This window comes from Thermodesulfobacteriota bacterium (assembly GCA_040753795.1).
Lineage (GTDB): Bacteria > Desulfobacterota > Desulfobacteria > Desulfobacterales > Desulfosudaceae > JBFMDX01.
This window is the reverse complement of the sequence record JBFMDX010000017.1, coordinates 1-57,671: the sequence shown is the minus strand read 5'-3', so window position 1 is coordinate 57,671 and position 57,671 is coordinate 1. Positions and strand designations below refer to the sequence as shown.

The window sequence follows — 57,671 nt, the reverse complement described above, 5'->3', positions numbered from 1 at the left end:
ATGAATCATGGGGCGGGGCGGATTCCTGTGGACAAGACCTTGGTCCTTATACCATATTCCCGGTACGGCGCTGAAATCCTTGCCTCTGTAATAGGCCTCGACGTACTCTTTGAAGGTGATTTCCCCCTCGCCCAGACAGACGGCGTCGATGTTTTCCTCCCGGATGATGTTGGCGGCCGCCATGGTGGCGTGGGGGCCGCCGGCAATCACCATGGATCCGTGACGTTTGGCAAGACCGGCCGCCTTCAGCGCGTTGGGCGCCAGCAGCACATCCATGTAAATGCCGGTAATATCCGGTTTGAACCGGGCCAGTCGCGTGTCGATATATTGAAATGTTGGGGAAAAACTGGTGTCGATCAGGTCGATTTCAATATCCCTGATCTGTTCCCGGACATAAGCGGCAATGGTGGCCAGGCCGGTGGGCAATTCTCCGGACGGATAACGGAACCGGGGGAAGACAAGGGCGATTTTTTTCATTTAACCCGCTCGAATATTTTCGGAAAGCCTGACCCTGTCAACAAGCTTTTCCGTTATATCTTATGTGAAGAGGAAATACGATGGTTTTCCATAACAAAAGGCAGGACCGGTATCCCGGGCCTGCCTTTTGTTATGTTATATCAGCGTTATTGTGTTTACTGGACCTCAATCTTTCTCGGTTTGGCCGTTTCCGTTTTCGGTACGGTGACCGTGAGTACGCCATCGGCATAGGTCGCGTCCACTTTTTCAGCGGAGGCGTCTTCCGGCAGCTTCAGGCTTCTGGTAAACGTTCCGTACCGGGTTTCCATATAATGATAGTTTTCCTTTTCCTCTTTTTTCTCCAGTTTCTTTTCCCCCTTTACGGTCAGTACGCCGTCGGTCAGGGAAATGTCGATATCCTTTTTGTTGATTCCGGGAAGCTCCGCCTTGACGATGTATTCATTTTCGGTTTCAGACACATCAATGGCGGGGGCCCACTCTTTTTCCCAGTCGGAAACAACCGGCCGACCGAAATCTTTGAAAAAACTGTCGACCAAAGAGGCGCCGGTCGGTTCCCGATGCCATAACCAGTTATCGCTGAATATAGGTAGCAATGCGTTCATAGGTGTCCTCCATATATTTAACCAATCGTTTTTATAGTCACTTACCATCTACCGTTGACTGTAAAGTAAGCATTTCGATTCGGCCGTCAAGAGGGGTGATTCTTTTTTTTGTATGAAAACCGGGGCAAAGATTTGTCGGACCATATCCGCCATTGCGTAGAGCGGAGGATGAATGATATTTATAAAAATGACGGGTTAACCAAAGCCGTGATTGACGAGGAGACCACATGAAGACAGCTCTCACCATCGCCGGATCCGACTCCTCCGGCGGCGCCGGCATCCAGGCGGACTTGAAGACGTTCCAGGCGCACGGGGTGTTCGGTATGAGCGCCGTCACCGCCGTGACCGTGCAGAATACGCAGAAGGTGTATGACGTTCAGGAGGTGGCGCCGGGCATTGTGTACGAGCAGATCGTCCGGGTGTTTGAAGACATCCCCGTTGACGCCGTAAAGATCGGGATGGTTTCCGGGGTGGCGCTGATCGAGGCCATTGCCCGGGCCCTGGAAACGGTGAAGCGGCCGCCGTTGGTGCTGGACCCGGTCATGATTTCCAAGAGCGGTTACTCGCTGCTCAAAGACGAGGCCAGGGAGACGCTGGTCCGGAAGCTCTTTCCCCTGGCGGATGTCATCACCCCCAATGTTTACGAGGCGGAACTGCTGACCGGCGGCCGGATCGAAAACCTGGAAGACATGAAACGGGCCGCTGTGCATCTGGCCGATATGGGAGGCGGCCGGGTGGTGGTAAAAGGCGGGCACCTGCCGGGTGAGGCGGCGACGGATATTATTTTTGACGGCCGGCGGTCCCAGGATTTGACGGCCCCCCGGATCGCGTCCCGCAACACCCACGGCACCGGCTGCACGTTCTCGTCGGCCCTGGCGGCCAATCTGGCCCTGGGACGGGACTTTTTCGCGGCCGCGGCCGCGGCCAAGGAATACATCACCCGGGCCATCCAACAGGCCCCGGACATCGGCCACGGGCCCGGCCCGCTGAACCACATGGTCGCCCCCGGAGGGCAGTAAAACCATCAGGAGTGGCTGGCGCTCTCCAGCATCTCTTTGGCATGCGCCAGGGTCTTGTCGGTGATCTTTTCCCCGCCGGTCATGCGGGCGATTTCCTGAATGCGTTCCTTTTTCGATAAGGCGCGGATGCGGGTGGTGGTGCGTCCCTGGCTGACTTCTTTTTCGATTTTGTAATGATGGTGGCCGAATTTGGCGATCTGGGGAAGATGGGTGATGCACAGCACCTGATGATAGGCGGACAGACCCAGCAGTTTCCGGCCGACCACCTCGGCGGTTTCACCCCCGATACCGGCGTCCACTTCGTCAAACACGATGGTGCCCACGGATTCCCTGCCCGCCAGGATGGCTTTCAGCGCCAGTACCACCCGGGACAGTTCGCCGCCGGAGGCGATTTCCGCCAGGGGCTTTAAGGGCTCGCCCACATTGGGGGCGATCAGGAAAGCGGCCCTGTCCAGCCCGGTCTCATCAACCCCGGCGCCGTCCACGGTCAGGAGCGGTTCGGTAGCGTTCCCGGCCGGCAGGGCGGAGAATTCCACATCAAAGCGGGTTTTGTCCATTTTCAGCCCGGCCAGTTCCTGTTCCATCCGGGCCGAAAAATCGCGGGCCGCCTTTTTTCTGCCTTCGGACAAACGCCGGGCGAATGAAGCCAGTTTCTCATGACCGGTTTCGATCCGCCGGTCAAGCTCGGCAATGGTGCCGGAAAGATTCTCCAGGCCGGTCAGCTCCCGGTCAATTTCTTCCAGCCGGCTTAAAATGTCTGTCAGGGTCCGGCCGTGCTTCTTCTTCAGCCGTGTCAGCAGATCAAGACGCTCCTCAACCTCTTCCAGCCGGCGCTCGTCGGTCTGCACGCCGTCCAGATATCCTCTCAACAGGCCGGCCGTTTCTTCCACCCGGGCCGTGATGTCGGTCATCGCCTCCAGCCGCGGCGCCAGGTCGGGATCGATCTGACCGGCCTCCGCCAGGTTCTTCCGGATCAGGGCCAGTTGTTCGATGACCGAGCCCTGGCTGTCATACAGTCCTTCCAACGCGCCGAAAGCCAGGGCGTAGAGCCGTTCGGCGTGTTTGAGCCGGGTCTTTTCCTTTTCCAGTTCCTCGTCTTCACCTGACGCTATCCGGGCCTTGCGGATCTCATCCCGCTGGAAGGCCAGCAGTTCCGCCTGTTGCGTCTGATGCTGGCTCAGGCGAATCAGCTTTTCCCGTTCCCGCAGCAGCGGAACCAGTTCCTGGTATGCCTGCCTGACGTTTTCCCGCAGCGGCAGCAGTCCGGCGAACTGGTCCAGGATGAACAGATGGGCCTCTTCTTTCAGCAGGTGCTGGTGGGCGTGCTGTCCTGAGATGCCGGCCAGGCCGGCGGTAATGGCGGTCAGCACCGGCATGGAGGCCAGGCTGCCGTTGATGTAAATGCGGTGACGGTTGTCACCGGCGACTTTTCGCCTGATCAGCAGCTCGCCGCCGGTTTCATAGCCGTGCTGCTTGAGTAATTCGGCCGCCGGCCCTTTCCGGGCAATGTCGAAAATGGCCTCGATCTCGGCGGATGCGGCGCCGGCCCGGATCAGCCGGGCGTTGGCGCGGCCGCCCAGCAGCAGATTGAAGGCGTTGATGATGATGGATTTGCCGGCTCCGGTTTCGCCGCTCAAGATGGTCAGCCCGCCGTCAAAACGGACACGCAGGTCGTCAATGATGGCGAAGTCTTTTATGGCAAGTTCCCGCAGCATGGCATCCCTCGCTTGAAATTTTTCCTGTTATACCTCATTTACGTCAGAAGGGATACCCCAGGCAGTCGATGATCAGCGTTTTTAATTTTTGCCGCAGCACGGAATAGGAATAATAACGCAGGGCGGTTTCATAATTATGGTCGACCATTTTTCTCCGGAAGTCCGCGTCGTCCAGTACCCGCCGGGCCTGCTCCACGGTTTTCCCGGTCACGAATCCGTTGATCTCGATAACGGAAAAGCCTTTGGGCCGGATGTCCGTGGCGTAAATGGAATAGTTGTTAATGGCGATGGGCCGTCTGAAATAGACCGCTTCCAGAAAGGCGTTGCCGAACCCCTCATAGTTGGAGGGATAAGTCACCAGGTCGGCACACGGATAGATGTCGTTGAGGGTATATATTTTCCGTCCGTCAGACGTCAGCCCTCTTTTTTCATTGATGACTTCAGACACAAAGACCGTCCGGACGCCCAGCAGGTCTGAAAACTCTTTGACCCGCTGGTAGTAATCCAGACCCTCATCACCGGCGGCGTGGGAGATGACCAGCCTGGCTTTGCGCCCCAGGCGGTTGACCAGTTCGATGGCATGTTCGATCCCCTTGCGTTGAACCACCCGGGTCGGCTGCAGAATAAACAGCTCGTCGGTTTCGATGCCCAGGTCGTGGCGGACGGTTTTTGTGTAATCGTCGGATGGCGGCGGCGGGCTTTCAAAATTCATGACATTGGGAATGATGGTCGGCGAAATGCCGGTCCGCAGGCTCAACTGGTTGCCGGCCGCGGAGTTGATGACCACGCTTTTGATGGGGGCGAGATTGGGTGGAAAGGCCATGTTCAGGTATTCGGCCACGGAATTGGTCAAAAACCGCTCCCGTTCCCAGTAAAAATCATGATGATGGGCGATGGCGGGAATGCCGATTTCGGATATGATTTCAGTGATGGCGATGCCCAGGGGCAGGTTCAGCGGGATGGACAGGGCGTTTTCCACGACAATGATGTCGATTTGGAATTTTTCGATAAAGCGGTAAAGGTGGTCTTTGAGTTCCCGCTTGACGTTCTGGATGCGTTGGGTGATGTACCGGCCGCGGACCCGGACACCGAAACAGTTTTCGTGGATGTCGACGATGGCAGGATGAGTGAAGTGAGCTTTCTCAAAAAGGTAGGAGCATTCCGGCGGCGTGTCCAGTTCGCCGGCAAAATAATAGCAGGTCAAGCCCTCTCCGGTAAAGATGTCAGCCCATTTGCGGGTTTCCAGGGAAACGCCGTCGGTTCCCGCCAGCCGGGTCGATATAAAGCCGATGTTATGGCCTTTCCAGGCAGTTTCATCCATGGTCGCCATCCTTTCATGTTCCGGATAATTGCGTCCCATCATTTACGGCGGGTTACCGATTAAACTTCACGGTGCCGGAAACAGTCGACAACATGGTCGTTGACCATGCCCACCGCCTGCATGAACGAATAACAGATTATCGGTCCGACAAAGCGAAAACCTCTCTTCTTCAGATCCCGGCTCAATATCCCGGCGGTGTCGGTCTGGACTGGCAGGTCCGTTTCTTTTTTCCAGGCATTAATAACGGGCCGTCCGTCAACGAAACGCCACAGGTAATGGTCGAAGGACCCGAACTGCTCGGCCACGCCCAGAAAGGCCCTGGCGTTGGTGACGGCGGCATTGATTTTCAGCCGGTTCCGGATGATGCCGGGGTCGGCCAGCAGTAGCGCAATCCGTTTTTCATCATACCGGGCGACTTTTTCCGGGATGAAGTTATCAAACGCCTTCCGGTAGTTGTCTCTTTTTTTCAGGATGGTCAGCCAACTCAACCCCGCCTGGGCGCCTTCTAAAACCAGGAACTCAAATAGCGTCCGGTCGTCATGAACGGGAACCCCCCATTCCCGGTCATGATAGGCGATATAATCAGGGTCCGTCCCCGCCCATCGGCACCTTTTTTCCATGTAATAGCCCTTGTTATCACCGGGTGTGTCTGGAAGTATCGACCCCGGCTCGAGAACAGTTAACGGTTTTATGTAAGCGACAGATATTAAATTCTGGCATAAAAAACATCCAAAGGCAAGGTTCCCCGCTTCGGCATAAGGGACGTGGATGAAACATTAGCTGGTGTTGTGTTGGCGGGGGGGCAGTAATCTCAAGCCGGCCGGCCAACAGGATAAAGTCAACTGCATTGGCTCGTTTGCGCTATTGCCCAACCGCTGGCCACAAAAATATTGATACGCAAACATGGCTCTGATATATGTGAATAAGGGGGGGAGCTTATCGTTATTTTAAATGATGAGGTAAAGTATGGATGATCAGATCATAACATTTATTGATGGTCTTAAATTCAACAAACAAATCGATTCACTGGATGATGCTTCTATAAAACAGACAATTGTGATGCGTCTGCTGTTTTTGCTCGGATGGGATATTTTCAATGTCGATGAAGTGAATTCGAATTACAAGGCAAAGAACCAGCCGATCGACTACTCCTTAAGAGACAAGAATAGCAATAAGATTTTTATTAACGTAAAAAAAATGGGCAGAGAATTAGACAAAAGCCAGCAGCTTTTGCTTGAGTACGCTTCAAAAGAAGGTGTCGAGTTTACTGTTTTTACTAACGGTTTGTTGTGGTGGTTTTATTTAACGCTCGACAAAAAGAATTTGGAGCAAAAGAATTTCTGTTCGCTGGATTTCCTGCACCAGAAAGCCGATGATATCGCTGACCAATTGACGAAGTTCCTGGCCAAAACCCCTGTTTCCAATGGTGAGGCTTTAGGGCTAGCTGAAAATATTCTGAAAACACGGCATCAAAAACTTATTGAAGAAACCATACCAGCGGCATGGACAAAAATGCTTTCGGAACCACCGGACGTATTAGTGGATTTGCTGATTGAAACGACCGAAAAAATCTGCGGTTACGCTGCTGAAAGGGATGCGGTAGTTAAATTTCTATCCGAAGGATTAAACCGGTTGCAGTATTTAAACAGCCATGCGACTCAACCACCATTATCGCCGGAGCCTGCAAAAGAGGCGGAGCCCGAAAAACCGGCAAAGCCGTCGAAAGCGCCGGAGCCTGCAAAAGAGCCGGAGCCCGAAAAACTGGCAAAGCCGTCGAAAGCGCCGGAGCCTGCAAAAGAGCCGGAGCCCGAGAAAGCGTCAAAGCCCGAAAAAGCCCCGGAGTACACTCATGCCGAACAATCCCTATCCTCTTTTACGTTTAAAAATAAGGTGTACCATGTCAACTCATGGAACGATATGATCGCGAAGCTCTGTAAGGTTTTACAAACCGAATATAAAAAAGATATTAAAAGTCTCTTATGGCATTCAATCGGAGATAAATATTATTTCAGCAAAGACGTCAATGAATTGCGTTTTCCGGAAGAAATCGGGAGCACAGGAATTTTTTTCCAGTCCAATATGGCACCCAATCAGGCCGTTAAGGTGGCTTATTCAATTGTATCGTTTTTCGGATATTCAGAAGACGATTTTTCGGTGTCTTCGAAAAATAAATAGAAAACGGGTGTTGCGCTGGGCATGACATGAGACCGCAAACACAGGCCGGTGCGGTTTTGACCTGCCGGAAAGACCGCGGGCAGGAGGACTGGCGCGGCATTTTGAAAGGCGGCTTCGCCTGCGCCGGCGACCTTCCGCCCGAACTGGCGACAGCCGGCAAGGCCGTGGAGGCCGTGCGGTCCGTCTATCCCATGTCCGTCAACGCCTATTACGCCGGTCTGATCAGTAGACCGGACGATGCCATTGCCCGGCAGGTCATCCCGGACAGCCGCGAACTTGAGGACACGGGCCTGGATGACGACCCCCTGGCCGAGAACCAACAGAGCCCGGCTCCCGGCATTATCCACCGCTACCCGGACCGGGTTATTTTCCTGGTTTCCGGTCGCTGTCCTGTACTGTGCCGGTTCTGTATGCGCAAACGGATGGCGGGCCGGTCGGCCGGACCGACTCCGGCCGGGATGAAGACGGCCCTGGCGTATATCCAGGGCAACACTGCCATCCGGGAGGTCATCCTCTCCGGAGGCGATCCGTTTATGTTGGAAGACCGGGCCCTGGACCGGGTTCTGCAAAGCATCCGCGATTTTTCTCACGTGCGAACCATCCGCATCCATTCCCGGGTGCCCTGCGCCCTGCCGCAGCGGGTCACCGATGAACTGGCGGCGATGCTGAAGAAATATCACCCCCTGTATGTCAATATCCATTTTAACCATCCCGATGAGGTCACGGAAACGGCGGCCCGAGCCTGCGCCCGGCTGGCGGACGCGGGGATTCCGCTTGGCAGCCAGACCGTGCTGTTAAGAGGGATTAACGATTCTCCCGAGGTCATGGCACGCCTGATGCGGGCGCTGCTGGCCATCCGGGTCAGACCTTATTACCTGCACCATCCTGATCTGGTCAAAGGCACGGCCCATTTCCGGGTTTCGATCAGAGAGGGGTTAACCATCATGGAAGCGCTGCAGGGGCGCCTGCCCGGAACGGCCATCCCGCGCTACATGATCGATCTGCCGGGCGGCGGCGGCAAGGTGCCCCTGCAGCCGGAATATGTCCGGGAAGCGGCCGGCGGCGTGCTGACCGTCAGAAATTTCAAGGGCGACCTGTTTGAATACCCGCTGGACGCCTGAATCGGGAAGGCTATTTTGTAGAGGCAATTTTTAAGATGGCCTCAAGAGGAATCCGGTGGCTGATACGATAAAAATATATGGTGAGCGGAACACCGGTACGAATTACCTGGGCCGGCTCATCGATCTCAACCTGAATGCCCGTCAGCTTCCGGGGGTGGTGCCGCCTTTCATATCCAAACTGCAGAAGATCCTTCCAGGTAACGAGATCATCCGGGACCTGTACTTTTCTCTTTCATTCAGCAGCAATCTGGGCTGGAAACACACCCGCGTGTCACCTGCGGCGCTGAAAACAAGTCCTCTGGTGAACAGCAACCTGGTCATCCTGACCGTCACCCGAAATCCTTATGCCTGGCTGCTGTCCCTTTATCGCCGGCCCTACCATCAGCGGTACGCCGATAATCCTTCCTTTGAAACTTTTCTGCAACGGCCCTGGAAAACGACCCGCCGGGACAACACCGGCCGGATCCTGAAAAATCCCGTTGAGCTCTGGAACATCAAGAACAATGCCTATCTCGGGCTCCAGGGGCTGGCGGCCCTGAACCTGACGGCGGAGGGCATCCTGGCGGACCCGGCGGGGGTGATGAAACAGATCAGCGGCCGGTTTTCCATCCCCCGGCGCACGGACCGGTTTGTCGATCATGAACGATCCACCAAGGACCGGGGAAAAGACGTCCATTACTACCGTGACTACTATTTGAACGAAAAGTGGAAGAGCGATCTCTCCGCTGGCGCTTTAGCGATCATCAATGAATTTGTGGACAGGCGGCTGATGGACTATTTCGGTTATCAGATCCTGGCTTCGTAACCGTTTATGCCGGCGGCAGCGGTTTGAAGACGCGGATGATTTTCGGCTTGTAAGCGTCTTTTTTCCCCAGGCGGTTACCGAGGACGACCACCAGAATGATCGCCAGAACAAAGGCGCCCAGGCCGGAAAGGGCGGAAAGGGCGGATTCATCCCAGCCGAGAAGTGGCGAGAGGCGGACGCCGAGGCCGGCGCCCGCCAGCAGGCAGAGGATGGGAAAGAGGTAGATCAGGAAGGTGCCTTTCATCAGGGAGGCGGTGCTGAACTCGATCACCACCCGGTCTCCTTCCCTGGCGCCGACCGGATTGACGGCCGCCACGGTCAGGTCTTTTTCACCGCCTCCCAGGCTGTGACAGGCGTTCCTGGACTGGCAGCTTTCGCAGGCGGCGGAACGGGAAACCCGGATCCAGGCGATGCCCTTATCCGTTTTTATGACATGTCCTTCTTCGGTAGCCATCTTGTCCCCTTATTTGTGTTCGTAACAGATGACGCCGCATTGCAGGCAACGGGCCGCTTCATCGCGGGCGGTTTGCTCGGAGAAGCCGATTTCCGGTTCCTGCCCGTCGGCCATTTCTCCGACGCCATGCACCGGCATGATGTTTCGTGGGCGGGGACTGACATGATCCAGTGATGTTACGCTCTGGATGACGGAGTGCCGGGTAATGACGTTCTCCGGCAGGGACAGGGGATTGCCGTACATGAGCATGTGCATGGAGGCCGCCCCTCTCCGGCCGGCGTCAATGGCCTTTATGGCCGCGTCCATGTCGGAAACGGGATCATTCGTTGACAACAGTCCGGTTTCGTCGGCGAAGAGCGGTTTTTTATATGTCGGCATGGCGACCCAGGGAATCGGTTCCGTGACCGGGGCCTCCGGATCGCGAATCGTTTTTTCCGGGGTTTCATTTTCGGCGCGCTGCCTGACGAAGACCAGCTCCGGAAATCTTCCGGCCGCGAAAAAGACGGTGTCGGCAGAAATCATGCGGGCGGTGCGGTCAGGAGCAACCGTGTATTCCACCTGACTGATTTTGCGGCCCAGGCCGAAAACGCGGTCCAGGGACGCGCCAAAAATAATTTGAACATCCCGGGCTTCCAGCTTTGTCGTCTCCAGGTCGATTTCTTCGGCGTTGTTCTCCCTCAGCATCAGAATAACATGTCCGGCGCCGGCTTTGCGGCAGAGCGCCACGGCGGCTTCCGCCAGTTTAGCTCCGCCGACGATAATGACCTGTTGGCCGCAGGGGATCTTTTCTCCTTTTAAAAGATCGATCAGCAGGTGCAAACCATTGACCGGCCGGTGAGCGGACGCCGGGTTGTCCGCCGCCAGCCGGCTGTCCCATCCGCCGGTGGCCAGAAACACGGATTCATAGTAATCGGCCAGGAGAGAATCGATGGTGAAATCTCTGCCGGCAATCTGGCCGGTCTTCAACTTTATGCCCATGTCCCGCAGCCCGGCGATGTCGTAATCAAGGATTTCCAGGGGCAGGCGCTGGCGGGCAATGGCCTTTCTCAACAGGCCGCCGAGTGCGGCCGACGCTTCCAGTACCAGCGGAGAATGCCCCAGCCGGGCCATGAAGAAAGCGGTCGACAGTCCTTCGATGCCGCCGCCGATGATCGCGACGCTGCGGTTGGTAGCCGGGGCCATGAAGGGAAGGACTCTTCCGTTGGCCTTTTCGTAATCAGCCACAAAGCGTTTCAACCCGTTGATGGCCACGGGTTCGTCGATCAGGTGACGCCGGCATTCGGTTTCGCAGAAACGGGGGCAGATCCTGCCGATGACCGTGGGAAAGGGGTTCCTTTCCTTGATGACGGCCACCGCCCGATTGTAATCGCCGAGGGTAATCCGCCGGATATATTCACGGATATCGATACCTGCGGGGCAGGCCCGCTGACAGGGGGTGGTACAGTCGTCAACCGTGTATTCCCGGAGGATACGGCGGGTAACCGAAGAGAGTTTGATGATATGCTTGGGGCAGACCCGTTCGCAGGTGCCGCATCCCGTACACTTTTGACGGTCGACTTCGGGCAGCCCCCGGTCATTCATTCTCATGGCGTTAAAGGGACAGGCCCTGACGCAGGTTCCCAGGCCGAGGCAGCCGATGTCGCAGACTTTCATCCCGCCCGACAGGAAAGCGGCCGCCCGGCAGTCCGGAATCCCCTGATAGACATATTTCAGATCCGCTTCGGCAACACTGTATGCGCATCCGGGTTCGGCGATATCCGGCTCCCTGGCCTCAACCGTCTGCCCCAGAAGTCCGGCGATAATTGCCGCGACGTCCGGCCCTCCGGCCACGCATGAACCGGGGGAGGCTTTGCCGGCAACGATGGCTTCGGCATTGGCCCCGCATCCGGGCAATCCGCAGCCGCCGCAATTGGCTCCGGGAAGGGCATTGGCTACGGCTTCGATTTTAGGGTCAACATAGACATAAAAAACTCTGGAGGCAATGGCCAGGCAGATACCGATGATCAGTCCGAGGCCTCCCATTATAAGAAGCGCATTTGTCATGGGGTGACTTGTTTATCCGATTCGATTGATAATCATTTCGGCCACCGGACCGATTTCCGGTATGGCCGTTTGCAGGGGCTTGCCTTCCAGGCTGCTTGCAAAAAGCGTGTCGATGTTTGGGATGGCGGCTATCGTTTTATTCTGATTGATGTGCGCTTCCATAACAGGCCGGCTGCGGTTATCCGTTTTATTTAATATGAAAAATATGTCCGTATTCGAGGCGGCGGCCATCTGTTCGATTTTCCCGGCCAGCAGGAAGGATTCGTAGGCCGGGTCCACCACGGCGAGAATCATATCGCAGGCGGCGTCCACATCCCGGCCGAAATGTTCCACCCCGGCCTCGGTATCTATCAGGACGATGTCCTTCTCATCCAGGTCCAGCTTCGACAATACCATTTTTGACAGCAGTCCGATGGGGCAGGCGCATCCTTCCCCGGCCACGTGGATTTTTCCCACTGCGATCAGGCGAATATTGTCCGCGGTCGCCACGCATTCGGCGGGCAGGGAGTCGACGGATATTTTATCGCCGAACAACCGGCCTTCCGGAGGCGGAAATTTCTGGTTGATTTTCTGCTTGAAAGCCTTTTTCCCGCCCAGGTGATCCAGCAGGATGACCGGAGAGGCAACACCCAGAAGACGATGCAATCCCATGTTGGACTCATCGGCGTCCACCACCAGGACGTTATAACCCCGGTTGGCCAGGTACCGGGCCAGCAGCGCGGTAATGGAACTTTTACCGCTGCCCCCTTTTCCACAGATAGCTACTTTCATTGTCCGTCCGCTCCAACGACTGACAATCTCGTAAAGTCGTTTGGTTCGTTCACCGATTATTCTGGACTTTGAAACCTTTATCCCCAAAATGATCGGAAGCCGTTCACAAAAGATTTTATGAGATCATTATTAATAAGGCATTACGATCGTCAATTAAACCAGGGCGGTAATCATTGTCAAGGGGATTTGCCCGGATGTTTATCCTTGGTATCTTACCACTGACTATGGTATTCTGAAGTTATTTTTAAGATGGTTTTAAGGCAAAATAAATAAATAATCCGAATGGTTGATGAGAAATCTCCCACCGTGATATTGCTTGCATTTCAACTCCCGCGGTTGCGACTGACGAAGGCCGTGGTGATAGCGATTGCCTGCTGGTGCGTCGCCCTGACCGTCCAGGCGGAAAACGGGGCTGGTCCGGCCCGGGATGATGCCTCCGCCCAGATTCAGGAGGCTGACCGGTATTTTGAAAAAATCCACGAGGATATGTCCGGACTGGACAAGGCGGCCCGGCTTTATGAACAGGTTCTTGAAAGGGAGCCGGGCCACCGGGAAGCCCGCTGGAAGCTGGCGGAAGTGCTGTTCATCTCCACCATGGAGGCGAAAGACACGAGTGCCCTGAAAAAGCTGTACGAGCAGAGCCTGGACCATGCCGGCCAGGCTCTGGCCTCGGATCCGTCGTGTGTTCCGGCCCTTTTCTATTGTGGATGCGCCCGGGTCCGCCTGGCCGAAATGGCCGGCAACATCAGCGCTATATCCTTATTGAACAGAGGGGAAAAGGAACTGGCTGCGGCCATGGAAAAGGCCCCGGCGGATCGTTTCGGTATCCTGGCCGCGGTGGTGCTTTCCCAGGTCAAGACCGATGCCCCCTGGCCCATGAGGGACTTGAATAAGGCGGAGCGGCTCGCCAGGCAGGCCGTTGCCTGGGATCCCAACCTGACCATGGCCGGCGCGCAACTGGCGGCCGTTTACTGGAACCAGGAGAATTATGCTGCGGCCCTGGCCGAAGCCCGGCGCTGTTTAGATATTGTCAGACCGACCTATATGTCGGACGCCGTGCTATGGGACTGGCCGGACGCGCGGGAGATTCTAAGGAAGGCGGGAGAAAAAACAGGGAAACAGAAAAATGGCCAATGCCCCTGAATCCGAGCCGAATGCATTTCAGCGAAGGGCTCACAAGATATCGGATCTCCTGTCCGAAGTGATTGACAGCCTTCGGTTTTATGCCGGCACCGGCTACAGCGGAGGAGACTGTGGCCCGGACAATCTGGAACGAATTCGACGATGGTCCGATGCGGATTGCCTCCGTCTTGACCAGGACGTCGTTTCTGCCGGGGCGGATGCCCCGGCCTGCGCCGGATGCTCCCTGCGGGAATACCGGAGCAGCATGATCGCCGGAGCAGGTCCGGGCCGGGCAAAATTAATGTTCGTCGCCGGGTATCCCTCATTTGCTACCGATAAGGAGCGATCCCCTTATGCCGGGGAACCCGGATACCTCCTGACCCGGATTATTGCCGCCATGAAACTGACCCCGGATGATGTGTTTTTCAGCCATGTGGTCAAGTGCCGCCCGCCGGGGGGGGGACAGCCGGCGGCCGGGGATATGCAGCGGTGTCTTCCCTCTCTGGAACGGGAGATCCGAACCGTTGCCCCCCGGGTGATCTGCGTCCTGGGCGAGTATGCCGCCCGGGCCCTGCTGGGCGGAAACGAGCCTGTGGAGAAGCGGCGCGGCCGTTTTTATGAAAGAGAAGGCATGGCGCTCATGATTACCTGGCATCCGGAAGATATTCTGGACGATCCATCCAGAAAACGGCCGGTGTGGGAAGATATCCAGAAGGTGATGGCCCGATTGGACATTCCTTCCGCCGGCCAGCCATGATGGCCGCAGGGGAAAATTTTCTTCTTCGGGCAGAAGTCTTTTCCCGGTTCCGTGCGGCAGGATGCCTTTTCGAATGGATGATCTCGCTTCCCGGCTTATCTTCATTGACATAACCTGTTTTTTTTGCTGAAATCGTCAAGTTATTTTGATATAGATATATTTTTTTATTAACAAACTGATCCGTTGAACAAAAAGTTCCGGACGATAAGGCTGTGAGGAGGTTTAAAAAGATGGGCGAAGAAAAGAAGAAAAAAGAAAAACCGCTGGAAAAGATGACGGCCACTGAATTGCGTGATGTGGCCAAGGCAATTGAAGGAATTACCGGTGCCCACGGGATGAACAAAGCGGAATTACTGGAAGTCATCCGGAAAGCCAAGGGTATAGAAGTCGTCGGAAAGCAGAAGGATGCATCATATATTCGTGATATTAAAGGAAAAATCAGAGAGCTCAAGAAGAAGCGGGAAGAAGTTGTCAGCGCCGGGGATGCCGCCAAAGTGACCAGGCTGCGTCTTCGTATCAATCGCCTCAAAAAGAAAACCCGCCGGGCCGCCTGATTGTAACCGCATCGGTTGCAAACGGTGAAGGCTGAAAACAATTGCCGTTGAAACAGGACAAAACAGGCCGGTTGCAAGATCAGGCCGAGCAGTTTATCGAATCGCTGGCAACGGAAAAGGGCTATTCTCCGCACACATTAAGGGCCTATGCCGGCGACCTCCAGGAGTTTATCGGGTTTCTGGGGCAGAAGGTAAGCGCATCCCCGGTTGACGGGAAAAACCCTTTGACGGAAACGATTTCCGTTTTTTCCATTCGCGGGTACCTCGCCTGGCTGCATAAAAAAGCAGTCGATAAGCGCTCGGTTTCTCGTAAGTTGTCGACGCTCCGTTCTTTTTTCCGGTATCTGGAGAAAAGGGGCCTGGCCGCGGACAACCCCGCCGAAGGGGTTCTATCGCCTAAAACCGGCGAAAAGATACCCGCTTATCTGTCGGTGGACGATACGTTCCGTCTGCTGGACTCGATACATGGAGACACGGTTCTGGCTTTAAGAAACCGGGCGATATTTGAAACTATTTACTCTGCCGGGATACGGGTGTCCGAGGCGGCGGGTCTGGACGTGTCCAGTCTCGACGCCGAGCAGGGCGTTATCCGGGTCTATGGCAAGGGCGGCAAGGAACGCCTGGTGCCGGTCGGGCACCAGGCAATATTCGCCATTCGTGAATACCGCCGGAAACTGTCCGAAGCAGCGGGTATTCCCATGACGCGAGGTCCGCTTTTTCTAAACAGCCGAAACGGCCGTTTGACTACACGGTCCATGGCCCGGATTCTCAAGCAGATAGCCGTGGCCTGTGGCCTGACGCTGCCCATATCGCCTCACGCGCTGCGGCACTCTTTCGCGACCCATCTGCTGGACGCGGGTGCTGACTTGAGGGTGGTGCAGGAAATGCTCGGGCATAAAAGCCTGTCGACAACCCAGAAATATACGCATCTGACCATCGATAAACTGATGGAGGTATATGACCGTGCCCATCCCAGAAAATAGCGGCAGCCCGGCAATCCGGGGCACCACCATCCTCGCGCTCAGGCACAACGGCAAAACCGTGGTGGCCGGCGACGGACAGGTGACCCTGGACAAGACCATCATCAAGCATACCGCCAGAAAGGTGCGGCGCATTTACAAGGACCGGATTATCGTCGGCGTGGCCGGGGCCACGGCCGACGCGCTGAACCTTTCCGAGCGTCTGGAATCGAAACTGGAACGGTATAACGGCAATCTGACCCGGGCCGCCGTTGACCTGGCCAAGGACTGGCGCACGGATAAATATTTAAGGCGGCTGGAAGCCCTGATGATCACCGTGGACGACGAGCATATGTATCTGGTCTCGGGCAGCGGCGACGTGATCGAGCCCGATAAAGAGGTGATCGGTATCGGGTCGGGAAGCGTCGCGGCCCAGGCCGCGGCCCTGGCGCTGATGGAGCATTCGGCCCTGGACGCGGTGGAAATCGCCCGGGAGGCCATGCGCATCGCGGCCACCTATTGTATTTACACCAACACCCAGGTGACCATCGAAGAACTGAATGGGCGGCGGGAAGGCGAAAAAACGGAAAACGGCCATGAGTGAATTAAAACCCGTTCATATTGTCAAAGAGCTGGATAAATATATCATCGGGCAGGGCCGGGCCAAGCGGTCCGTGGCCATTGCCTTGAGAAACCGCTGGCGCCGGCGTCAGGTGCCCGAGGAACTGCGCGATGAGATTGCGCCTAAGAACATCATCCTGATCGGTCCCACCGGCGTCGGCAAGACGGAAATCGCCAGGCGTCTGGCCAACCTGGCGGATTCGCCTTTTTACAAGGTCGAGGCGTCCAAATTCACGGAAGTGGGCTATGTCGGCCGGGATGTCGAATCCATGATCCGGGACCTGGTGGAATTGACGGTGAACAAGGAAAAGGCGGCTCAGCAGGAAGCGGTAAAGCCCAAGGCCAGGGAGAATGCCGAAGAACGGCTGCTGGATATCCTCCTGCCCATCGCCGGTCGGCAGCGAAATGCCGATGACGACAACAGCGAGGAAACGCCCGCCGGCCTTGCCGTGGCTGAGGAAAGCCCTTCATCCACCCGGGAAAAAATGCGGAACATGCTCCGACAGGGCAGATTGAACGATCGCTTTGTAGACCTGGAGATGCCGGAAAGGAACATGCCCATCGTGGAAATTTTTTCCAGCGCCGGTATGGAGGAGATGGGTATCAATTTCAAGGATATGCTGTCCGGACTGATGCCCAAGAACATGAAGAAGAGGAAGGTCAGGGTGTCCGAGGCCCTGGAGATTCTCGCGGCCGAGGAGAGCCAGGGCCTGGTCGACATGGAGCAGGTGGTCCGTGACGCCATTGCCCGGGTGGAGCAGACCGGCATCATTTTTTTAGACGAGATCGACAAGATCACGGGGTCCGGCCGGGAGCACGGCCCGGATGTCTCCAGGGAAGGCGTGCAGCGGGATCTGCTGCCGGTGGTGGAGGGGTGTACGGTCACGACCAAATACGGTCCGGTCAAAACCGATCACATTCTTTTTATCGCTTCCGGCGCTTTTCAGTCGAGCAAACCCTCGGACCTGATCCCGGAGCTTCAGGGCCGCTTTCCCATCCGGGTGGGCCTGGACGCTCTGGGCAAAAATGAGTTTGTCCGGATTCTGAAGGAGCCGAAGAACGCGCTGCTGCTTCAATACACGGCCCTGCTCCGCACCGAGGGCGTTGAAGTCATCTTCCGGGATGACGCAGTGGAGGAGATCGCCGGTATTGCCGAAGAGGTCAACAATAAAATGGAGAACATCGGCGCCCGGCGGCTGCACACCCTGATGGAGTGCCTGCTGGAGGATATCCTGTTTGACGCGCCGGACATACCCAGTACACGGATCGAAATCGACAGCGCCTATGTGAATGATAAGCTCAAGGACATCAAAGCGGACGAGGATCTGAGCCGGTTCATCCTGTAACCGGCCGGGAAAGAGGGAAATAATGGAACCCAGTGTTGCGGATATATTGATTGAGTCGCTGCCCTATATCCGGCGGTTTTCGGGCATGACCATCGTGGTCAAGTACGGCGGCCATGCCATGGTGGACGAGCAGCTGAAAATCGATTTTGCCCGGGATATGACCCTGCTCAAATTCATCGGCATCAATCCGGTGATCGTACACGGGGGCGGGCCTCAGATCAATTCCGTTTTAAAAAAGATGGGGATCGAGTCCAGTTTTGTCCGGGGTATGCGCTATACCGACGAGGCCACCATGGATGTGGTCGAGATGGTGCTGGGCGGCAAGGTGAACAAGTCCATCGTGGCCCAGATCAACCAGTGCGGCGGCAAGGCCGTGGGGTTGAGCGGCAAGGACGGCGGTCTGATCTCCGCCACCAAGCTGACCATCATCAGCGAACCGGAAGGGGGCTCTCCGCCGGAAATCCTCGACCCGGGGCTGGTCGGTGACGTCACGGCCATTTCGCCGGCGGTGATCGACACCCTGACCCGCCAGGGCTTTATCCCGGTCATCGCGCCCATCGGTACGGGTAAAAACGGAGAAACATTCAATATCAACGCCGATTTGGTGGCCTCCCGGATGGCCGGGGCCCTGTCGGCCGGCCGCCTGATTCTGCTGACGGACGTGGACGGCGTCCTGGATAAGAACAAGAAACTGATTTCATCCATTGACGCGGCCACCATTCGCGACATGATCGCCGATAAATCAGTTACCGGGGGTATGATCCCCAAAATCGAATACGCCCTGGCCGCCATCGAGAGCGGCGTGGAAAAGGTCCAGATCATCAACGGGACCCGGCGTCACGCGGTCCTGCTGGAACTGTTCACCGATCAGGGCATAGGAACGGAAGTGACAAAATGAGCGAAGCAATAAAAGCAAAAGCGGAGTCGGTTCTGGCGCGGACTTACAACCGGATGCCGCTGGTATTCGTAAAAGGCGAGGGTTGCACCCTCTGGGACGCGGACGGAAAATCATATACCGATTTTCTGGCGGGAATCGCCGTCTGCAGCCTGGGCCACGCCCACCCTGATGTGGCCGAAGCGCTGTGCCGGCAGGCCGGGCAGCTGATGCATGTGTCCAACCTGTTCTACACCCTGCCGCAGATCGAGCTGGCCTCCTGGCTGGTGGAGAGAAGTTTCGCCGACCGGGTCTTTTTCTGCAACAGCGGGACCGAGGCCAACGAGGCCGCCATCAAGCTGGCCCGGAAATACTTTTCCGTCAAGGAAGAAAAGCGCCACAACATCATTACCATGAAGCAGTCCTTTCATGGCCGGACCCTGGGGTCATTGGCCGCCACCGGCCAGAAAAAGATCCAGGACGGGTTCGAGCCCCTGCTGCCCGGGTTTGAGTATGTCCCCTTCAACGACCCGGAGGCCCTGGCCGCCCGGATGACGCCGGACACCTGCGCGGTCATGCTGGAGCCGATCCAGGGGGAGGGTGGGGTGATCTGCCCGGATCCCGGATACCTGGAAAAGGTCCGGCGGATGTGTGATGAGCACGGCGCCCTGCTGATTTACGACGAGGTCCAGACCGGCATCGGCCGGACGGGAAAACTTTTCGCCTACGAGCATTCCGGCGTCAGCCCGGACATCATGACCCTGGCCAAGGCCCTGGGCAACGGCCTGCCCATCGGCGCCATGCTGGCGACAGAGAAGGTGGCGTCTGCTTTTTCCCACGGCTCGCATGCTTCGACGTTCGGCGGCACGCCGACCATCTGCGCCGCGTCACTGGCGGTGTTAAAGTGCATCGAGCGGGACGGGCTGCTGGAAAAGTGCCGGACAACGGGAGAGTACTTCAAGGGTCGGCTGCTGTCCCTGAAAGCAAAGCACGCGGTAGTAAAGGATGTGCGGGGCCTGGGTCTGCTGATCGGGATGGAACTTTCCTGCGAAGGCGCGCCGATCGTCAAGGCCTGCCTGGAGAAAGGCTACATCATCAACTGCATTCAGAACAAGGTGCTGCGCTTCGTGCCCCCGCTGATCGTCTCAAAGGAGGAGATCGACGGCCTGATCGCCTGCCTGGATCAGGTGCTGGGGGAAGGGAAATAAGGGTTTAAGGTTTAAGGTGTAGGGCTCAAGGTGCAAAGCAAAGAGGGTGTGGTGATAAAAGATATTTTAACGCTGACCGAATTAACCCGCCAGGGCATGAGCGATCTGTTCGCCCTGGCCGCGGAGTTGAAGGCAAGATACCGGAAGGGTATTGTCGACGGTTTTCTGCGGGGACGGGTGCTGGGGCTGGTGTTCGACAAACACTCCACCCGGACGCGGGTCTCCTTTGAAGCCGCCATGAATCAACTCGGCGGATCGGTGATCTACATGAGCTCCGGGGATATGCAGGTCGCCCGGGACGAGCCGGTCAGGGACACGGCCCGGGTCCTGTCCGGCTACATCGACGCCCTGGCCATCCGGACCTATTCCCAGGAACTCATCGAGGAGTACGCGCAGTACGCCGACATACCGATCATCAACGCCTTGAGTGACAAGCATCATCCCTGCCAGGTATTGAGCGATCTGCTTACCATCATCGAGCATAAAGGCGGCTGGGAAGGGCTGAAGATCGTCTGGGTGGGGGACGGCAACAACGTGGCCAACTCCTGGATCAATGCCTGCGCGGTGCTGGGCTTCAGCCTCGTACTGGCCTGCCCGGAAGGGTATCAGCCTGACGCGGGTGTCCTGGCCGCGGCCCGGAGCGGAGGTTCGGGAACCATTTCCGTGGCCGCCGATCCGGCGGAGGCGGTCCGCGGGGCTGATGTCCTTTACACTGATGTCTGGGCCAGCATGGGCCAGGAAGATGAACGGGCCGAGCGGCTTAAGGCGTTCGCCGGCTTCCAGCTGGATGGTGCCCTGGTCTCCCGGGCCGCGGCCGATGTCGTGGTCATGCACTGCCTGCCCGCCCACCGGGGCGAGGAGATCACCGACGAGGTGCTGGAGGGAGACCGTTCCATTGTCTGGGACCAGGCGGAAAACAAGCTCCACATGCACAAGGCCATCCTGAAATGGCTGATCGAAAACAATATGAAAAGAAGAGGAGAAAAGCGTTGAACGATATCAAGAAAGTGGTCCTGGCCTATTCCGGCGGCCTGGACACGTCCGTTATATTAAAATGGCTGATTGAAACCTACGGCTGTGAGGTGGTCACCTTTTCGGCCGATATCGGTCAGGAGGAAGAGCTGTCGGGCATAAAAGAAAAGGCCGCCAAAACCGGCGCCGTCAAAGCCTATGTGGATGATCTCCGGGAAGAGTTCGTGACCGATTATGTTTTCCCGGCCTTTCGGGCCAACGCCATCTATGAAGGCCAGTACCTTCTGGGTACGTCCCTGGCCCGGCCGCTGATCGCCAAACGGCAGATCGAAATCGCCGAAGCCGAGGGCGCGGATACCGTCAGCCACGGCGCCACCGGCAAGGGCAACGACCAGGTGCGGTTTGAACTGAGTTATTTCGCCCTCAAGCCGGACATTAAAATTATCGCTCCCTGGCGGGAATGGGACCTGGGCTCCCGGACGGCCCTGATGGCCTTTGCCGAAAAACACGGCATTCCGGTGCCGACCACGGCCGCCAAACCCTACAGCACCGACCGCAATCTGCTGCACATCAGTTACGAGGGCGGGGTTCTGGAAGACCCCTGGAACCAGCCGCCGGATGATATGTTTACCCTGACGGTTTCTCCCCGTCAGGCCCCTGACCAGGCCGAGGTCGTTGAAATCGGTTTTGAAAAAGGCAACCCCGTCAGCATAAACGGCCAGGTCCTGTCTCCGGCTGCCCTCCTGTCCGGCCTGAACCGGCTGGGCGGAAAGCACGGCATCGGCCGGGCCGATATCGTCGAAAACCGTTTCGTGGGCATGAAATCCCGCGGCGTGTATGAGACGCCCGGCGGTACCATCCTGCGGGCGGCCCACATGGCCATGGAGTCCATCACCATGGACCGGGAGGTGATGCACCTGCGGGATTCCCTGATTCCCCGGTACGCGGAGATGATTTATTACGGGTTCTGGTTTGCTCCGGAAAGACGATTGCTGCAGCAGTTGATTGATCAGGCCCAGGCCAACGTTTCCGGCACGGTTCGGCTGGAACTTTACAAGGGCAATTGCCGGGTGCTGGGCCGGAAATCGGAGAAATCGTTGTACAGCGTTGATTTTGCCACGTTCGAGAAAGATTCGGTCTACCGGCAGAAGGACGCCGAAGGCTTTATCCGCCTGAACGCGCTGCGACTGCGGCTGGGCAGACTGCTGGGAGAGTAGTGAGGTGGGGTATGGCAGATAAACCATGGAGCGGCAGGTTCTCTGAGAAGACCGACCGGGCGGTGGAACTGTTTACGGCCTCGATCGACACCGATCGTCGCCTGGCCCGATGGGACATCCGGGGGAGTATCGCCCACTGTCGCATGCTGGCCCGGCAGAAGGTCATCACCGATCAGGAAGCGGCCGCCATCATCGAGGGGATGGAAGCCATCGAAAAGGATATGGACGCCGGCCGGTTTATGTTTTCCGATGCCCTGGAAGACGTGCACATGAATATCGAGGCCGCCCTGACGGAGCGGATCGGCCCCGTGGCCGGGAAATTGCACACGGGCCGCAGCCGGAACGATCAGGTGGCCGTTGACGTCCGGCTGTGGCTGCGGGAAGAGACCGGGAACATGATTGAGGGGTTGAAGGCCCTGCGGCGCAAAATCGTGGCCATGGCCCGGGATCACATTGACGTGATCATGCCCGGGTACACTCACCTGCAGAGGGCCCAGCCGGTGCGGCTGGCCCATCACCTGATGGCCTATTACGAGATGTTCTCCCGGGATGGCCAACGTTTCCGCGACTGCCTGCGGCGGATCAACGTCATGCCCCTGGGCAGCGCCGCCCTGGCCGGGACCACTTATCCCCTGGACCGGGTGTACGTGGCCTCACTCCTGGGGTTTGAGGGGGTGTCGGCCAACAGCATGGACGCCGTGTCGGACCGGGATTTTGTCATCGAGTTCCTGGCGGACGCCAGCATCTGCATGATGCATTTTTCGAGGCTGGCCGAGGAGATGATCCTCTGGGCGTCGTCGGAATTCAGGTTCATCTCGTTTTCGGACGCCTTTGCCACGGGCAGCAGCATCATGCCCCAGAAGAAGAACCCCGACATCCCGGAACTGATCCGGGGAAAGACCGGCCGGGTATACGGCGCCCTGGTGGCGCTGCTGACCACCATGAAGTCCCTGCCGCTGGCCTACAACCGGGACATGCAGGAGGACAAGCCGCCGCTGTTTGATGCCGTGGATACCCTGGCCGCCTGCATCGACATCGGCGCCCGGATGCTGGACAATATCACCATCAACCGGGAAATGATGCGCCGGGCCGCCGCCGCCGGATTCCTGAACGCCACCGATATGGCCGACTATCTCGTCGGCAAGGGGCTCCCCTTCCGGGAAGCGCACGCCCTTGCCGGCAAAGCGGTGGCCGCCGCTATTGAGAAGGGGTGCGAGCTGCAGGAATTGGCCCTGGATGAACTGAAACGGTTTTCCGAACATTTTGACCGGGATGTGTATGACGTCCTTGGACTGGAACGGGTGACGGACACGAGAAACACTTACGGCGGCACCGCCAGAAGCGGTGTGCTGGACCGGATCGCGGAGGCGGAAAAAGACCTTGAAGAGGAATAAACCGTTTCTGCTTTCCGGAAATCGGGCCGGCCTGATGCTGTGTACGGGCCTGCTCATGGCTTGCGTTTTTTTCTCCTGCGGACGCAAACTGCTGCCCGTGCCGCCGGATGCATATATCCCGGCGGCGGCAAAAGGGGTAGGCGCCCGTTTTGACGCCGGAGCCGTCAATCTGTCCTGGGTTGTCCCGGACGGGCGCCGTGAGAGGGAGAAGGGATTGTCTGAAATGGTTGTGTTCCGGGCCAGCCATATTGAAGACTGCCCGTCCTGCCCGCTAAACTATGAGCCGGTCGCCACGCTTTCCGCCTGGGAGATGACGGTGAATGATCAGGGCGATCTGCAGGGCTTCTTCCGGGTGACGGTTGACGGGCAGGGCCTTTTTTCTTTTTATGTGGTGACCTATTCGAAAAAAGGCGTGGCCGGACCCAAGTCGGATAAAGTCGAGATTAACTGTCCGGGGGGGAATTGATGATGCGGCATATTGCCTATATTTCCATTGGTTCCAATGTCGGCGACCGGGCGGAAAACTGCAGCAGCGCCATGGCGGCGATTGCCGCCGTGGACGGGATAGAAGTGATCAGCCGGTCCAAGCTGTTCTGGACCGAACCGGTGGATTATCTGGATCAGCCGTGGTTTGTCAACGCCATGGTCAAAATCAGCACCACCCTGGAACCGTTTGAGTTGCTGAGCGTATTAAAGAAGATTGAACGCGAGTCGGGCCGGGCGGAGCAGAAGATCCGGTTCGGACCGCGGGTGCTGGATCTGGATATCCTCTTTTATGAGGACCGGGTGATCAATTCCGACAGACTGGTGTTGCCTCATCCGAGAATGCACCAGCGGGGTTTTGTCCTGCGGCCGTTCTGCGATATTGACCCGACGGTGGAGCATCCCGTTTATAAAAAAAATGTGCAGCAATTGTTTGACATGCTGGATGAACAGGGGCAGGAAGTGCGGGTGTATGAATGATTCTGCGATTTCTGGCGTTTATTGGCATTATGGTTCTGGTGGCCAAGGTGACCCGGATGTGGCTGTCGGCCCTTCAGCCCAAGCCGCCTTTAGGGGGAGGTGACGGAGATTTGTCGAAGATCGATGATGTCATGGTCAAGGACCCCTGTTGCCAGGTGTATTTTCCGAAAAGAGACGGCATCCATTTAAGATTCAAGGGCGAGGACCTGTATTTCTGCTCGGATGCCTGTCGGGACCGGTTTATGGAGGAACATCAGTAAGGGACCGCCGGTATGGCGGCCTCGGCAGCTTTTTAACTTATGCAGTCTGAATTAAATAAAGAAAGGAGTATGGTTCATGAAATTTTTTATTGATACAGCCAACATCGACGAAATCAAGGAAGCCGTTAAAATGGGGATGGCGGACGGTGTGACTACCAACCCGTCTCTGATCGCCAAAGAAAAAGGGGACTTCAAGACGATTATCAAGCAGATCTGCAAAGTCGTCGACGGACCCATCAGCGCCGAGGTCATCAGCCTGGATACGGAAGGAATGATCACGGAAGCACGGGATCTGGCCAAGATCCATGAGAATATCGTCATCAAGATTCCCATGACCGTGGACGGGTTGAAGGCGGTCAAGGCCCTGGCCAAAGAGGGGATCCGCACCAATGTCACGCTGGTTTTTTCTCCGCTTCAGGCCCTGATGGCCGCCAAAGCCGGCGCCGCTTATGTCAGCCCGTTTGTCGGACGCCTGGACGATCTGTCGGCCGACGGTATGGCGCTGGTGGAGCAGATCGTCGATATTTACGATAATTACGGGTTTGACACGGAGATCATCGTGGCCAGTGTCCGCAATCCCCTGCATGTGCTGGAGTCGGCGCTGCTGGGCGCGGACATCGCCACTATTCCGTTCAACGTTCTGGAGAAACTGGCGGCCCACCCCATGACGGATAAAGGGATCAAGGCCTTTATGGCGGACTGGGAAAAATCGAAGAAGAAAAAATAGCCGGGTCCGTCCCGGAAACGAACTGCCGCATCCGTGCCGGGAGAAGAAGATCCCGTTAAGGAGATCCACCAATGACAGAAAAACCAGGCCTCATGGCCATGTTGAGCAACCCCAACGTGCTGACCATGTCCCGCATTGCAGCCGGTCCGTTGATCGTGATCCTGCTGCTGTTCCCCATGAACCGGTTCACCTTTTTTCTGGCGGCCCTGATTTTTTCCGCCGCCTCCATCACGGACTATTTTGATGGATATTTCGCCAGAAAATACGGTCGCATATCCGGGTTCGGCAAGGCCATGGATCCGCTGGCGGACAAAATACTGACGGCCTGCGCCTTTATCATGCTGACCGCCGAAGGTCTGATTCCCGGCTGGGTGGTATGCGTTATTATCGGCCGGGAACTGGCGGTGACGGGTTTACGGAACATTCTGGCCGGTAAGGGAGAGGATATTTCCGCTTCCTTCTGGGGAAAATGGAAGACCGGTTTCCAGATTGGTACGCTGATTCCCCTGCTGATCCATTATGAATATTTCGGGATCGACTTTCATGCCCTGGGGATGCTGGTGCTGTGGGTGGCGGTGGCTCTGACCATCTGGTCGGGGATTGATTACTTTGTCAAGGCCCGGGCGGTTTTCATGTCCGATGCCTTTTCCTGAAGATTGATAATCACCTGATTGCCGGAAGGGGTTGATCCGGCCGAAGGAACGATGAATAATCGTCTTACCATTTTTATCGCCAGTCATTCCGGCAAGCGGACAAAGCAGATTACCGTGACCAGGAGATCGTTGCGGGGGATGGCGCTTCTTGTCGCCGCCGGGATACTGGTCAGCGGCTATATTATTTTTACCTACGCCAGCCTTCACCAGAAAGCGTCCCGGGCACGAGCGCTGTCTGACGCCATTGCCTCCCAGGAAAACGCCCTCGGTGAGCAGCAGCAGCAGATAAGCGAACTGGCCGGACGGATCAATACCATGCGGTCGCAGCTTTTCAGCCTGCACGAATTCGAAAAAAAGATCCGGGTGATTGCCGATATCAAGGGACAACCGGACAATATCAATCTGTCCGGCATGGGCGGGGTGTCGCCCGGCGATATCGGAGCCCGGGCCCCTAACGATGAAAGCCGGAACGATCTGCTCCGAGAGATGCACCATCAGCTTCGTATGCTGGACTCGGCGGCTCAAGCCCAGGAGGAAAATTTTTCCAGCCTGCTGGGTTGTCTTGAGGATAAACGTCAGATGCTGGCATCAACCCCGGCCATATGGCCCGTTAACGGCGGCTGGGTCACCTCACGGTTTGAAAACAGGCGGTCTCCTTTTACCGGTCAACTGGAATTTCATCAGGGTCTGGACATTGCGGCCGGTACGGGTACTCCCGTTATGGCTTCGGCCGACGGAGAGGTGATATTCAGCGGGGTCCAGGGCGCGCTGGGAAACCTGATTGTTATTGATCACGGACGCGGGGTGATGACCCGATACGGTCACCTGCATGAGTGTGCGAAGAAACAGGGCGACAGGGTGAAGCGGGAAGAGGTTCTCGGTGCGGTCGGTAACAGCGGCCAGTCCACGGGACCCCACCTCCACTATGAAGTCCGGGTGAACAGCATGCCGGTCAATCCGGATGCGTATATCCTCAATTAGTCCGGATAGTTCACGGTAAAGCAGGCATCCCGCCGGTTGAAGCGTATTAACGCGGGTGCCTTCAGGAGACAATACGTATGGCGGTTTTAGAGTGGCTGGAAAAATTGATCGCTGATTTCTTCGGCGGTGTTGGCAGGCTGCTGGTAGCCCTTTTCGGGAGCCAGAACGAGCGGGAATTGAAGAAAATCGAACCCGTCGTGGCCGCCATCAACGACCTGGAAGCGGCCATGAAGGGCATGTCGGACGAAGCCCTCCGGGGGCAGACGGCGCTGCTGAAGAAAAGATATCAGGACGGAGAATCGCTGGACGATCTGCTGCCGGAGGCGTTTGCCACCGTCCGGGAAGCTTCCGTACGAACCCTGGGCATGCGCCATTTCGACGTCCAGCTTATCGGCGGTTTCGTGCTGCATCAGGGAAAGATCGCGGAAATGAAAACCGGTGAAGGGAAAACACTGGCCGCCACGCTCCCGGTTTATCTGAACGCGCTGACCGGCCGGGGCGTTCATGTGGTCACGGTCAATGATTACCTGGCCACCCGCGATGCCCAGTGGATGGGCGCTATTTACCAGTTCCTGGGCATGTCCGTGGGCGTGATCACCCACGACATGACTGATCAGGACCGTATCGCCGCCTATCAGGCGGATATCACCTACGGAACCAATAACGAATTCGGTTTTGATTATCTCCGGGACAACATGAAGTTTTACAGGGCGTCCCTGGTGCAGAAAGAATTGAATTTCGCCATCGTGGACGAAGTGGACAGTATCCTGATTGACGAGGCCCGGACGCCGCTGATCATTTCCGGGCCGGCCGAAAAATCCACCAACCTTTATTACCAGGCCAACAACATCATTCCCGGGCTGAAAGAGGAAGACTACAGTATAGACGAGAAGGCCAGGAGCGTGACGCTGACCGAAAGCGGCGTGGCCGCGGCTGAACGGGCTTTCGGGGTGGAAAATCTTTTTGGCCCGGAAAACGTTGAACTGCTCCATCATGTCAATCAGGCCCTGAGGGCCCATAAACTATTTAAACATGATGTAGACTACATCGTTACCGAGGACAACCAGGTGGTAATCGTGGACGAGTTCACCGGCCGTCTGATGCCCGGTCGGCGCTTCAGCGAAGGCCTGCACCAGGCCCTCGAAGCCAAGGAAAACGTGAAAATCGAAAACGAGAATCAGACCCTGGCGACTATCACGTTTCAGAATTATTTCCGCATGTATGACAAGCTGGCCGGCATGACCGGCACGGCCGATACCGAAGCCGAAGAATTCAAGAAGATTTACGGCCTGGATGTGATGGTCATTCCCACGAACAAGCCCATGATCCGGAAGGATTACCCGGATGTGATCTTCAGGAGCAAAAGGGAGAAATATGAGGCTGTCATCGAAGAGATCATGGAGCTGCATCAGAAAGGCCAGCCGGTGCTGGTGGGCACGGTTTCCATCGACGTCTCCGAGCAGATCAGCCGGCAGTTGAAGAAGAAAGGCGTCCGGCACAATGTGCTCAACGCCAAACGTCACCGCCAGGAAGCGGAAATCGTCGCCAATGCCGGCCAGAAGGGGGCGGTGACCATTTCCACCAACATGGCCGGCCGGGGAACGGATATCGTTCTCGGCGAAGGAGTGGTGGCGCTGGGCGGATTGCATATCCTCGGCACGGAACGGCATGAGAGCCGGCGTATCGACAACCAGTTGCGGGGCCGTTCGGGACGGCAGGGAGATCCCGGCAGCTCCCGTTTCTATCTGGCGCTGGAAGACGACCTGTTGAGGATTTTCGGCGGCGAGCGCATGATCCGGATCATGAGTACGCTGGGCATGCAGGACGGTGAGCCCATCACCCACGGCATGATCAGTCGGGCCATTGAAAACGCTCAGAAAAAGGTGGAAGCCCATAACTTCACCATCCGCAAGCACCTGCTCGAATATGATGATGTCATGAACGAGCAGCGGGAGGTGATTTACAGCCAGCGGCGCAAAGCCCTGGACGGGGAAGATCTTCAGGATTACATCCTGTCAATGATCAGCGAAAAGGCCGGTGAAATTGCCGAGAGCTATGCCGACCCGAAGCTGCCTCCCGGTGAATGGGATCTGCCGGGGCTGTCGGAGGCCGTCTTCAAGCAATTCAACTTCCGCCCGGCGCTGGACGGAAACCGGCTTGAGGGGTTGACCGCCGACGGACTGAACGATCTGATTTATGATGAATGCGTGGCCCGGTATCAGGAAAAGGAAAAACAGGTCGGTGCGCCGGAGATGAGAACACTGGAGCAGATGCTGCTGCTGCAGACGGTGGACGCCCTCTGGAAAGACCATCTGCTCTCCATGGACCATTTAAAGGAGGGCATCGGCTTAAGGGGATACGCCCAGCAGAACCCGCTGATCATTTATAAAAGGGAAGCCTTCGGGATGTTTTCGGACATGGTCGAGCGGATCAAGGAAGAAACCCTGATGATTCTTTTCCGGATCCGTATCGAGCGTCCCGAAAAGGTCGAAGAACTGATGCAGCCTGAAGAGCAGAACTTCACCCTGTCCCACGGTGATGAGGATGACAGCAGAAAAGAGCCGGTCCGGAGGAAGGAAGAAAAGGTCGGGCGTAATGATCCCTGCCCCTGCGGCAGCGGCAGGAAATACAAGCGGTGCTGCGGCGCCTGAAAGATCCCTGCTCTCGGATTTTTATCATGATTCACGGCGTCCCGCCCGGCCACATGCGTTGTGTAGTTCCGCTACAACAATTTGAATACATTAAATTATTTTTAAAACGGCGATTCCCGGCCGGATCCGGGATCAGACCGCTGCCGTTTCTCATCGCTCCCCTTGATTTTTTGATGATGGACAGGTATACTTTTTATTCAGAACATTGCTGCTGACAGACATTCACGCGCGTTCTTGCAGTCGTAAACCGTTTGAACCCATTCGCAGGAAAGATCCATGAGCGGACGCAGCCCTGACATGCAAAGCGGTGTCTCACCGACGACCCGGTTACGGGTCCGACCGCCGTCATTATACAAGGTGCTGCTGCACAATGATGATTACACCACCATGGAGTTTGTGGTGGAAGTCCTGCGGCGTGTGTTCAAAAAATCATTCGAAGAAGCCACCATGATTATGCTGAATGTTCACCGTAGCGGCATGGGGGTTTGCGGGGTTTTCACTTATGAAATTGCTGAAACAAAAGTGGACATGGTGTCCGCTCTGGCCCGCGAAAGAGGATTTCCGCTGAAGTGCACCATGGAAAGGGAATAAGCCGATGATCAGCAAAGAACTCAGTGCCACTCTTGGTTTCGCGGTGAGCGAGGCGAAAAAATATCGCCATGAGTTTGTCTGCCTGGAGCATGTCCTCTACGCCATTCTTCATGATACTTCCGGGATTGAAATCATCACCGGTTGCGGCGGAAATGTGGAGGAACTGAAGAGCGCGCTGGAGAGTTTTTTCCGGCACAAGGTGGAAAGCGTTCCCCATGGTGAGGAATACGTTTTGCAGCAGACCATCGGCTTTCAGCGGGTGATTCAGAGGGCCGTCAACCATGCCCGTTCGGCCGAAAAAGAGAAGGTCGTCGTGGGAGATATCCTGGCGGCGATTTTTGAAGAAAAGTCTTCCCATGCCGTTTTCTTTCTGGAGAAAGAGGGCATTACGCGTTTGGAGGTGTTGAACTATATCTCCCATTATCAGGACAGCGCCGACGCGCCCGACGCGCCTGATGAAGCCGAGGAAGTGGAACGGCAGTTGGATCCGGGCAAACGCAAGACCAAGCTGGATCCACTGGAAGTTTTCACGGTTGAACTGGTGCAACGGGCGGCCGAAGGAAAGATCGATCCTTTTATCGGCCGGGAAAGGGAAATGCAGCGGACCATTCAGGTGCTTTGCCGCCGCAAGAAAAACAACCCGATTCTGGTCGGCGATCCGGGCGTGGGAAAAACCGCCATCGCCGAAGGGCTGGCGCAGAAAGTCCACAGCGGGAATGTGCCCTCCCTGCTGGACGACGTCCGCATTTATTCGCTGGACATGGGGTCGCTTCTGGCTGGAACGAAATTCAGGGGAGATTTTGAGCAGCGGCTGAAAAAGGTGATTCTGGCCCTGAAGAAAAGAAAGAACGCGATCCTGTTTATCGATGAGATTCACACCATCGTCGGCGCCGGCGCGACCAGCAGCGGCACCATGGACGCGGCCAACATTCTCAAACCGGTCCTGTCCACCGGTGATATCCGCTGTATCGGCTCCACTACCTATGAGGAATACCGCAATCATTTTGAAAAAGACCGGGCCATGTCCCGGCGGTTCGAGAAAATAGAGATCAGCGAGCCTTCCGAAGAGGATACCGTCATGATCCTGAAAGGGCTGAAGGAGCGGTATGAGGCCCATCATGAAATCGTGTTTACGGAAGCGGCCCTGAAAAGCGCGGTGGAACTCTCCGCCCGTTACCTGAACGACCGGTTTCTTCCGGACAAGGCCATTGACGTCATTGACGAGGCGGGCGCCGCCATCCGGCTGTCCGGCGGCGCGCACCGGACGAAAGTGAACCCGGCCGATATCGAGAAGGTGGTCGCCGCCATGGCCAAAATTCCCGTGCAGCGGGTTTCCCGGGATGACCGCGAACGGTTGGCCGGTCTGGAGCGGGAGTTAAAAGCGGTTGTCTTCGGACAGGACGAGGCCATCTCCTTTTTGGCGTCCTCCATTAAACGCAATCGGGCCGGTCTGGCCCGGCCGGACAAGCCGATCGGTTCCTTCCTCTTCACCGGCCCGACTGGTGTCGGAAAAACGGAAATCGCCCGGCAGCTGGCCGGCATTCTCGGCGTCGGCTTTTTCCGGTTCGACATGAGCGAATACATGGAAAAACATTCCGTCGCCCGACTGATCGGCGCACCGCCGGGGTATGTCGGTTTTGAACAGGCCGGCCTGCTCACCGACCGGGTCCGCAAACAGCCGCACTGCGTCTTGCTCCTGGATGAAATTGAAAAGGCCCATATGGATGTGTTTAACATCCTGCTGCAGATTATGGATCGGGCCGTTCTGACGGACAATAACGGCAAGGAGGCCGACTTCCGGAACGTGATCGTCATCATGACATCAAACGTCGGGTCCCGGGAGATCAGCAGCCAGTCCATCGGGTTCGGCAGCGATGTGGCCGATCCCGGAGGTAAAGGGAAAAAAGCCGTGGAGAATTTTTTTACTCCGGAATTCCGGAACCGGCTGGACGGGATCATCGCCTTTCATTCGCTGACGCCCGAGATCATGGAAAAAGTGGTGGACAAATTTATCCGTCAGCTCTCCTCTCAACTGGAAACGCATAAGATACAGCTCTCCCTTTCTCAGGCGGCAAGACAATGGCTGGCCCGGGAGGGACATGACCCGGTTTACGGCGCCCGTCCTCTGGACAGGCTGATTCAGACAAAAATCAAGGACGTTCTGTCCGATGAGATTCTGTTCGGCCGTCTGGAAAAAGGCGGCGAGGTGGATGTCGACCTGGCCGATGGCGAGCTGACTTTCTCCTATCGGCGGCCCGGTCCTTCCAAACCCGTTTCTTAAGAAAAACGGACGACGTCCGGCGGCAGGCATAGTGATCCTTTGCCATGACGATTTTTTTGTTAACCGGTGATTCATCCGGATTTCCGCCGCCGCGTCTGGCCGACCCCAGCGGTTTGCTGGCCGTGGGCGGCGATTTGACGGTCGATCGTCTGGTGACGGCTTATCAATCCGGCATTTTCCCCTGGTTCTCAGAAGGAGAGCCGGTGCTGTGGTGGTCTCCGGATCCCCGGCTGGTATTGTATCCCAACGAAATAAAAATATCCGCGAGCCTTCGCCGGGTGATCAACAAACGGATGTTTAGCGTCCGGTTTGACACGGCCTTCCGGGACGTGATCACCGCCTGTGCAACCGCCAGAAGGAAGGGGGAAGGGGGAACGTGGATCACCGGCGGAATGATAGAGGCCTATTGCGGTCTGCATGAAGCCGGCCTGGCCCATTCGGTGGAGGCCTGGGTCGGGGAAGAACTGGCCGGCGGTCTTTATGGGGTGGCCATGGGGCGGTGCTTTTTCGGCGAATCGATGTTTACCAGGGCAAGCAACGCCGCCAAGGTGGCGCTTGTTCACCTGACGGCATTTCTGAATAGCAATGGTTTTCAACTGATCGACTGCCAGACCACTACCGCCAACCTGGTGCGTTTCGGTGCCAGGGAAATTTCCCGCCGCCGGTTTCTATCGGAGCTGACGACGGCCGTGGCCATGCCGTCGATTCCGGGCCCCTGGCGGTTCGATCCCGGATCGAACCGGGAGTGAACCGTCCGGCTCCCCAAAAGCCGTTTCGACGCGGGAAGACTGCGCCAGTCACAAATGAAGGAGGAAATGATGTCCAAAACAGTAGCCCGTAAGTTCCATCTAAAAGAGTTTAAGGCAATCAGCAGGGCCATATCCAATTACGGCGACCTGAATATTCTCTTCAATCATATCGTGGAGGGACTGCACCGGACGTTTTCCATCAAAGGCTGTTGTATCCTGCTGTTTGATGAGCGGGAAAAGCAGTTGTTCTCCGTCAGGAGCTGCGGGCTGAGCGACCACTACATCAACAAGGGGCCGATTTTCATCGACGCCCGGGATACGGCTTTTTTTAAAAAAACGCCCGTTTTTATCGAGGACATGCAGAACAGCCTTCTGATCAGCTATCCCGACGAAGCCGTGAAAGAGGGGGTCAAATCCATGCTTTCGGTGCCGATCATGTATGGCGACAACGTGCTGGGGCTGTTGCGGATGTACACGGCCGAGGTCCAGTATTTTAACGAGGAGGATATTGATTCCATCTCGACGCTGTGCCTGCAGCTGGCGGTTGTGCTGGAAAAGAACGGCCTGGAGAACTTCCTGGAAGGGGTCAAGGCGGCCATGGGCAGCATCCCGCCCCGCCTGTTGAAGGGGTTGTACTGATTCCATGGACAATAAACCCCGTCTGGTCAGCGACACGTCCGATTTTTTCTCCATTGACAAGGGGGATGAACTTGTCATCGGCGGCAGGCGGTACGAGATCCTTGGCCATGCCCGTGAACTCCGGTTCGGTATCGAGGACCCCAAGTTCTGGGTGAAACGGGCCATTGATGTGGACACGCGGGAACGGAAGCTGATCAAACTGGCTTTTTTCGAATCCTTTACCGCTTCCCTGGGGGGGGTGAAAATCAAGTGCTTCCGGGATCCGGAAAAAGAGGGGAAAATCCTTTCTTTAGTTAAAGGCCGGCCGGATTTCATGCAGGGCGAGGTGTTCTACGACGACAAAGGCAACAACATCCGGGTACTGGACATCGTCCGCGGTGAAAGTTTCATGAATTATATCGGCTCACTTTCCATGCCGTACGAAACGTATTTCAAAAACATGCTGCCGGATGTGCTGCGGAACCTGGTCAAGTCCCTTGAGGCCATCCGGTTCCTGCATGCCAATGGTTTTAAACACGGCGACATCAGGAACGACCACTTATTCGTGGAGAACCGGACCGGCAATTATGTCTGGATCGATTTTGATTACGATTTTCAAAGCACGGAAAACCCATTCAGCCTGGATGTCTTCGGCCTGGGCAATGTTCTGAGTTACGCCGTTGGAATGGGGTTTCATAATTATTACATGATCAAAACGGACCGGTTCAAGTACGGCGACCTGGCGGACCGGGTGGAGCCGGAGGATTTCGCGCTGCTGGATCCGCGCCGGTTCATCAATCTGGCCAAGCTGTATCCGATCATTCCGGAGTCGCTGAACAGCATCCTGATGTTTTTCTCTACCGGCGCCCCGGTTTACTATGAAACGGTTAATGAAATCATCGACGATTTGAACTGGTTTCTGGATAATTTTCCATACTACCAATAATCAGGGAGGTGCCGCCTTGGGTATTTCCATTCTTTTTGCGGTTAATGAATCAGCCAGCTCCAGAGCGGCGATCAACTATCTGGCTTCTCTGCCTTTTGTGCCGGAAGAGGTGTATATCCGGCTGGTCCACGTTTTCCGGAAGCCTTCTTCCGGTGAAGAAATGATGGGGAAAAAATACATGGCCGAGCAGGCGGACCGGTACAGGGGAGTACTCGCCAGGGCCAGAGAACAACTGGTGGAGGGAGGCTTTCTGGAGGGCAATATCGGGATTGAACTGGTGGCCGAGCCTTACGATACGATCAGCGACGGTATTATGGACGTGTTTAAAAAGGGCACTTACAATATGGTGGTGATCGGGCGTAAAAAAATGTCCAAGGCGGAAGAGTTTGTGCTGGGGGATCCCAGCGTCAAGCTGGTGAGGGCCTTGGAGGGGACGGCCATTGTGGTCATCAAGTCCTGACGGCCGGTTTCAGGGCCCGGTCAGCACGAATTTTTCGATGGGCAGATCGGTTTCCGGCCAGAACCGGCTGATCTCGATGACAACGGACTCTTCCTGGCCGTTTTCAAGGATAATGGATTCAGGTATCGTTGTATCCTCTGCTGTCCGCACCCCCGAGAAGCTCGCGGCGTATTCCAGCCCATCTTTTGAGCCCTGCCGGAATTCAATGCGGCAGGGGCGGTCCGTCGTTCCGTCAAAGATGATGGTCTCGGTTCTTTCCGGTCGGTTCTGCCGGAGGCGAAGGCCGTATTGGCCGTTGCCCGGTTCGATCCTTTCGGCCGTATCAAAATCAAGCAGCGGTATCCGGCCCGCCAGCAGGTGAGCGGCGTCATGGATGGTCAGGGGAACGGCAATGGCTTTTCCGAGAGTGACACCCGCCGCTTTCTCTTTGCGCATCCTGCCGCTGCCGGTACGGGGGAGGAAATAGAAATTATCGCCGTCGGCGGACATGGTAAGCAGGGGCGTGCCGGTCGCGCCCAGGAGTTCCAGCCGGATGCAGTCCGGCAGACGGCACAACCAGGCGAAGCGCATCCGGGGCATGTCGGCCCTGTTCCGGAAAGTGATCGTGCCGATGCCCTTGCAGGCGGTCAGCCGGGAATTGTGCGCCCTGATCTGTTCCAGCAGCTTGACGGCTTCGGGGGAAATGCGCTTTTCCGGTTTGGGCGCCAGACCCGCGCAGCCGCTTATCGCCAGAAGAACAATCAACAAAAAAGGGAAAGTCCGCCTGTCGCTCATGGATTGTCAACCGGGCCGGAGAGGTCTTCAATTTTTTTGATGAGTTTTCCCTTGTCTTTTTCCGGAGCGAACTGCAGGCTGCGTCGGTAGGTCTCCAGCGCCTTTTCGGTGTCGCCGTTCTTGAGAAAGGCGTCGCCCAGGTGCTCCAGCAGAATGGGGTCGTCCGGCGTAAGCTGGAGCGCTCTTTTCAGTAGCTCAATCGCTTTTTCATAATCTCCCTGCTGGTAATAGACCCATCCCAGGCTGTCGGTAATATAGCCGTTGTCGGGCTCCATCGTCAGGGCTTTTTCAATCAGTTGCCGGGCCTCATCCAGATTGATGCCCAGATCGGCATAGGTGTAGCCCAGATAGTTCAGCGCGTTGGCGTCATCCGGCGCGATTTTTATTATGGCTTTCATCTTTTCGATGACCGCGTCTTTTCTGCCGGTTTTGTCATAAATAACGCCAAGCCGGAAGAGAAGATCAACATTGTCCGGTTCCAGGTTGAGGCCGCGGAGAAAAAGCGCCTCGGCCTGCTGATATTGTTCCCGCCTTTCCCGAAAAGATCCGGCGTAAAGGATCAGGTCGACGTTTTCGGGTTCTTTTTCCAGCAGGGAATCGAAGATGGCTTGAGCCTGTTCTGGGCTGTCCGTCTCCTCGTACAGAAACGCCATCTGCAAAAGAGCCGAGGTGTAAAACGCCGAATCTTCCTTTACTCTGGAAAAATACGACAGCGCTTCCGGTTTCCGCTGCTGTTTGTTATAGAGCATCCCCATCAGATAGTTCAGATCAGAGTTTTCCGGCGCTCCCCGCAGCAGACCCTTTAGAACGGTTTGGGCGTCGTCATAGCGTTGCTGGTTGATAAAAACCTGGGACATCTGCTGGATGAGTTGCTGCGCGGCGGTTTCGGTTTTGGTATTACGGCCCAGATCGACTAAAAGGGTGTCTCCCTGCTTGACGTTGCCGATGGAATAGTAGAACAGGGCCAGTTCCATGACGGCCCTGGCGTTGTCCGGATAATCGGCCAGAATGGAATTGTATAGATGGATAATGTTTTTCTGACAAACCTTGCCGCAGGGTTTGGTTAATCCCGGAAGCGTGAGCTTCTGGCCGGGCTTCAGATCCGTTACATCCGAAATGTGGGGGTTGGCGGCAACGATATTGTCTTTCAGTTCGTTATCAACCTTCCGGTAATGTTTACGGCACAGAGAGGCCAGGGTATCGCCGGATTGAACGGTTATTTCCATTGGACCGGCGAACTGCTGCCGATACAGGACGATCAGCTCAAAGCGCGGGCTGATCAGGCTTTTTTCAAGTTCCAGGCAGCGGCGGTAGCTTTTTTCCGCTTCCGCGAATTTTTTCTGGCGGGCCTGTATTTTCCCTAAAAAAAAGAAGGCCTCCCAGGACTCCGGAAATCTGCCGGTCATTTGTTCGTAAACGGCAGCCGCCCTTTCAAGGTCATTTTTTTCAAGGTAATATTCCCCCAGCACATGGTAAACCGTTTCCTGGTCGGGATTCAGCGTCAGAACCTTTTCAAAAATAGCCGCCGCTTCTTCATCGTGACCGGTCTGCTTTTTGATGGTGCCGGCGACGATCAGCGTACCGATGTCGTCCGGCTCCACGGCCAGGATCTCCGCGATGACCCCCATCGCTTTTTCCGTGTTGTTGCTCTGGAGATAGAGGTAGACCAACTCTTTTTTCAGAAAAACGGAGTCCGGCCGGTCAGCCACCGCCCTGCTCATGTGGTCGATGGCCTGATCGGTACGGTCCTGACGGCTTTCCATGGCGGAACGGATAAAGTGATAGTAATGATTTCCGCCGCTGTCTGCGCCGGCGGTGTCCGGCGGCAGGTCCGGGATCGGTGGCGTCGTCGCGCAACCCGAAATGATCAGGCTGATGATCAGAAAAACCAGTGTCGGAAGGCTGTTCGGAAACTTGTCTCTAATGTTGATCAGTGTAGGTTTCAAAGTCGGCAATGTGTTCCCTGAAAAAAGTTTTCATTTTTTTGATAATATTGCTTTCCAGTTGACGGACGCGTTCCCGGGAAATATCGTAGCGTTCTCCTATATCCTGCAGGGTCACGGGTTCATCCGTGAAAATCCGCTGGTTCAGGATTTCAATTTCCCGGTCGTTCAATGTTTTTGTAAATTCAGCCAGGTTTTTTTCGATAAGCTTTTTTAATTCCTTGTCTCCGACCAGATCCTCCTGTGAGTCGGCTTCCCCCAGATCCAGCAACTCTCCCCGCTGTGTGTCGGAATCGGTCTTGACGGGTTCATCCAGGGACACATCCCAGGCGCTCAGGCGCTGCTCCATGTTGATGACGTCCGATTGCGTCACCCCCAGTCTTTCCGCCAGCAGTTTCGGCCGGGGTTCGAATCCCTGGTCGATCAGCCGCTGTTTTTCCTTGTTCAGCTTGAAAAACAACTTCCGCTGATTCTGGGTGGTGCCGACTTTCACCAGCCGCCAGTTGTCCATGATGAATTTGAGAATATAAGCCTTGATCCAGAAAGAGGCGTAATAAGAAAACCGCACGTTTTTGTACGGGTCGAACTTTTTTACCGCCTGCATCAGGCCGATATTCCCCTCCTGGACCAGATCCAGAAGGTTCTGCATCCAGACCCGCTGGAATTCCAGTGCGATTTTAACCACCAGCCGCAGATTGGCCGTGGCGAGAAGATAGGCCGCCTCCTCATCATTGTCTTCCTGGATGCGACGGCCCAGATCGATCTCTTCTTCCCTGGAAATCAGGTTGTATCGTGAGACCTCCCTTAAATATCGCTGGAGCGGGTCGGTAGTGACCAGGCTCCTGCCGGGAGCGGGAGCGGGAACCATGGCCCCGGGCGTGGCCGGGGCCTCCGTTTCCGTGTCTTTTTCCCGGTGATGTTTATGGCCGGCGGACTTGCTCATGGGTTTGTTTTTCCTGCCGGGGAATGCCGTTGGGGCATCCGCTGCGATGAATTGGTTGTGGTCATGTTTTTATAATATTTTCAAGCATATTATCGTAACGGAAAATAAGATCATATACAAGGAGTTTAATGCCCGAATCCGGATACGGGCCAATTTTTTTTATGGACATCACCGGGGTCGTATGGTAATGGACAATTGATTTTTCCGCGCCTGTAGCTCAGCTGGATAGAGCAACGGACTTCTAATCCGTAGGTAGGGGGTTCGAGTCCCTCCAGGCGCGCCAGCAAATTCAAGGGGTTGCGGCTACCGGCTGCGCCCCTTCTTTTTTCCGTGTGGGACTTTTCAAATTTCTCTGTCAAAGACCTTGACCGCTTCAACTTCAGAACTGCCGATTGAGTGGAGGTATATTCCATGAGAAAGCCTGTCGAAAAAGAACACCTTCGGCACCTGTCTGGGAGAGAAGGGCTTTATGTCAGGCGGCGCATCATTGTCTTATACTGCCGGAACAGCACAACGGCCCCCCATACAAATGACAGCATCATGATCAGGGCGCCCAGCTTATGGGACGTGTTGGCCAGGAAATGATCGTACTGGGCAAGATGAAGCTCCTTTAAGATGAATTCCCAGTCATGGAACCCGTATGGTGCGCTCCGGCCGGTATTGCCGCCCAGCAGCGGCAGGGTCAGGGACCGGGCGTCGTTGATATACGGCGCGATATCGAGAAAATTATCTCCGATCCACCAGAGCACCACCGCCGCGCCGAAAGTGTCCCGGGTCTGGATCAGCAGCACCACCATGCAAACCGCGGGCATCAGTATCTGCCCCAGGGTGCCGCCCAGAGAACGCATGATCCGGCCGAAGGGACTGAAAATCAGGTGCCCGGCCTCGTGGAACGGCAGATTGACCAGGTGCATGAAAGAGTTGCCCGAGGTGTTGCCGGCAATGGGCGCCAGGATCAGTTTCCAGCCCCAGACAAACAACACCGCCAGCAATATCGTCCGCGCCCAGAAGGAGAAGGCGTTCACCTCATCCGGAACATGGAACAGGATTTCCTTGATGATGGGAAAGAACCCGTCCCCCTCTTCCGTGCTGTCCTGTTTCGGTATAACCCGGGACGGCGACTGAGGCCGATGCAGGGCCTGCTGACAAGCCTCGTATTTTTCAAAGATGACGCCGCACTTCACGCATTCCCGATGGCCTTCATCCTGTTCATGCTGACATTTGGGACAAATCATCGGAACACCATTGACCTGAACGTGCTGTTACCGCTATAAGACTGCGTACTTATTCTCGGGTTTAAATATCACAGTCACTCAAAAAAATGAAAGGCATCCATGGACGGCGCTCTGTCTCATCTGGCCGCGCAATTGACGGAAAAGCTCGGCCTGTTGTTAAATTCCCGATATGCGCTTGAAAACGCCTACCTGCGCCAGCAGGTCAAAATCCTGCGCGGCAAAATCGGCAAACGCATCTGGTTTACGGAAAACGAAAGAGCCCTTCTGGTCCGATACGGCCTGCCCATCAAGGATTGGCTGGCCGATGTCGTCTCCATCGTCAGGCCGGAGACTCTGCTGGCCTGGCACCGGCGCATGAAAAAAGAAAAATGGACCTTCGACAACACCCAAAAAAAACCAGGACGGCCGCAAACGCCGTCAGAGACCGAGCATCTGATTGTAAAAATCGCGCAAGAAAACGCCCGCATGGGCTATACCCGCATCGCCGGCGAACTGAAAAAGCTGGGCCACTGCCTTGCCCCGACTACGGTGGCCAACATCTTAAAGAAGCACGGCCTGCCGCCTTCGCCCCAGAGAAAGGGCCTGCCCTGGAAAACCTTTATCCAGTCCCACCTGAACGTCGCCTGGGCCACTGACTTTTTTACCGAAGAGGTCTGGACAAAAACCGGGCTGGTCACTTTTTACGTGTTGTTTTTCATCCACCTTGGCACCCGCCGCGTCCATATTGCCGGTTGCACGCCCAACCCGGACAGCGCCTGGATGCAGCAGCAGGCCAGAAACCTGTCCATGAAATTTTCTGATGACAGGGCATCCTGCCGCTACATCATCCACGACCGGGACGCCAGTTTTTTGCCGTTTGATTTCATCATCAAAACCGACGGCATTAAAATCGTCAAAACGCCGCCCCATGCCCCCATGTGCAACGCTTACGCGGAGCGATTTGTCCGGGAAGCCAGAGAAACCCTGGACAACATCATCCCCCTGGGAGAAAGGCACTTTCGTCACGTGTTGCGCTGTATCGAAACCCATCACAACCGGCAGCGGCCTCACCAAGGCATCGACAACCTCATACCGGAAGGATTTGACTATCCTGAACAACCGGCCGATATCGGAGATGTTGTTTGTGACCCCATGCTCGGAGGGCTGCTCAACCATTACCATGTAAAAAAGGCCGCCTGACGACAGCCGCTTTATAACCAAAACCGCACATCCATAAAACGATTGCCGATGGGATTTACTGATTCAACCGGACTGGCTTGTCGACTACCGCCATAACCCCGCCTTCAAAAGCCCAACTTTTGACTGGAACCCCGGAAATTCTCTCTGCCCTGCTCCACACCCTCAAAAAACGAATGAGATTTTGATCTGATTTTCTGCCTTGAGCACTTGATAGGCCTGATTTTTAGCCCGTATGAGTTTTTGTATAGTACACGCCCGGCGGAGACAGGGCCGGCACAAGGCCTTGCCCAACCGAGCGGTTAAAAAAGAAATGGGTTACGGGTGTGTGCCCCGCCGAAGTGTAACGGGTGACGCGTTCATCGTCCGTGCCCGAAGCCTCGGTCTTCCGGGTCATAACAAAGGCGGGGCGTAGTCAGTCAAGGAGTCAAAACCTACAAGCTGCAAGGCCTGTGACGGCCCCTGGCGAGGGGGAGCGGTCGGCCCCTACTTGTCCCCTTTAAGCTTCAGAATAAACATGTTGATTACAAAACCAATCACAAATGCAATTACTATCTGTATGACAAATGCAATGGGAAGAAAAGGATCTAAATAGCCCATAAAAATATAAGCCAACACTTGGAAACAAATTGATGTTAGAACACTAACTATGGCTGATATATATACTGCACTTGTTAATGACTTTACTTTTTTACTGAAAGCAAAGTTCAGTGCGATAATAACTATAAAAAAAATAATTATTGGCATTTCTCCTCCATTCTATAATAATGCAACGACTTCTCTTTAAGGCGGGGGAGTTATACAGCTACAATGCTCCTGTGCATTATTAAATGCTGTGGCACCGAACCTTCTAACTGCATTAGCATATCTCCTTGCCCATGTTCTACATACAGACTGTCTCATTGGGCGTGTTATTCCGCTACATGAACCTAACATACATGATTCAAAATTGTCATCACATTGTCTCTGAGAATTACCACATGTTCCATAGCATTCATCATGAGCTACACAACAATCAGAGAACTGAAAGTTAAAGGGATTATCAGGGACTAAAGCTTCATTCCACCCACTACCACATGTTTCCAATCCTTCACTATCGAAATGGTTAATGGGCTCGGAGCTGGCATAAACATAAAAGTTCACCCCTCCTTCAACCCCATTCGGATCCGTCCTCAGATATCTCCCCGTCCCCGGCTCATAATATCTCCACCAATTATAATGCAGGCCGGTCTCTTCATCGTAGTATTGGCCCGGGAACCGCAGATTATTCTCAACCGTCTCAACCTCAACCACGGCCTTGCCAAAGCTCTCATACGTCGCGCTCCAGACCACTTCCCCGCTCCTGGCCGTCAGCTTCTGCGGGGTACCGAGGTGATCGTTGTGGTAGAAGTAATAACTCCCACCGCTCTTCATGAACAGCGGATCGGTGCCCCACGTTCCGCCCGGCTGCCAGCCATAGGCCTTGACCACGGTTCCGGAGGCATCTATTTCCGCCACCAGGCCTTCATCGGCATAATGGAAGTATGTCTTTGCGCCGCCGACATCTTTCCACAGCCTGCGGCCGAACGGGTCATAATAGTAGCTCGCCGTCAGCGTTCCGGAGTTCGGCAGGCCGTTCCAGACCTGGGCCAGCCGGTCTTCGGTGTTGTAGACATAGCTGAAGACCACGCCGTCCACGGTCTTTTTAACGGTGTTGCCGTTGGCGTCGTATTCGTAACTGGCGGCCTGAAGGCCGCCGCTACCGGATTCCTCGTTGAAACTGGGCAATGACAATAATTCATTATTTTCGTTATATGCCCAGGCCCCGTCCCGATCCGCCGAGGTCAGGCGGTTGCCCACGCCGTCGTAGGTAAAGGCTTCGTCCGTCAGGCTGACGGCCTCCGGGTTGTCAACATCCGTCAGCCGGTGCAGGGCGTCGTATGCATACCCATAATCCCCGTGCTCTGTGGTTTTGGCCGTGATGTTGTCCATATTGTCATGGGTATAATTGTAATTCAAGAGTTCGTTGGCGCCCGGGTCCTTGGCCGTGATCTGGCTGATCCGCATGAGCGGGTCGTAAGAAAATTCCTTTACAGCCCCGCCGGGCAGGGTCATGCCTGAAGGCCGGTTCCAGGAGTAATCGTTGACGGAGATAAAGCCGGCATCCGGGATCTGCACCCCGGCCAGGCGGTTGGCCGTGTCATAGAGATAGCCGTAGGTGACGTTGTCCGGCCCAGTAAAGCTCTCCTTGAGGCCGTTCTTCAGGTAAGCGTAAGAATGCGTTTTGCTGAACGTCCCGTCTCCAAAATTAATCGTCTCGCCCGTCTTTCTGCCGGCGGCATCGTAAACGTAAGCTGCCGAAGACGAGGTGATGCCGGCGCCGTTTTTGTCCTCATACCCGGTCAGGCGGCCGGCATTGTCATAGGTGAACGTCACGGTCTTGACCAGAACGTTGCCAGCGTCATAATACCGGGTCTCGGTCATCTGGCCGGCGGCGTCATAGGTGTAAGCCGCGCGCTGGCCTTTGGCGTCAAGCTTTTCCGAGAGGCTGCCCGAGTCATTGTAAGCATAGGTCGTCTGCTGACCTTCCGGCCGGGTCTCCCGGGTCAGGCGGTTGTTCAGGTCATACGCAAAGTTCGTGGTCTGGCCCTCGGCATCGGTCAAAGAAACCAGGTTGTTGCGGTTGTCGTAGGTATAGGAGGTTTGGCCCGAGGCCGGGTCGGTCACACGGACCAGCCGGTTTAAGGCGTCGTACTCGTAATACGTAATCCGGCCGTCCTTGTCGGTTTTTTCGATCAGGTTGCCGACGGGATCATATCCGAACCGGGTCTCGACGGTATATCCCCCGGTTGAGGATGACGGAGAAATGATGTCCTGCTCGGCGGCCTTGCGGTTGCGCTCGTCATAGGTAAAGGCCTTGCTGAACGTGGGATAGGTGATGCGCATGGGCTGGTCCGCGCCGCCGGAGCAGGAGGAACAGCCGCTTGCGCCCGCGTCGCCGTACTCGGTGACAGTTTCGTTGCCGGCGGCATCGATGGTTTTTACCAGCCGACCGCGGGAGTCGTATTCATAATCGGTCACGGCCCCTTCCGGGTCAATGGTGCCGGTCAGCTTGCCGCCATAGGCATAGGCGAACTGGGTGACCAGGTTTTGGGAGGGGTCGTTTTCGTTCAGGACCTGGATCTGTCTGACCAGGTTGCCGACCAGGTCGTATTCAAACCGGGTCTGCCTGTCGTCCGGCCCGATCTCCTTTGTCTTTCTGCCGGAGGCGTCATATTCGTAAGCAACGACGCGGTGCAGCGGGTCTTCGGCGGTGAGCATGTTGCCGGAGGCGTCATAGGTATAGGTCCAGACGTGGTTATCGTCATCAATCCGGGTCAGGACATTGCCCATGAGGTCGTGGGTAAAGGTGGTGGTATGGCCTTCCGGATCGGTGACCGAGGTCTGGTTGCCAAGACTGTCATAGGTCATGGTGGTGACGATGTCCGGCGTGCCGATGACGCGGGTCTCGGTCAGGTTGCCGGCCGCGTCGTAGGTGTAGCGGGTGACGCGCTCGTCATCCGTGCCCGCGGCCTCGGTCTTCTGGATCATCCGGCCTTCGGCGTCATAGCCATAGGCGGTAACATGGCCGTTCTCGTCGGTCTCGCGGATCTTGCGGTGGAAGACGCGATCGTACTGCCGGCTGACGGAAGAACCGTCCGGATATTCTATTTTGACGATATCGCCCCATTCGTCAAAGTACTTGATGGTCACGCGGCCGTTCAGGGTGGTGCGTTCGGTCCGGCCGATCTTTTCTACGTTAAACAGGGTCTGCCCGTTGCTGTCCCGCCTTCTTACGTAACCGGACTCATCGTACCAGATCTCCTGGAGCTGTCCGGCGGAGTCCTGAACCGCGGCGTAATGCTCCTTTTTCTCCGGAAAATAATTATAACTGAAGAACTTGCCTTCACCCTGGCCGTTCTGGACGGACTTGACCATGTCCATGTCGTTGTAGGTTATGGTGTAGCCGTTGGGATCGGCGCCCGGATCGGCCGGCAGGGTCACCGTGGTCAGCCGGCCTTCGGCGTCATAGGTGTAGGCGGTCTGGCGGTTGTCCACGTCCGTTACCGTGGCCAACAGGCCTTGCGGGTCGTAGGTGTACGATACCCGGCGGTTCTGGTTGTCTTCGGCCTCGATGATCCGGTCGCTGCCGTCATAGGTGAGCCACAGGAACTGCTGGTTGTTGCTGTCGGCAAAGCCGGACACGTGCTGCTGACCGTCATAGAGCAGATAGCGCTTGATGCCGGTGGCGTCGCCCACGGCCGTCAGGCGACCCTGGGCATTATAATATTTAACGTCCCCGAACCGGCTGCTCCAGACAAAGGTATCGTCCATCTGCTGGGCGATCTTAAAGCTGTTATTGGTAAACAATGCCTTGACGCCCGTGGGCGTGCCGGTTGCCTTGCGGTATTTAATACTGTCCTTGTCGATTACATCAATTTGAGAACCTGAATATTCCATCTTCAGATTGTATTTAGCCAGGCCCCAGTCCCATTGCTTGTCACGGTACTGCCGGGCCAGCTCGAACCGGCCGCCGGGCACCTGGAGGGTCAAGTCGGTGTCTTCACGGGTATAGGTAAAATGGAGCAGATCAACCTCGGAGCCGGTTTGCATCGTGCCATTTAATAAGTAAAAGCTTTTTATTTCACATGTCTCCTCGTCCGGCTCAGGGCAGTCGGGTTTGGGGGCGCAGGCCGCCGCAAAGTCTCCACCGAAAAGGCCGTCTTCACCTTTTTCAAGCTCGTCAAGGTCCTTGTTGATCATATCAAGCTTATCCGGGTCAATGCTTCCCTCCCCTTCCTCTCTTTCCGTCGGAAGGTCGATGCATTTCTCTGCGAAAAAGCAGTTGTCTTTCCATGTATAGCAACTCATAAAGGAGCCAGTAAGCGTTGTTCCATTGGCGCATGTATATGTATAAGAGGTATAGCCGCAGGCCCTGTGGTCTGTGCAGCACTTTTCCAGCCCGCCGGTTCCTTCTTCGCCGGTCGCGCCGGAAACCTGGAGGCAGGTGATCCGGTACGGCACGGAAACGCTCTGATGGGGAAGGATGCTGTCCGGAACACCCAGGTATTCGACCCGGTAATACTTGCTCGAAGGCGGGGTCATGACGACATCATCGGCCCGGATCAGGCCGTGGTTGGTCAGGGTGATCTCGCCGTTCATGACGTCGCCGACCTTCATGCCGGAAGGGATCGGGACCACGACCGGATCGGCCACGACCACCGCCGCCGGAACGTCGGTTTCAAACTTGGCGGTATAAATAATATCATATCTGTCCACGATGGTGGTCTCCACCACCTCCCATTCCACCGTCACCAACTGGCTGGTCAGGAACACCTCCTGAGCCTGGGTGATGCCGGGCTTGATCCAGATCCGGCCGGAAGCCTCCTCGTGATTGGCCGCCCGGATCCGGTAAAGGTAGCTGCCCACGGGGATCTGACCGGACAGGGCCTCGCCCTGGGCGTCGGTGGTCAGGGTATAATCCGCCATGGTGGCTTCGTTCCGCAGGGTGATCCTGGCGCCGGCCAGGCCGTAAATGGGCGTTCCGCTATCATCCGGGGTGCCGGTGTAGATGTCGCTGACCTTGAACAAGGCCCGGCCGGTGACATCCGTGGTCACGATGGCTCTTAACAGAATATCCACCGCGGCATGGTTGAGGCTGGACACCCTCAGATAATGCGAGTAGATGCCCTGGGCCTGGGATGACGGCGGAGCAAAGACGATATCCACCCGCGAAGCGGCCCCGGGTTTGATGTTGCCCACCTGGGCCGAGGAGGCGATATAGATCCAGTTGGGCGCGGCATTGCCGCCGGCGTCTACCAGGGACAGGGATACTCCTTCCAGGTCGGCGTAGCCCTTGTTTTCCAGGGTAACGGTTTCGGTGACCGAGGTCCCCAGGTTGACGCCGGTTTCCACGTAATCCGGCGAATACCACAGGGCCGGTTGGGCTTCGATCAGATGGAGATTGACCGGCAGGGTGGCCCAGCCGCCGGCCGGGCCGTTGTCGCTGACCAGTCGCAGGACGATCTGACCGTTGTCCGCGGCGCTGTCGTCCGCCTGGACGGAAAAGGAGACCTGGCCGTTGGCGCCGGAGGCCAGATTGATTGGCGCGCCGGGGCTGACCGTCACTCCGGCGGGCAGGACGCCGCCGGCCTGATCTCCGGCCAGGTATTCAAAGCGCAGATTGGTAACGGCCGTGCCGCTGCCGGCGGTGGCCTTGAGGGTCACGGTATGGTCGTCGTTTCTGGGGATGGTCAGGTTATAGGCATTGTATTGCAGACTGACCCGGTTGATGACAAAGGTGCCCTGAACAGGCCGCTCGGTCAGCTCGGGATGAACGGCGCAGACCTGGTAGGCGCCGGATTCTCCGGCCGGCGGCTTGAACAGATAGACAAATCCGCCGCTGTTGTCGGTGTAAACGACGACCTTGCGCTCAAACCCCCGGCAGGTGATGACCACGGTCAGGGGTACGCCGGCCAGGGGAGCCCCGGTCGACCGTTCCAGGGCCCGGCCGGAGATGGTGATGTCGGTGTCTCCGGTGGAAGCGGCCGGAGTGATTGAGGTGATTTCGCCCAGGTAGGTGGTATCCGTCAGGGTCACGGCCGTGGAGGTGCTCATCTTGCCCAGAACGACTTCATCCGCCTGATGGTAATGATAATAAATATGGCCGATCTCCAGCCCGACCGTCAGGTTCTCCGGGGCGTTGGCCGATACGGACAGGGCGGTCGTGGCCGACTCGAACGTTCCGCCGGGCGGGATCCGGATCACGCTCGTCCCGTCGGACAGGGTCACGACGTTCGATCCGGTGGCGCACTGGTAGTTTTTTGCGGCCAGGTAGTTGCCGTCGGCGTCCGTCAGATAAAAAATCACCTCGTTGGAGGGGTTTTTACCGAAGTCCCGCGCGGAAATCAGCTCGATCTCTTCGGCGCAGGTGTTCTCCAGGCTGAACCGCACCATTCCCTCGCCGCCGCGGGTGAAGGTCTCGGCGGTCAGTTGCAGGCCCAGCAGGCCGTCGCCCACCTCGATTTCTCCGGTCCGGACGATTTCTACGGTCTCATTGACGTCTTCGGTAATCTCGATGACGGTGGTCATATTGGCTACGTCGGGCAGGTCACTGTAACCGCCGACGATGACCGACACGGTCTTGCTCTCTCCGGCGGCCAGGGAAAAGGCGGGCGATTGGTGCGAACGGACGGCGCCGCCGGCCAGGGTGACATCCACCCTCAGGGCCATGTTGGTAATGTCGGTCGAAGACTGGTTGGTGACCGTGTACGGCAGGGCGTTCATGATGCCGCGCTTGAGGGCGGCGCCGGCGGCCAGGCCGGCGGTCACTTTCGGCAGGGTGATGGAGCGTTCCAGGCTTTCCACATCCTGCGCGTTGACGGCCGTAACGGTATAGGTGCGTTGATCGCCGGCGTATCCGGTATCGGTATAGGTATTGGTCGTAATCAAGTCGGGGGCGAGGAGCCTTTTGACGGCCCCTTGACCCAGATAAATTCTGCACCCGTCTATATTGCCGGGCGGGGTCCAGGAGACAATGGGTGCCGCCAGATCCGTCTGATTGATATGGAGGGCGGACACCGGCAGCAGGCTAAAATCCAGGTAAGCGCTCGTCGACGGTTCAGAAATATTGCCGGCCGCGTCCACCGCCGCCACCACATAATAATGGGCGGTCAGGGACGGCTGGGGATCTACCACCGCGGTGTTGGCCATGGGGATGCCCTTGATCAGCGGCGTCATATTCGTGATGGAAGTAATGTCCGAAGCGGCGCGATAAAGACTGAAATTCACCGGTTCGGTGTAATTCTGAGGCGTCCAGGCGGCATTAATGCCGTTGGCCGCAAGCGTCAGCGAAAGATTCGTGGGCGGGGCCGGGGCCAGGGAATCGGACATGACCGTTATAGTGACGCTGCGGGCGCTTTCGGCGGTCTGGCCGTTGACCTGGCGGAGGCTGGTAACGGCATAAACGTGGCTGCCTTCGCCGGCCGGGCTGTCATCAACCAGTTCCGTGATATTGCCGCCCAAGGGCGAACCATATGCCGCCAGTTCGGACTCGTTCGGACCCCGGCGGTAAATCTGATAACCGGAGGCGTTGTCCACAGGATTCCAGGTCAGCTTGATGACGCCGCTGGCCTGGGATATTCCGGAAAGGCCGGTCGGAGCCGCCAGTGACGGCAGAACGCCCTTATAAATCTGGAACTGGTTATCGGCGGAAACGGTCGTTCCCACGTTGCCGAGAGCATCCACGCCCTCAAAAACAAAAGAGAGGTCCTCGCTGTCCGAAGAGACGGTGATGGCGGGGATGATAAAGACGGCCTGCCAGGTCTGGGCGTCATCGGACTGGGGAGGATCGATTTCCACCAGGGAATCGATCGGATAAGGAACCGCCGGGTTACCGGAGAGCGCCCACTGGATGTTTGGCGCGTCCAGGCTCTGGGATATCGGCTCATCCAGGCCGAAGACGGCGGTCACCGTCACGGCACCGTTATTGTCAATGGGCGCGGCCGGCTGAACTTCCAGCCGTCGGACTTCCGGCCCGCGGGTGTCGATCCGGATCCGGCGGTCTTCTTCCTGCTGAATGTCGGAGCCGCGGTTGCCGACCTTGTCCCGGGCTGAAAAAACGGCATAGGTCATGGCCGAAATGGTTCCGGGCGATACGGTAAAATAACCGGCGTACTGGGTATCCGACAACCGGGTCAGTTCAACCGGTATCAGCGCCCCGCCGTCAGGCGCCATGCTGAAAAACGGCGCGGCCATGAGCGCTTCACTGACCTGCAGGGTAACGTTCACCCGGCCGGGACCCATGGCGCCGGTGGCTGAATCAACCGGCCCCTGGGGGGTATAAGTGATGTTGACCGCTTCCGGGCCGGTGGCGTCGGATTGAACGGTCACCTCGTTGGACAGAAGACTTTCATTGCCGGCGCTGCTGACGGAGGTGACGCGGTAATGGTAAAGGCCTTCCGTCGGCGCATCGACATACTGCATTGTTTTCACCGGAACGCTGTTGACCCGGGTCGCTCCGCCGGTTGAATCAAACGAAGCGGTGTGGCGATAAATATTAAACCCGGCCAGATCGGTGGCCGTACAATCCCAGATCAGCTTGATTTTCCCGGCCTCCAGGGGGGCCGCAGTCAGATGCGCGGGCGCTTCCGGTATGGCCGTGTTCAGGATAACCGTAACGGAATTGCTGTCCGGGCTTTGCCCGCTGCGATTCGCGGCTCTGGCCTTGATAACGTTCGGGGTGATGTCGGAAGATCCTTTGACCAGCGTGACACGGCCGGAAAAAGAACGGGAAGCGCTGGTGGTGACGGTCTCCGCCTGAGGCGTATCATTGACGTAATAGGTGATGGTCGACAGGGCTTCGGCCGTACCGGTGACCGTGATGACGGTCTGATTGGTCTCAAAACCGTTCGCCGGGCTGACGATCTGGGGTGCGGCCGGCGCGGGCAAGTTTATATTAAAATTGAAGTCCTGGACACTCTGATTGCCCAGGGTATCGTAAACCGTGACACGGAGCAGATAGTCATTACCGTTCGCCAGGGTCAGGATGTTCATATTATAGGTGTAGGGGGATGAATAGTCCGTGGTGGTGTAAACGGTGTCACCTCCCTTTAGCACCATGAAAACCACCCGGCTGATGCCGGCCGTATCGGTGGCCGCGACCTGGATCGTGCCGGAGGTCGAGATGGTGCTGCCGGAAAGGTCGGTACCGTTAAAGGTGACGGCGCCGATCTGAGGCGGTTGGGAATCGGCCTGGGGGGTGGCCGGAATCTCGGTGACGCTGGTTGTCTTGCCGTTGGAGATATTGACCGTGACCACGGCAAAATAATAGGTCTGACCGTTGACCAGATTGGACATTTTGACGGATGTGGACGAGGTCGTTGTTACCGGCGTCAGGCCGCTGACCGAGGGAGAACCTTCCACCGTCGGGAAATGGGCCGTGCTTTTATAAACCGCGTAGTGCTTGAAGGGGGTGACGGGAACGCTGTCGTTTAACGCCGGCGCGCTCCAGGTCAGATTCACGTACCCGTCGTGAGCGTCCGCCGATAAGCCGGTCGGGTTGGCGATCAGGGTGGCGGCGTTGATCTGCACGCCGGTGGCCACGTTACCGTCATTGTCCACGGCCACGATCCTGAACGTATAGGTGGAGGCAGGATTTAAGCCGGTGGCGGTATAGGTATTGGTTCCGGCCGGAATGACGACGCCGGTCGTATCACCATCAAAGAAAACCTTGTGGTGGGCAAGGTCGGATGACGCGGACGGCGTCCAGGCAAAAGTCAGGCTATTATTCTGGCAATCGGAAACATAAATACCGGTCGCCTCGGCCGGCAGGCCGGTGTCAATGGGAGCGGCTAGGACGGCGTTGACGGCTGGGTTAAACTGGTCGGTGGCGTCAACGGCCACCAGGGCAAAGCAGTATGAACTGCCCCGGGTCAGGCCGGTAGCCTGATAGGTGGTGGTTCCGGACGGAACCGTGGCAATGGGGGTCAGGCCGGAGACATCGGTCAGTGCGCAGGCGCCGTCCACCGGGGCGTTGCGGTAAACAGCATAATGATCAACATCACCCCCCTGGGCGGTTTCGTTATAGGTCCAGCTCAGGTTCACCGTGGTGCCGTCGCCGTTGCCGTCAGCGCTCAAGGTAGTGACCGGCTCGGGGACAACATTGTCCCAATAGATTTCCACGGGGGCGGCCGGGGCGCTCTGGTTGCCGGCCCGGTCGACTGCCTTAAACACAAGGGTATTGGCACCCTCGGCCAGGGTGGCCGTGTATTGCCAGGTGGTTAAGGCGGTATGGGCCACGACCTCGGTGTCATTTAATAATATGGAAGCATAGGCTTCCTTGGTCCCGGAAATACTTTGAGAACCGGCGCTGGTGCGGGCGGGAACCGGATTGACCACCGGAGCCTCCGGCGGCGTGCCGTCCACTTCAAAATGGCAGATAGACTGAGGCGACTGATTACCGACGCTGTCCTGCAGCCGGATCGTTACCGTATAAGCCGCTTCACCGAACACACCCCCGTCCGGGGTAAATATCAAATGCGTGTCGTCGGACAACTGCCAGGCGCCGTTGACGGGGTTACCGTCGCCATCTTTAACGGCATAGAGGGAATTGTTCAGATCTATACTCCCGTCGGCATATTCAATAAACGTGACTACAACCGCCTGGGGCGCATTGGCCGGAAGGAAAAAGGAGCCATTGGCCGGGGTAATGCCGGTGACATTGGGCGGAGGCGCCTCGACGCAGGTACTGGCGGAAGTCCGGAGAGGATCGGCATTCACTTTATTGTTGTAATTCGTACCGTTTCCGATCCACCAGTTGTTCCCGGCGATGACAGTGGTGGTGGAGGTGCTGTTATAGGCGCCATACCCGGAATTGTTCATAAAATTGTTGCCATCGATGGAGGCTGGCACCGCGCTGCCGGCAGCGTAAAAGCCATGGACGTTTTCTATTAAATTGTTGCAATCGATGACGGCGTTATTGCAGCCGGTTCCGTAGACATAGACGCCGGAATGGCTGCTCTGTCGGATGATGTTGTTCTGGATGGTGGGGGATGCGTTATCCAGATAAATGTTGGCGTTGGTTGTATTACCGCCGTATTCGACAATGCAGTACGACAGTCGGGTAGACGCATCGGTCGTATAATTATCAAAATAGATCCCTCTCCAGTCGCCCGGCGCCGGGTTGGCGGCATTGGAGGTAAATGTGATAGGATTTCCTTGCGTGCCGACCGCGTAAATCGCCCCCGTATACGTACTGTACGAAACATACAGTCCCGTGCCTGCGTTAAACTTTACGGTCGCACCGGGGGCAATGGTCAAAACCGCGCCATTTCGAACCGTCACATTGCCGGCGACAGCATACGGAAGATCCTGCTTTGCCCAGGTACAGGATCCTGTAATATTGCCGGCTCTTACCTGGATGCGGTCCTGACCATTGCCGGACCCATAACTGCCGGTTATATTATTGATGTAGCCCAAGGTGCTGATCGCGGCGCCGCCATTGGACACGAACTCATTGCCGCTGATCGTCATCCCGGTATGCGACCCGGTGCCATTTTCGCTATATATACCATTGGACTGGTTGCTGCTGATGTGGCAGTCGGATATGGTAGGATATGAGGCATTAAGATATATCCCATGGGCACTGCTGTGGCGGATAATACAATTCTGGATGATGGGGGATGCGTTATCCAGATAAATATTGGCGTTGATTGTATTCCCGCCGTATTCGACAATGCAGTACGACAGTCGGGTAGACGCATCCGCCGTATAATTATCAAAATAGATCCCTCTCCAGTCGCCCGGCGCCGGGTTGGCGGCATTGGAGGTAAATGTGATAGGATTTTCTTGCGTGCCGACCGCGCAAATCGCCCCCGTATACGTACTGTACGAAACATACAGTCCCGTGCCTGCGTTAAACTTTACGGTCGCACCGGGGGCAATGGTCAAGACCGCGCCATTTCGAATCGTCACATTGCCGGTGACGGCATACGGCAGATCCTGTTTTGCCCAGGTGCAGGAGCCGGTAATATTACCGGCTCTTACCTGGATGCGGTCCTGACCATTGCCGGCCCCATAACTGCCGGTTATATTATTGATGTAGCCCAAGGTGCTGATGGCGGCGCCGCCATTGGACACGAATTCATTGCCGCTGATCGTCATCCCGGTATGCGAACCCGTGCCATTTTCGCTATATATGCCATTGGACTGGTTACTGCTGATGTGGCAGTCGGATATGGTGGGATATGAGGCATTAAGATATATCCCATGGGCACTGCTGTGGCGGATAGTACAGTTCTGGATGGTGGGGGATGCGTTATCCAGATAAATGTTGGCGTTGGTTGTATTACCGCCGTATTCGACAATGCAGTACGACAGTCGGGTAGACGCATCGGTCGTATAATTATCAAAATAGATCCCTCTCCAGTCGCCCGGCGCCGGGTTGGCGGCATTGGAGGTAAATGTGATAGGATTTTCTTGCGTGCCGACCGCGTAAATCGCCCCCGTATACGTACTGTACGAAACATACAGTCCCGTGCCTGCGTTAAACTTTACGGTCGCACCGGGGGCAATGGTCAAGACCGCGCTATTTCGAACCGTCACATTGCCAGTAACAATATAGGGACTTCCCGCGACCGTCCAGGTGGTACTTGCGGTAATGTTTCCGCTGACATTGGTCGCGGCCGCGGCCGGATATCCTGCCGCCATCCATCCCAGCGCCGCCATCAATAAAGTGATCAGGGCACGCGCCACAGTTGTCCGGAAATTCAACAAATCTTTACCAGCCATTCTCTGCCTCTTGCCGAATAACAAAGCCGTCATGGAATATGACCTCCGATTATCGATCACCGCAGCTCTTGCATTTATTGTATGACTTTACCCTCTGCTCGCGGGGAGCATGGGATAAGGCCAGGTTGTCAAGATACATTTTATAGACATTCAAGCCGCCTTTGAGAAAAAACAGGCGGGTAGCGCCCGCTGATAAAAGTTGTTTTCGGATGGCCGGATAACCTTCTCCGCTTTCGTTGAACACCAGCACGGAACCGGCCGGGTTGGACTGGTTATAGCTCTTGATCCGATCCGCTGCCTGGTCCGCTGGATTCAACAAGACCTCGCCGGGAAAAAAATTTTGATCCGGCCGGGCCGAGGCATTCACCGGTAAAAAGGAGTTGTACGCCGCTTCCTGATAAACATCGGCGGGGTCCGCCAGCCAGACATCCTCCCCGGCTATGGCGTCGCCGCTGACGGGAAGCCCTTTTTCCAGCCAGGCGTTGATGCCGCCGCGCAGAATGGCTACATCAAACCCCTGTTCCCGGAGTCGGCCGGCCTCTTTCTCCAAAATTCCATAATTAAATCCGTTGTTGGTCAAAACCAGCAGATCGTTTTTCAGATATGATTTTGTCTTCAAGGCATACAACGGTATATGAATGGCCTCAAGGATATGCAACCGGTCAAATTCGGCCCGATCCCGCACATCCGCCAGCACGACGGTGTTGCCCTGCTGCTTTTTGTGCAGCACCGCGTCAATGGTCCGCGACAATGTATAGTCATGGGACTTTTGAGACGAATCCGAAGATGCAAACCCCGACGTTTCCGGATCGGCGGCCAGGGCCGTGACCGCGAGCAATAGATTGATAATTATATAAAACGTCGGTAAGACATACTTCATATCCTTACTCCCGGGAACAACGGTTACATATCCATTCTTGTATCGTTTTACGTTCGTCATCACCCGGCTTGACCGGGTGATCCAGATCAAAAAGGCATTATTCTCCTTACGATCTTTTAATTCAGGTTGATCTCCACGATTTGCACCGGCCCCATCAGAACGTTGACAACGGAACTGTAAACCATGGCGCCGCCCTGGTCCGCCCGGAATTTGAAGGCTTTTTCCGGCAGGGTAAATTCCACGATGCCGGCACTGTCGGTTGTCAGGTTACGGTTGAGATAAGCGCCGGCGCCGGTAAACAGATAGACAACGGCCCCGGCCACATCAACGCCCGATCGGTGGACATGGACCCTCACCAGGTTGTGGGGAATGGTGACGGCGGTATCCGCAAACTGGAAGTTAGCCGACCAGAACTGGCTGCCCAGGTAATCCGCGCGAACCTTGTAGGCCTGGTCCGGCAGGTAGAACACCACCCGGCCGTCAACGTCGGTGGTCCGGCTCTGACTTAAATAGGCGCCGGAAGGCTTGAACAGATAAACGGGGATGCCCGCCAGCGGGGTCTGGCCCTGATAGTCCCTGGTAACCGTTATGGCCACGTTCTTATGCGGTATGGTCAGCACTTCGGAAAGCGAGGACGGAATGGTAAAGACACCCGTCCAGAACTGGTAGCCGAGATAATCCACCCTGATTTTATAAGTACCGTCGGCCAACTCAAAGGAGACCTGGCCTTCGCTGCTGGTGACGGCCGACTTGTTCAGGTAGGCGCCGGCGCCGGTAAACAGATAACAACTCGCCCCGACCAGGGCGTCGGTGGCGTTTTTCAGTACGGTCAGGGTAAAAGTGCCGCCGCCCACGGAAATCGGGATCGGATTGACCTGATCGGCCGTCAGCGCGGAAATGGCGCTCCAGTACTGACTGCCCTGATAATCGGCCCGGAACTTGTAATTACCGGCCGGAATCCGGAAGGTGGCCTGGCCACCGGAACCGCTGACGCCGCTGATGTTCAAGTAGGCGCCGGCGTTATTAAAAACATAGATGGGTATACCTGACAGGGGCTGCCCGTTGCCGGTTACGGTGATCTCCGCCTCGGCCAGGGGGATGGTGATGGTTTTATCCTGCCAGGTGAAAATATCGGACCAGTACTGACGGCTCAGGTAATCGGCCCGGACTTTATATGGCTGTTCAGGCAGATTGAAGATCGTCTGTCCGGCGGCATCGGTGGCTTTAGTCCGGTTCATATAAACGCTTGAATCGGTGAAGAGATACGTATTGACGCCGGCCAGGGGCTGGACCGTGCCCTGATAGACGCTGTTGACGGTAATTTGCGTGTCCTGATGCGCGATGGTCATGGTTTCGCCCAGGGTGTCCGGCACGGTCAGCAAATCCGACCAGTACATATACCCCAGATAATTGACGCGGAACTTATAATCGCCATCGGACAAATCGAAACCGACCTGGCCGGAGCTGTCGGTCACGTCCGTCAGCCCCAGATAGGCGCCGTTCTCGTCAAAAGCATAACAGTCCGCGCCGATCATGGGCAGGATGTCGCTCTTCATGACCGTCAGGGAGAATACGCCGCCGCCGGTGTGAATGTTCACGGGATTATTCTGATCCGCGGTCAATTGGGCGGTTCCGCTCCAGAATTGATTGTTCTGATAATCCGCCCGGAATTTATAGTTACCGGCAGGCAGGCGGAACCGGATTTTACCGTCGGTACCGGTGGCGCCGCTGATGCCCAGATAAGCATCGGCTTCCGAAAACACATAGACCGGCACATTGGATAGGGGGACACCGTCCAGGACGGTGATCTCGACATCCGCCATGGGGATCTCGATGATCCGGTCTTCCCAGTTAAAAACCCCGGACCAGTAATGTTTACCGAGGAAATCCGCCCGGACTTTATAGACCCGCTCGGGCAGGTTAAAAACCGTCCGGCCGTCGGCATCGGTAACCTGGTTTAGGCCCATATAGGCGCCGGCTTCCGTGAACAGGTAAGCCTTGAGCC

The 57,671-nt window shown here is 56.4% G+C and carries 44 protein-coding genes and 1 tRNA gene (1 of these 45 running past the window's edge); 30 read left to right on the top strand and 15 right to left on the bottom strand.

The features are described from left to right. On the bottom strand, positions 1 to 477 hold the start of the coding sequence (locus AB1724_16505; protein ID MEW6079409.1) for a radical SAM protein. The gene continues 912 nt to the left of window position 1, outside the view; the window shows 477 of its 1,389 coding nt (coding positions 1-477); the start codon lies at positions 475 to 477; the stop codon falls past the left edge of the window. A gap of 155 nt (positions 478 to 632) precedes the next feature. Then, entirely contained in the window at positions 633 to 1,079 is a 447-nt protein-coding gene (locus AB1724_16500) for an Hsp20/alpha crystallin family protein (GenBank protein ID MEW6079408.1), read from the bottom strand. 227 nt (positions 1,080 to 1,306) lie between these two features. Between AB1724_16500 and thiD the strand changes: the two genes are divergently transcribed. Continuing rightward, the gene (gene thiD, locus AB1724_16495; protein ID MEW6079407.1) at positions 1,307 to 2,098 is read left to right on the top strand and encodes a bifunctional hydroxymethylpyrimidine kinase/phosphomethylpyrimidine kinase; all 792 of its coding nucleotides are present in this window, start codon (positions 1,307 to 1,309) and stop codon (positions 2,096 to 2,098) included. A gap of 5 nt (positions 2,099 to 2,103) precedes the next feature. Here the strand turns inward: thiD and recN are convergent, their stop codons facing one another. Genes recN through AB1724_16480 form a run of 3 tightly spaced genes read right to left on the bottom strand, consistent with a single transcriptional unit; the run spans position 2,104 to position 5,754 of the window. After that, positions 2,104 to 3,813 (bottom strand): DNA repair protein RecN, encoded by a 1,710-nt coding sequence (gene recN, locus AB1724_16490; protein MEW6079406.1) that lies wholly within the window; start codon positions 3,811 to 3,813, stop codon positions 2,104 to 2,106. Between the two features lie 43 nt (positions 3,814 to 3,856). Continuing rightward, a complete protein-coding gene (locus tag AB1724_16485; GenBank protein MEW6079405.1) occupies positions 3,857 to 5,134 on the bottom strand; it encodes a glycosyltransferase family 4 protein in 1,278 nt (425 codons plus the stop codon). A 59-nt stretch (positions 5,135 to 5,193) separates the two neighbouring features. Next, the gene (locus AB1724_16480) at positions 5,194 to 5,754 is read right to left on the bottom strand and encodes a DNA-3-methyladenine glycosylase I (protein ID MEW6079404.1); all 561 of its coding nucleotides are present in this window, start codon (positions 5,752 to 5,754) and stop codon (positions 5,194 to 5,196) included. Positions 5,755 to 6,100: 346 nt separating this feature from the next. Here AB1724_16480 and AB1724_16475 point away from each other — a divergent pair, with 346 nt between their 5' ends. The 3 genes from AB1724_16475 to AB1724_16465 are packed head-to-tail and all read left to right on the top strand — an operon-like array spanning position 6,101 to position 9,235. Beyond that, on the top strand, positions 6,101 to 7,309 hold the full coding sequence (locus AB1724_16475) for a hypothetical protein (protein ID MEW6079403.1): 1,209 nt from the start codon (positions 6,101 to 6,103) through the stop codon (positions 7,307 to 7,309). A gap of 26 nt (positions 7,310 to 7,335) precedes the next feature. Next, complete coding sequence (locus tag AB1724_16470; protein MEW6079402.1) at positions 7,336 to 8,430, top strand: KamA family radical SAM protein; 1,095 nt, start codon at positions 7,336 to 7,338, stop codon at positions 8,428 to 8,430. 55 nt (positions 8,431 to 8,485) lie between these two features. Beyond that, positions 8,486 to 9,235 (top strand): hypothetical protein, encoded by a 750-nt coding sequence (locus AB1724_16465; protein MEW6079401.1) that lies wholly within the window; start codon positions 8,486 to 8,488, stop codon positions 9,233 to 9,235. A gap of 4 nt (positions 9,236 to 9,239) precedes the next feature. Here AB1724_16465 and AB1724_16460 read toward each other — a convergent pair whose 3' ends face one another. The 3 genes from AB1724_16460 to AB1724_16450 are packed head-to-tail and all read right to left on the bottom strand — an operon-like array spanning position 9,240 to position 12,503. Next, the gene (locus AB1724_16460; protein MEW6079400.1) at positions 9,240 to 9,689 is read right to left on the bottom strand and encodes a SoxR reducing system RseC family protein; all 450 of its coding nucleotides are present in this window, start codon (positions 9,687 to 9,689) and stop codon (positions 9,240 to 9,242) included. 9 nt (positions 9,690 to 9,698) lie between these two features. Next, complete coding sequence (locus AB1724_16455; protein ID MEW6079399.1) at positions 9,699 to 11,711, bottom strand: FAD-dependent oxidoreductase; 2,013 nt, start codon at positions 11,709 to 11,711, stop codon at positions 9,699 to 9,701. Positions 11,712 to 11,744: 33 nt separating this feature from the next. Next, entirely contained in the window at positions 11,745 to 12,503 is a 759-nt protein-coding gene (locus AB1724_16450; protein ID MEW6079398.1) for a P-loop NTPase, read from the bottom strand. A 306-nt stretch (positions 12,504 to 12,809) separates the two neighbouring features. Here AB1724_16450 and AB1724_16445 point away from each other — a divergent pair, with 306 nt between their 5' ends. From AB1724_16445 to AB1724_16330, 24 genes are all read left to right on the top strand, one after another. Next, complete coding sequence (locus AB1724_16445; GenBank protein ID MEW6079397.1) at positions 12,810 to 13,646, top strand: hypothetical protein; 837 nt, start codon at positions 12,810 to 12,812, stop codon at positions 13,644 to 13,646. Further along, a complete protein-coding gene (locus AB1724_16440; protein ID MEW6079396.1) occupies positions 13,630 to 14,382 on the top strand; it encodes a uracil-DNA glycosylase in 753 nt (250 codons plus the stop codon). The genes AB1724_16445 and AB1724_16440 overlap by 17 nt, the downstream gene beginning before the upstream one ends. Before the next feature lie 230 nt (positions 14,383 to 14,612). Beyond that, the gene (locus tag AB1724_16435) at positions 14,613 to 14,936 is read left to right on the top strand and encodes a Rho termination factor N-terminal domain-containing protein (GenBank protein ID MEW6079395.1); all 324 of its coding nucleotides are present in this window, start codon (positions 14,613 to 14,615) and stop codon (positions 14,934 to 14,936) included. Positions 14,937 to 14,977: 41 nt separating this feature from the next. Beyond that, positions 14,978 to 15,919 carry a tyrosine recombinase XerC gene (locus AB1724_16430; protein ID MEW6079394.1) on the top strand — a complete coding sequence of 314 codons (942 nt, stop codon included), beginning with the start codon at positions 14,978 to 14,980 and terminating at the stop codon, positions 15,917 to 15,919. Beyond that, entirely contained in the window at positions 15,906 to 16,499 is a 594-nt protein-coding gene (gene hslV, locus AB1724_16425; GenBank protein MEW6079393.1) for an ATP-dependent protease subunit HslV, read from the top strand. Before AB1724_16430 ends, hslV begins: the two co-directional genes overlap by 14 nt. Next, a complete protein-coding gene (gene hslU / locus AB1724_16420; GenBank protein MEW6079392.1) occupies positions 16,492 to 17,862 on the top strand; it encodes an ATP-dependent protease ATPase subunit HslU in 1,371 nt (456 codons plus the stop codon). Before hslV ends, hslU begins: the two co-directional genes overlap by 8 nt. A 22-nt stretch (positions 17,863 to 17,884) precedes the next feature. Beyond that, a complete protein-coding gene (gene argB / locus AB1724_16415) occupies positions 17,885 to 18,760 on the top strand; it encodes an acetylglutamate kinase (protein ID MEW6079391.1) in 876 nt (291 codons plus the stop codon). Beyond that, a complete protein-coding gene (locus AB1724_16410; protein MEW6079390.1) occupies positions 18,757 to 19,944 on the top strand; it encodes an acetylornithine transaminase in 1,188 nt (395 codons plus the stop codon). The genes argB and AB1724_16410 overlap by 4 nt, the downstream gene beginning before the upstream one ends. A gap of 51 nt (positions 19,945 to 19,995) precedes the next feature. Further along, positions 19,996 to 20,937, top strand: a complete 942-nt coding sequence (gene argF / locus AB1724_16405) for an ornithine carbamoyltransferase (GenBank protein ID MEW6079389.1) — start codon at positions 19,996 to 19,998, stop codon at positions 20,935 to 20,937. Next, positions 20,934 to 22,133, top strand: a complete 1,200-nt coding sequence (locus AB1724_16400) for an argininosuccinate synthase (protein ID MEW6079388.1) — start codon at positions 20,934 to 20,936, stop codon at positions 22,131 to 22,133. The genes argF and AB1724_16400 overlap by 4 nt, the downstream gene beginning before the upstream one ends. An 11-nt stretch (positions 22,134 to 22,144) precedes the next feature. Then, positions 22,145 to 23,527 carry an argininosuccinate lyase gene (gene argH, locus AB1724_16395; GenBank protein MEW6079387.1) on the top strand — a complete coding sequence of 461 codons (1,383 nt, stop codon included), beginning with the start codon at positions 22,145 to 22,147 and terminating at the stop codon, positions 23,525 to 23,527. Beyond that, complete coding sequence (locus tag AB1724_16390; protein ID MEW6079386.1) at positions 23,514 to 23,993, top strand: hypothetical protein; 480 nt, start codon at positions 23,514 to 23,516, stop codon at positions 23,991 to 23,993. The genes argH and AB1724_16390 overlap by 14 nt, the downstream gene beginning before the upstream one ends. Further along, positions 23,993 to 24,490, top strand: coding sequence for a 2-amino-4-hydroxy-6-hydroxymethyldihydropteridine diphosphokinase (gene folK, locus AB1724_16385; protein ID MEW6079385.1), 498 nt, complete (start codon positions 23,993 to 23,995; stop codon positions 24,488 to 24,490). The genes AB1724_16390 and folK overlap by 1 nt, the downstream gene beginning before the upstream one ends. Continuing rightward, positions 24,487 to 24,750: a hypothetical protein gene (locus tag AB1724_16380; GenBank protein MEW6079384.1), complete on the top strand. Its 264-nt coding sequence runs from the start codon at positions 24,487 to 24,489 to the stop codon at positions 24,748 to 24,750. The genes folK and AB1724_16380 overlap by 4 nt, the downstream gene beginning before the upstream one ends. Positions 24,751 to 24,826: 76 nt before the next feature. Further along, positions 24,827 to 25,477, top strand: a complete 651-nt coding sequence (gene fsa, locus AB1724_16375; protein ID MEW6079383.1) for a fructose-6-phosphate aldolase — start codon at positions 24,827 to 24,829, stop codon at positions 25,475 to 25,477. A 71-nt stretch (positions 25,478 to 25,548) separates the two neighbouring features. Next, a complete protein-coding gene (gene pgsA, locus AB1724_16370) occupies positions 25,549 to 26,130 on the top strand; it encodes a CDP-diacylglycerol--glycerol-3-phosphate 3-phosphatidyltransferase (protein ID MEW6079382.1) in 582 nt (193 codons plus the stop codon). Between the two features lie 51 nt (positions 26,131 to 26,181). Then, positions 26,182 to 27,111, top strand: coding sequence for a peptidoglycan DD-metalloendopeptidase family protein (locus AB1724_16365; protein ID MEW6079381.1), 930 nt, complete (start codon positions 26,182 to 26,184; stop codon positions 27,109 to 27,111). A gap of 77 nt (positions 27,112 to 27,188) precedes the next feature. Beyond that, on the top strand, positions 27,189 to 29,762 hold the full coding sequence (gene secA / locus AB1724_16360; GenBank protein MEW6079380.1) for a preprotein translocase subunit SecA: 2,574 nt from the start codon (positions 27,189 to 27,191) through the stop codon (positions 29,760 to 29,762). 276 nt (positions 29,763 to 30,038) lie between these two features. Next, on the top strand, positions 30,039 to 30,353 hold the full coding sequence (clpS, locus tag AB1724_16355) for an ATP-dependent Clp protease adapter ClpS (protein MEW6079379.1): 315 nt from the start codon (positions 30,039 to 30,041) through the stop codon (positions 30,351 to 30,353). Positions 30,354 to 30,357: 4 nt separating this feature from the next. After that, positions 30,358 to 32,634 (top strand): ATP-dependent Clp protease ATP-binding subunit ClpA, encoded by a 2,277-nt coding sequence (gene clpA, locus AB1724_16350; GenBank protein ID MEW6079378.1) that lies wholly within the window; start codon positions 30,358 to 30,360, stop codon positions 32,632 to 32,634. A 44-nt stretch (positions 32,635 to 32,678) separates the two neighbouring features. Continuing rightward, positions 32,679 to 33,383: a leucyl/phenylalanyl-tRNA--protein transferase gene (gene aat, locus AB1724_16345; protein ID MEW6079377.1), complete on the top strand. Its 705-nt coding sequence runs from the start codon at positions 32,679 to 32,681 to the stop codon at positions 33,381 to 33,383. Between the two features lie 66 nt (positions 33,384 to 33,449). Continuing rightward, positions 33,450 to 34,022: a GAF domain-containing protein gene (locus AB1724_16340; GenBank protein ID MEW6079376.1), complete on the top strand. Its 573-nt coding sequence runs from the start codon at positions 33,450 to 33,452 to the stop codon at positions 34,020 to 34,022. Positions 34,023 to 34,026: 4 nt separating this feature from the next. Then, complete coding sequence (locus AB1724_16335) at positions 34,027 to 34,947, top strand: protein kinase (GenBank protein MEW6079375.1); 921 nt, start codon at positions 34,027 to 34,029, stop codon at positions 34,945 to 34,947. A gap of 16 nt (positions 34,948 to 34,963) precedes the next feature. After that, on the top strand, positions 34,964 to 35,407 hold the full coding sequence (locus AB1724_16330; GenBank protein MEW6079374.1) for a universal stress protein: 444 nt from the start codon (positions 34,964 to 34,966) through the stop codon (positions 35,405 to 35,407). 9 nt (positions 35,408 to 35,416) lie between these two features. On the opposite strand, the gene AB1724_16325 is transcribed toward AB1724_16330, so the two are convergent. From AB1724_16325 to AB1724_16315, 3 genes are read right to left on the bottom strand one after another with little or no spacing between them, the layout of a single operon-like run. After that, positions 35,417 to 36,181: a hypothetical protein gene (locus AB1724_16325; protein ID MEW6079373.1), complete on the bottom strand. Its 765-nt coding sequence runs from the start codon at positions 36,179 to 36,181 to the stop codon at positions 35,417 to 35,419. After that, positions 36,178 to 38,127 (bottom strand): tetratricopeptide repeat protein, encoded by a 1,950-nt coding sequence (locus AB1724_16320; protein MEW6079372.1) that lies wholly within the window; start codon positions 38,125 to 38,127, stop codon positions 36,178 to 36,180. Before AB1724_16320 ends, AB1724_16325 begins: the two co-directional genes overlap by 4 nt. Further along, positions 38,102 to 39,067 carry an RNA polymerase factor sigma-32 gene (locus tag AB1724_16315; GenBank protein MEW6079371.1) on the bottom strand — a complete coding sequence of 322 codons (966 nt, stop codon included), beginning with the start codon at positions 39,065 to 39,067 and terminating at the stop codon, positions 38,102 to 38,104. Before AB1724_16315 ends, AB1724_16320 begins: the two co-directional genes overlap by 26 nt. A 206-nt stretch (positions 39,068 to 39,273) precedes the next feature. On the opposite strand from AB1724_16315, the gene AB1724_16310 reads away from it, so the two are divergent. Next, positions 39,274 to 39,350 (top strand) — tRNA-Arg (locus AB1724_16310). 184 nt (positions 39,351 to 39,534) lie between these two features. Here AB1724_16310 and AB1724_16305 read toward each other — a convergent pair. Further along, positions 39,535 to 40,302, bottom strand: coding sequence for a zinc ribbon domain-containing protein (locus AB1724_16305; protein ID MEW6079370.1), 768 nt, complete (start codon positions 40,300 to 40,302; stop codon positions 39,535 to 39,537). Positions 40,303 to 40,401: 99 nt separating this feature from the next. Here AB1724_16305 and AB1724_16300 point away from each other — a divergent pair, with 99 nt between their 5' ends. Then, entirely contained in the window at positions 40,402 to 41,481 is a 1,080-nt protein-coding gene (locus AB1724_16300) for an integrase core domain-containing protein (protein ID MEW6079369.1), read from the top strand. 780 nt (positions 41,482 to 42,261) lie between these two features. On the opposite strand, the gene AB1724_16295 is transcribed toward AB1724_16300, so the two are convergent. From AB1724_16295 to AB1724_16285, 3 genes are all read right to left on the bottom strand, one after another. Further along, on the bottom strand, positions 42,262 to 54,786 hold the full coding sequence (locus tag AB1724_16295; GenBank protein ID MEW6079368.1) for a right-handed parallel beta-helix repeat-containing protein: 12,525 nt from the start codon (positions 54,784 to 54,786) through the stop codon (positions 42,262 to 42,264). 49 nt (positions 54,787 to 54,835) lie between these two features. Next, on the bottom strand, positions 54,836 to 55,666 hold the full coding sequence (locus AB1724_16290; GenBank protein ID MEW6079367.1) for a rhodanese-like domain-containing protein: 831 nt from the start codon (positions 55,664 to 55,666) through the stop codon (positions 54,836 to 54,838). Positions 55,667 to 55,782: 116 nt separating this feature from the next. Beyond that, the coding region (locus AB1724_16285; GenBank protein ID MEW6079366.1) for a hypothetical protein at positions 55,783 to 57,671 on the bottom strand (1,889 nt) is incomplete at its 5' end.

What these genes read in the sequence shown, in the direction of transcription:
- recN (MEW6079406.1), bottom strand. Translation starts at nt 3,813, where the DNA reads ATGCTGCGGGAACTTGCCATAAAAGACTTCGCCATCATTGACGACCTG.
- AB1724_16485 (MEW6079405.1), bottom strand. Translation starts at nt 5,134, where the DNA reads ATGGATGAAACTGCCTGGAAAGGCCATAACATCGGCTTTATATCGACC.
- argH (MEW6079387.1), top strand. Translation starts at nt 22,145, where the DNA reads ATGGCAGATAAACCATGGAGCGGCAGGTTCTCTGAGAAGACCGACCGG.
- clpA (MEW6079378.1), top strand. Translation starts at nt 30,358, where the DNA reads ATGATCAGCAAAGAACTCAGTGCCACTCTTGGTTTCGCGGTGAGCGAG.
- AB1724_16335 (MEW6079375.1), top strand. Translation starts at nt 34,027, where the DNA reads ATGGACAATAAACCCCGTCTGGTCAGCGACACGTCCGATTTTTTCTCC.
- AB1724_16305 (MEW6079370.1), bottom strand. Translation starts at nt 40,302, where the DNA reads ATGATTTGTCCCAAATGTCAGCATGAACAGGATGAAGGCCATCGGGAA.
- AB1724_16440 (MEW6079396.1), top strand. Translation starts at nt 13,630, where the DNA reads ATGGCCAATGCCCCTGAATCCGAGCCGAATGCATTTCAGCGAAGGGCT.
- AB1724_16315 (MEW6079371.1), bottom strand. Translation starts at nt 39,067, where the DNA reads ATGAGCAAGTCCGCCGGCCATAAACATCACCGGGAAAAAGACACGGAA.
- aat (MEW6079377.1), top strand. Translation starts at nt 32,679, where the DNA reads ATGACGATTTTTTTGTTAACCGGTGATTCATCCGGATTTCCGCCGCCG.
- AB1724_16475 (MEW6079403.1), top strand. Translation starts at nt 6,101, where the DNA reads ATGGATGATCAGATCATAACATTTATTGATGGTCTTAAATTCAACAAA.
- AB1724_16470 (MEW6079402.1), top strand. Translation starts at nt 7,336, where the DNA reads ATGAGACCGCAAACACAGGCCGGTGCGGTTTTGACCTGCCGGAAAGAC.
- AB1724_16365 (MEW6079381.1), top strand. Translation starts at nt 26,182, where the DNA reads ATGAATAATCGTCTTACCATTTTTATCGCCAGTCATTCCGGCAAGCGG.
- AB1724_16325 (MEW6079373.1), bottom strand. Translation starts at nt 36,181, where the DNA reads ATGAGCGACAGGCGGACTTTCCCTTTTTTGTTGATTGTTCTTCTGGCG.
- AB1724_16340 (MEW6079376.1), top strand. Translation starts at nt 33,450, where the DNA reads ATGATGTCCAAAACAGTAGCCCGTAAGTTCCATCTAAAAGAGTTTAAG.
- AB1724_16480 (MEW6079404.1), bottom strand. Translation starts at nt 5,754, where the DNA reads ATGGAAAAAAGGTGCCGATGGGCGGGGACGGACCCTGATTATATCGCC.
- AB1724_16410 (MEW6079390.1), top strand. Translation starts at nt 18,757, where the DNA reads ATGAGCGAAGCAATAAAAGCAAAAGCGGAGTCGGTTCTGGCGCGGACT.
- AB1724_16460 (MEW6079400.1), bottom strand. Translation starts at nt 9,689, where the DNA reads ATGGCTACCGAAGAAGGACATGTCATAAAAACGGATAAGGGCATCGCC.
- AB1724_16295 (MEW6079368.1), bottom strand. Translation starts at nt 54,786, where the DNA reads ATGGCTGGTAAAGATTTGTTGAATTTCCGGACAACTGTGGCGCGTGCC.
- thiD (MEW6079407.1), top strand. Translation starts at nt 1,307, where the DNA reads ATGAAGACAGCTCTCACCATCGCCGGATCCGACTCCTCCGGCGGCGCC.
- AB1724_16500 (MEW6079408.1), bottom strand. Translation starts at nt 1,079, where the DNA reads ATGAACGCATTGCTACCTATATTCAGCGATAACTGGTTATGGCATCGG.
- AB1724_16435 (MEW6079395.1), top strand. Translation starts at nt 14,613, where the DNA reads ATGGGCGAAGAAAAGAAGAAAAAAGAAAAACCGCTGGAAAAGATGACG.
- AB1724_16290 (MEW6079367.1), bottom strand. Translation starts at nt 55,666, where the DNA reads ATGAAGTATGTCTTACCGACGTTTTATATAATTATCAATCTATTGCTC.
- clpS (MEW6079379.1), top strand. Translation starts at nt 30,039, where the DNA reads ATGAGCGGACGCAGCCCTGACATGCAAAGCGGTGTCTCACCGACGACC.
- secA (MEW6079380.1), top strand. Translation starts at nt 27,189, where the DNA reads ATGGCGGTTTTAGAGTGGCTGGAAAAATTGATCGCTGATTTCTTCGGC.
- pgsA (MEW6079382.1), top strand. Translation starts at nt 25,549, where the DNA reads ATGACAGAAAAACCAGGCCTCATGGCCATGTTGAGCAACCCCAACGTG.
- AB1724_16380 (MEW6079384.1), top strand. Translation starts at nt 24,487, where the DNA reads ATGATTCTGCGATTTCTGGCGTTTATTGGCATTATGGTTCTGGTGGCC.
- folK (MEW6079385.1), top strand. Translation starts at nt 23,993, where the DNA reads ATGATGCGGCATATTGCCTATATTTCCATTGGTTCCAATGTCGGCGAC.
- AB1724_16300 (MEW6079369.1), top strand. Translation starts at nt 40,402, where the DNA reads ATGGACGGCGCTCTGTCTCATCTGGCCGCGCAATTGACGGAAAAGCTC.
- hslU (MEW6079392.1), top strand. Translation starts at nt 16,492, where the DNA reads ATGAGTGAATTAAAACCCGTTCATATTGTCAAAGAGCTGGATAAATAT.
- AB1724_16450 (MEW6079398.1), bottom strand. Translation starts at nt 12,503, where the DNA reads ATGAAAGTAGCTATCTGTGGAAAAGGGGGCAGCGGTAAAAGTTCCATT.
- AB1724_16455 (MEW6079399.1), bottom strand. Translation starts at nt 11,711, where the DNA reads ATGGGAGGCCTCGGACTGATCATCGGTATCTGCCTGGCCATTGCCTCC.
- fsa (MEW6079383.1), top strand. Translation starts at nt 24,827, where the DNA reads ATGAAATTTTTTATTGATACAGCCAACATCGACGAAATCAAGGAAGCC.
- argB (MEW6079391.1), top strand. Translation starts at nt 17,885, where the DNA reads ATGGAACCCAGTGTTGCGGATATATTGATTGAGTCGCTGCCCTATATC.